We start from the raw sequence: 54821 nt of genomic DNA, 5'->3' as shown, positions 1-54821 counted from the left end.
TGCCCCATAGTGAGAAAAACGCAATACCGACGGGCAATGATCCCGCCCTGTCACCCCCGTGCGCCACAATGTCTGCATGGCTGAAGCAGACAACCACGACATGATCCGCGTGCAGGGTGCCCGCGAGAACAACCTCCGCAACATCTCGGTCGAGTTGCCCAAGCGAAGGCTGAGCGTATTCACCGGCGTCAGCGGATCGGGCAAGTCGAGCCTGGTATTCGGCACTATAGCTGCCGAGTCGCAGCGCCTCATCAACGAGACCTACAGTGCGTTCGTGCAGGGCTTCATGCCATCCCTCGGCCGCCCCGATGTCGACACCATGAGCGGCCTCACCACCGCCATCATCGTCGACCAGGAGCGCATGGGCGCGAACGCACGGTCGACCGTCGGCACGGCGACCGACGCGAACGCCATGCTGCGCATCCTGTTCAGCCGGCTCGGCGACCCGCAGGTGGGCGGGCCGAGCGCGTTCTCGTTCAACATCGCGTCGAGCACCACCAGCGGCACCCGCACCAGCTCGACCGGCGAGGTCGCCACCATAGAGAACGAGCAGTACTTCGGCGGCATGTGCCCCCGCTGCGAGGGCCTTGGTCATGTCACCGACATCGACCTCGCCGAGCTGTTCGACGAGACCAAGACGCTCAACGAGGGCGCCATCACCATTCCCGGCTACAGCGCCGACGGCTGGCTCGTGCGCACCTTCACCGAGTCGGGCTTCGTGCCCGGCGACGTGCTGATCAAAGACTTCACTCCGCAGCAGCGCGACGACTTCCTCTACAAGGAGCCCGTCAAGGTCAAGGTCACCAACTTCAACCTCACCTACGAGGGCCTGGTGCCGAAGGTGCAGAAGAGCATCCTCGGCAAGGACAAGGACTCGGTGCAGCCGCACATCCGCGCTTTCATCGACCGCGCGGTCACCTTCACCGACTGCCCGGACTGCGGCGGCACCCGCCTCAACGAGGGCGCGCGGTCGTCGAAGGTCAAGGGCATCAACATCGCCGAGGCCTGCGCGATGCAGATCAGCGACCTTGCCGAATGGGTGCGCGAACTGAAGGAGCCATCGATGGCCCCGCTGCTCTCCACTCTGCAGGAGACCCTCGACAGCTTCGTCTCCATCGGCCTCGGCTACCTCTCGCTCGAGCGACCGAGCGGCACCCTGTCGGGTGGGGAGGCCCAGCGCACGAAGATGATCCGCCACCTCGGCTCCTCGCTCACCGATGTGACCTATGTCTTCGACGAGCCGACGATCGGGCTGCACCCTCACGACATCCAGCGCATGAACGCGCTGCTGCTGCGCCTGCGCGACAAGGGCAACACGGTGCTCGTCGTCGAGCACAAGCCGGAGATGATCGCGATCGCCGACCACGTCGTCGACCTCGGCCCGCGGGCAGGCAAGAACGGTGGCGAGATCCAGTTCGAGGGCAGCTACGACGAGCTGCGCCGCAGCGACACCCTCACCGGCCGGCACCTCGACTACAAGGCAGAGCTCAAGCAGAAGCCGCGCACCGGCACCGGCGCCCTCGAGATTCGGGGAGCAACCAGGCACAATCTGAAGAACGTGGATGTCGACATTCCGCTGGGTGTGATGACGGTCGTCACCGGCGTGGCCGGGTCGGGCAAGAGCTCGCTCATCCACGGCTCGATCCCGAAGGGCGAGAACGTGGTTCGCGTCGACCAGTCGGCGATCAAGGGCTCCCGGCGAAGCAACCCTGCCACCTACACCGGGCTGCTCGACCCGATCCGCACGGCCTTCGCCAAGGCCAACGGGGTCAAGCCCGCGCTGTTCAGCGCCAACTCCGAGGGGGCGTGCCCGAACTGCAACGGCGCCGGCGTCATCTACAGCGATCTGGCGATGATGGCCGGCGTCTCGACGGTCTGCGAGGTGTGCGAGGGCAAGAGGTTCCAGGCCGCGGTGCTCGAGTACACCCTCAACGGCAAGAATATCGCGGAGGTGCTCGCGATGTCGGTGACCGAGGCTCGCGACTTCTTCGGCAGCGGCCCCGCCCACGCCATCCTCGAGAGGATGGACGACGTCGGACTCGGCTATCTGAGCATCGGCCAGCCGCTCACCACGCTCTCTGGCGGGGAGCGCCAGCGCCTCAAGCTCGCCATCCACATGGGTGAGAAGGGCGGCGTCTACATCCTCGACGAGCCGACCACGGGCCTGCACCTCGCCGACGTCGAGCACATGCTCGGCCTCTTCGACCGCCTCGTCGATGCTGGCAAGACCCTCACCGTCATCGAGCACCACCAGGCGGTGATGGCCCACGCCGACTGGATCATCGACATCGGCCCCGGTGCCGGCCAGGACGGCGGCGAGGTCGTCTTCACGGGAACACCGGCAGCGCTCATTGCCGACGCCTCGACCCTCACGGGCCAGCACCTCAAGGAGTACGTGGGGGCGTAGGTTGCGTCAGACGGGTCACCACCAGTCCCGCGTTCCTCGGACGACCGTTCGAAATTCCGGCTGAATGACCACGACGTGGCCGATTGGTTCGTCCGGGTGGAAGCTAGCCGGAGAAAAGACAGCTGGGAGCGGGGTCAGCGCGAGCGAGAGCAGCGCGCCCGGCAGAATAGACCGCATGGCCCTCCTGCCCACAGCACCCGAGCCCCGCACCGTGCTCAGCCACGACGGGCTCGACCTCGCCACCTACGACTTCAGCGACGACCAGGACGCCCCGGTGGTGCTCGCGGTGCACGGCTTCGCCTCCCACGCCATCGCCAACTGGCAGGCAACGGGCTGGGTGCGCGAGCTCGGCCGGGCCGGATACCGTGTGATCGCCTTCGACCAGCGCGGCCACGGGCGCAGCGACAAGCCGCACGACCCGAGCGCCTACTCGATGGAGCTGCTCGTCGCCGACGTCATGACCGTGCTCGACACCTACCTCGTCGACGATGTCGCCTTCGTCGGCTACTCCCTCGGCGCGCGGGTCGGCTGGCACTCCTCGCTCGACTACCCGCACCTGATCAACCGGGCCGTGCTCGGCGGCATCCCCGACGGGGATCCCCTCACACGGTTCCGCATCGATCAGGCCAAGCAGTTCCTCGCCGACGGAACGCCGATCGAGGACCGCCTGACCCAGGGCTACTTCACCATGGCCGGCAGCATCCGCAACAACGACCTCGCGGCACTCGTCGCACTCGTCGAGGGCATGCGCGGCACCCTCCAGCCCGATCCGGCGAACCCGCCGACGCAGCCGCTGCTGTTCGCGACGGGAAGCGAGGATGCCATCCTCGAGAAGTCGCGTCGCCTCGCCGAGGCGACGCCCAACGGCACCTTCTTCGAGATTCCGGGCCGCAACCACTTCAATGCGCCGACCGCCGCGGCATTCAGAACCCGCGCGCTGCAGTTTCTCGCCGAGACAGCCTGACCACGGCGGAGCTCAGCCGAAGAACTCCTCGAGCACGGGGGCGATCGCCTCGTCTGCCACCCCGTGGTCCTGTCCGTCGATGACGTGCTTCGTCGCGTGGGGCACCGCCTCGACGACCGCGTCGACCGCTCGCATCGCCCAGCTCTCGCTGTCGGCCCCCGCGATCACGAGGGTCGGCACGGCGATCCTGGCGAGACGATCCGTCGGCACCGCTCCATCGCCGACGAGCGCGAGGTCGTGCGGCAGGGTCACGGCGTTATCGACCATCGCCGGCCACCACGGCGACTGCTGCAGGCCGTGCTGGCCGGGCCCCACGAACGCGAGCACAGCCTCCGCCGGATTACCGGCCGCGAGCGCGGCGGCAACCTCCCGGCTCATGACCGACGGGTCGTCGCCGTACGGCGGCTCGTAGACCGCGAGCCGCACGAACGGGAGCCCTGCGGCGGCAGCCTCGAGGGCGAGCAGCGCACCAGAGGAGTGGCCGTAGAGGAAGGCCTCTCCCCCGGCTGCCCGCAGAACGGCGGCGACATCCTCGATCTCACGCTCGACCGCATACGGCTCTGTCATGCCGCTGTCTCCGCGTCCGCGCCGGTCGATGGTGAAGGTCGTGAAGAACGGGGAGAGGAGGGCTGCGAGGCCGGTCGCCGACATCCGGGTGTTGAATGCCCCGCCGAGGATCAGCAGGGGGTCGCCGTGGCCGACGCGCTCGAACGCGAGCACGGTGCCGTCGGCTGACGTCGTCGTCTCGATCATCCATCCACTATTCCCGCGGTCGACGGCGCTGTCGAGTCCCCGGTTGTGCTGACACCTGTCGATCGAGTCTCGACTCGCTCGTCATCAGAGTGTCAGTATCAACACACCGAAAGGACACTCCCATGCAGTACCTGCTCTCGATGTACTACCCAGAGGCACAGGATGCCGGACTCACCGATGAGGACATGGCGCCGGCCATGGCCGCGTTCGACAAGTACGCGGCCGACCTCACGGCAGCCGGTGTGCTGCTGTCGACGAACGTGCTCCAGCCCGTCGCGAACGCGACGACAGTGACCCGCAGGAACGGCTCCCTCGAGGTGCAGGACGGCCCGTTCGCCGACACGAAGGAGAAGCTCGGCGGCGTCTTCCTGCTCGAGCTGCCCGACCTCGACGCCGCCCTCGCCTGGGCGGAGCAGTGCCCCGCCGTCGCGTGGGGCAGCGTCGAGATCCGTCCGACAGCGGTGACCTACGCGGACGGCGCATGGCGGGGATCCCTCTAGCGACGACCCGGGCCGTCGAGCAGGCGGCCCGGGCCTCCTACGGGCGACTCGTCGCCCTGCTCGCCGCGCCAACCCGCGACATCCCGCTGGCAGAGGATGCCATCGCCGACGCGTTTCTGGCGGCGCTCACCACGTGGCCAGAGCGGGGAATCCCCGACAACCCGGAGGGCTGGCTGCTGACGGTCGCCCGCAACCGCCAGCGCGACGTGCTGAAATCGTCGGCCGCGAAGACGGCACCCCTCGACGACGTGTTCACCGTGGTCGACGAGCTCGATCTCGACCGCATCCCCGACCGTCGCCTCGAGCTGCTCTTCGTCTGCGCGCACCCGGCCATCGACCCCGCCGTGCGCACCCCGCTCATGCTCCAGTCGGTGCTCGGCTTCGACGCCGCTCAGATCGCCGAGGCCTTCGCCATGCCGGCGTCGGCAATGGCTCAGCGCCTGGTGCGGGCCAAGCGGCGCATCCGCGACGCCGGCATCCCGTTTGCCATCCCCTCCGCGGCCGACCTGCCCCGCCGCCTGCCCGCGGTGCTCGAGGCGATCTACGGTGCGTACGCGATCGAGTGGCAGACGGTCGCGGGCGTCACGGTGCGCGACTCCCTCGCGAGTGAGGCGCTCTACCTCGCTCTCGCCCTCGCAGAGCTGCATCCAGAGGCTGAGACGCTCGGGCTCGCCGCCCTGCTCAGCCTGTCGATGTCGCGGCGCACCCACGAGGGCTTCGTTCCGCTCGACGATCAGAACAGGTCGGGGTGGGATGCCGCCCTCATCGCCCAGGGCGAGTCGCTGCTGCAGCGCGCCCACGCGCTCGGCACGCCGGGGCGGTTTCAGCTGGAGGCCGCCATCCAGTCGTGGCACTGCTCCGACGCAACCGACACCGATGCGCTCATCGCCCTGCACCGTGCACTCGTGACCGTCGCGCCGACGCTCGGCGCGCACGTCGCGCTGGCCTCGCTGCTCGCCCCAGCAGACGGGGTCGCGTACCTCGACTCGCTTGGCGCGGCCGCCGACCGGTTTCAGCCGGCATGGGCGACCCGCGCCCACCTGCTCAGGGCGATCGGGCAGGATGCCGACGCCGCCTACGCGAAGGCGATCTCGCTGACGACCGACCCTGCCGTTCGACGGTTTCTCGAGCTCAGCCGCGCCACGGGGCGATGAGCAGCAGACCGAGGATGCCGACGACAGCCGCGTAGTTGAGGGCCGCCATGAAGCGCAGCTCGCGCTTCGGCGTCCACGACAGGACGAGCACCGGAAGCGCCGCGACCGCGCACGTCACGAGAAGCCAGAGCACGGCCGCGGTGCGGTTGGGGTCTGCCAGCCGTTCCTGTGCGCCGCACCCGCCAACGCCGCACCACTCCAGCATCGAGAGCATGAGGGTGAAGAACGCCGGAACCAGCGCGAGCGGTATCGCCCAGAGCAGGTGCCATCCGGTCTTGTTCATCGCGCACCATTCTGTGCGGCCAAGCTGGGAGGTGAGGCCTACACGACGGGCGTGAAGTGCTCGACCACCGGAAAAGGGTCGTAGAAGTGGTGCAACGCCGCCCGCCACTGCTCGTACTCCGCCGAGCCGCGAAAGCCGTGCTCGTGCGCGCCGATCGAGTCCCACTCGATGAGCAGCACATACAGGCTCGGCGACTCGACGCCCCGCACCAGCTGAAGGCTGCGAAAGCCCTCGATCGCTGCCGGCAGGTGCCGCACGCTCGCGAACGCCTCCTCGAACTCGGCTTCTCGACCGGGAATGACGGGCAGCTCTGCGCGTTCGAGGATCATGCGTCCACCGTAGCTGCGCGTAGGGTGAAGCATGGCAACCTCTCGGGAGCACAGCGCGGGCATCCTGCTGTACCGCCGCGGTGCCGACGGCCTCGAGGTGTTTCTCGGCCACATGGGCGGGCCGTTCTGGGCCAAGAAGCAGGCGGGTGCCTGGTCGATTCCCAAGGGGCTCATCGACGACGACGAAGACCCTCTTGCGGCGGCTCTGCGCGAGTTCGAGGAGGAGGTCGGCACTCCCCCGCCTGCGGTCGACTACGTGCACCTTCGCGACGTGCGGTACACCTCCGGCAAGCTCGTCACGGTCTTCGCAGCCGAGACAGAGTTCGAGGTCGACACCCTCACCAGCGCGACCTTCGAGCTCGAATGGCCGCGCGGCTCTGGCCGCTTTCACACGGTGCCAGAGATCGACCTCGTCGCGTGGGTCAGCCTCGAGGATGCCCGTACCCGCCTCGTCAAAGGCCAGGTGCCGCTGGTCGACGCCATCGCTGCCCTCGCAGCACGCGACCCGTCTCGCGAATAGCGAGGAAGGCGGCCGCGGCCGCACCCACGAGCATCCAGTCGACGGGGGTCAAGGCGGCGGTGCCGAAGAAGCCAGCCACGAATGGCACGTAGACGATGACGAGCATGATCACGATCGCGACGCCGATCGATAGCCAGTAGGTGCGATTGGTGAACTGGTAGCGGGTGAAGAAGCCGTGCACGCTGCGCCGCTGCGTGATGCTCACGAGCTGGCAGGCCATGATCGTGATGTAGCTCATCGTCATTCCTCTCGCCACGACATCGTGCGGAGGGGTTTCGGTGAACGGGTCGAAGCCTGCTCGCTCGAAGAGGTAGAGGTAGTTCACGATCGCGAAGCCGCCGATCAGCAGCCCGCACCAGAGGATGTCGAGCACAGAGCGACCGTTGAGGATGCGCTGGGCTGTCGGCCGCGGCCGCTCGCGCATGAGCTCGCCCTCCTCCGGATCCCGCCCGAGGGCCGCGATGGGGAAGATCTCGCCGAGAAGGTCGATCGCGAGGATCTGGAGAACGTTGAGCGCCAGCGGCACGCCGAACAGCGTGGTGAGGGCAAGGCTCGCCGAGTTGACGACGAACTCCGCGGCATTGGAGGTGAGGCAGCTGATCACTCCCTTGCTGATGTTCCGGTAGATCGTTCTGCCCTGGCGCACGGCGCCGACCAGCGTGGCGAAGCTGTCGTCGAGCAGCACGACCTCCGACGCCTGTTTGGCCACGTCCGTGCCAGAGAGCCCCATGGCGACGCCGATGTCGGCGTGCCGAAGCGCGGGTGCGTCGTTGATGCCGTCGCCCGTCACGGCGACGATCCGTCGTGAGCCCCTGGCGAGATCCACGATCCGCACCTTGTCCTCTGGGGTGACCCGGCTGAACACTGTGCCGCCGCGCAGCACGTGGTCGAGCACCTGCGCGTCCGTCAGGCCGGCGAGCTCCGCTCCCGTGACGACGACGATGCCCCCGTCGACCTCGAGTCCGGCGGTGCGCGCGACCGCGGCGGCGGTGAGCGAGTAGTCGCCGGTCACGATGTTGACCTTCACGCCAGCAGCGAGAACGACGGCCATGGCCTCTGGCACGGTCTCGCGCACCGGGTCGACCATCGAGACGATGCCGAGCAACGTGAGGCCGTTCTCGACCTCGACGCTGCCGCCGCCGATCTCCGACTCCGAGATGGGGCGTGTTGCGCACGCGAGGTTGCGAAGGGATCGCGCGGCCCTCTCCGCGTGCTCCCGCAGCACCATAGCGCGATCGTCGTCGGTCATTGCCCGGATGACGCCGCCGTCGTCGATCTGCGTGCACCTCTCGACGACGCTCTCTGGCGATCCCTTCGTGTAGGCGATCAGTGCCCCGTCAGGTTCGCGACGGATGGATGTCATGAGCTTGCGCCGCGAGTCGAACGGCAGCTCGCCAACCTCGACGCTCGCCACTCTGGCCGCGTCGAGGTCGATTCCCGACTTGGCTGCGACGACGAGCAGCGCGCCCTCTGTGGGGTCGCCGAGGACGCGCCATTCGGGATGATCGTCATCCGGTGGCAGCAGCCTCGCATTGCTCGCGAGCACCCCCGCGGTGAGGGCTGCGCGCAGGCGCGCTGCGGCGGCATCCGTCTGCGGTTGCGGTTCGATCTGACCGCGCGGCTCGTAGCCGATGCCGGACGCGGTGTACTCGACACCGCCGATCACGAGCTCCCTCACCGTCATCTGGTTCTTGGTCAGAGTGCCGGTCTTGTCGGTGAGGATGACGTGCGTTGCCCCGAGCGTCTCGACCGCGCTGAGCCTCTTGACGAGTGTGTTCTGCCGGGAGAGGGCACCGGCCGCAGAAGCGAGCGCCGTGTTGACCTCGGCCGGAAGGCCCTGGGGAATGAGCGCGCACGCGAAGCCGACGGCGAAGAGCATGGCGGCGGCGAAGGCAAGGTCTGACCGCACGGCGATGACGAGCACGACGATCGTGAGCACGGCCACGCCGTAGGTGACGTAGCGGGCGATGTGCGCCATCTCGCGCTGCAGCGGGCTTGGCGGCTGGGGTGCCGACTGGCTGAGGCCGGCGATGCGCCCGAGCTCGGTGTTCATGCCGGTCGCCACGACCACGCCGAGCGCCTCGCCGGTGGCGACCGTCGTGCCGGCGAACGCCATGTTGCGACGGTCGGCCACCGGCAGCTCTTCGCCGAGCTGCCGCGCGTGCTTACGGGTCGGATCGCTCTCACCGGTGAGCGCGAAGTCGTTGGTGGCGAAGGCCGTCACCTCGACCAACCGCACATCGGCAGGCACAGAGGCCCCCTCGGTGAGGCGCACCAGGTCGCCGACGACGAGCTCGCGCGAGCTGATCGCGGTGAGAGAGCCGTGCCGGTAGGCCTCGCAGGTGGGATCGACGAGGCGCCGCAGCGCCTCCATCGTCTTCTCCGCCCGCTGCTCCTGCACGAACCCTATGAGGGTGTTGATGGCGACGAGCACGACGAGAACCGCCGCCGTGCCAAAGTCGCCGAGCACACCGGTGACGGCGGCGCTCGCCAGCAGCAGCACAATCATCCAATCGGCGAACTGGCGAAGGTAGCGGCGAAACGTCGACTCCTTCGCGAGCTCGACGATCACATTGCGGCCATACTGGGCGCGATGTGCCAGCACTCGCGCATCGTCGAGCCCGCGGGGCGTGGTGTCGAAGTCGCGGTAGACCGCCTCGACAGACTCGAGGTAGGCGGCAGTCATCGGGCAAGGCTAGGTCTGCGCTCACAGCGTCGGCAGAGCCTTTGGTCCTGCTAGATGGCGCGCAGCACGACCGCGAGGGGAACGGTGCGCGGCTCCTCGACCGGTTCGTCGTCCTTCGGCCAGTTCAGCGGGGTTCGTGTTTCTGTTCTCATGCCAGGTCGACGAATGCGGATGCCGCAATTCGACATCGATCGGGCAGCGGATACGAGGAAAAGACGCCAGAGTGCGGGAGTAATCCCAGCCTTCGCCCCTAGCCTGATGCGATGACAACGCGCAGCAAGGCGAACTCGGTCAAGTCGAGCACACCACTCCAGGGCTTCGCGAGGGCCGGATACGCGCTCGACGGCGTTCTCTACATCCTGATCGGCCTGCTCGCGATCGCGACGGTCTTCGGCGCGAGCGCGAAGACCGACGAGCACGGCGCTCTTGCCCGCATCGCAGAGACGCCGTTCGGCGACCTCCTGCTGTGGGTCATGGCCGCGGGCTTCGCCGGACTCGCGGTCTTCCACCTGCTCGAGGCCGCGCTGGTTCGCAAAGCCTGGGATCGACTCGCGAGCGTCGCCCGCGCCATCGCCTACGCCGCCCTCACGTTCGTGGCGGTCGAGGTCGCGCTCGGGCACAGCTCGTCGTCAGACGCACCCAGCGACCTCAGCGCGACGCTGCTCGCCCAGCCAGCCGGCGTCGCCCTGCTTCTGCTCGTCGCAGCGGGGGTCGTTGCCATCGGCGCGCACAATGCCATCAAGGGCGCAACCCGGCGCTTCATGAACGACCTGCGGATGCCGCCCGCCCACACCCGTGGCGTCATCACCGCGATCGGAACGGTCGGCTACATCGCCAAGGGAATCGCCTTCGCAACGATTGGCGTGCTGTTCGCGATCGCCGCGCTCACCACCGACTCAGAGAAGGCGGGCGGCCTCGACGAGGCGCTCGAGGGGCTGGCCCAGCTGCCGTTCGGGCCCGTCGTGCTCGGCGTCGTCGCGCTCGGGTTCATCGCCTTCGGGCTCTACTGCTTCGTGCGCGCGAAGTACGCGAAGCTCTAGGCGCGCTCGTCGTCGGATCGCTCCGCGGCATCCATCGGGTCGATTCGCTCGACGTCAGCCGGGCGGCGCACCCGCAGCTGGCGGCGGCACGCGATGTAGAAGCCGTCGAGGGCGTCGAGGTAGCGCTCACGCGGGCCGCGGCCCCCGTAGCGGGCCGCGTGCAGGTCGACCTTGCCCTCAGCCTCGCCGCGAACCGCGTAGGCATGGTGAATGACAGAGCGCGACGTCTTCTGCACCTCGGCGTTGCCGATGAGTCGCAGCTGCTCTGAGAGGGCACGAAGGCTGTCGTGGTGCCCCTGCGTCGGCAGGCCGTTCTCTGCGCTGGTGAGCAGAAAGCGAGCGGTCTCAGAGAACTGGATCGACAGCTTGAGCAGCTGGGTGTCCCACCGGGTGCGAATCTGGTGCCGTCTGCCCAGCACCTCGACGAGGTTCTTCGACAGGAAGCCGAGCACCGCACCGATCGCTGCCGGGATGAGAATCGCCCACAGGTCCATGCCCGGACTGTACGCATGACCGGCGACAACCGCTAGTCCCCGGGTGGTTTGCGCCGTCGCGGATACTGTTGACGGATGTCCCGCCGCACGCGCCTTCGCAAGACCGCTGTGCGCGTGCAGGACTCCACCGTCATGCACGCCTTCGCCAGGGCCGGTTTCGCGGTCAACGGCGTGCTGCACATCCTCATGGGCATCATCACCTTCGCGGTCGCGTTCGGCGAGAAGGGCACCGCCAACCAGGACGGCGCCCTCGCCCAGCTCTCGGCTGGCCCGATCGGCGGCCTGCTGCTGTGGGCGGCCGTCGCGGGTCTCGGCGGTCTCGCGCTGTTCCAGGTGCTGACGCTCGTCATCATCCGCGGCACATCGAAGTCGGCCTGGCTGGCCCGCGCCAAGCCGTTCGGGCGGGCGCTCGGCTACGTCGGCCTCGGCTTTCTCGCGCTGCGGTTCGCGCTCGGCGCCTCGCCAGAGCACAGCGAGGCGCAAGACATCACCGAGCAGCTGATGGATCGCCCGGGAGGCATCCTGGCGGTCGCCGCTGCCGGCCTCGGCATCCTCACCATCGGCGTGGTCTTCGTCGTCATCGGCATTCGCGGTCGCTACCTCGACGACCTCGACACCGAGCGGCGCGTCGTCACGGGCACGGCCCGCGTGATCGGCGGCATCGGCTACATCGCGAAGGGCATCTCGTTCGCGGCCATCGGGGTGCTGCTGCTGATTGCGGCCTACCAAGCAGATCCGCGGGAGGCGGCAGGACTGGATGGCGCCCTCGAGTCGCTGCGACGCCTTCCGTCTGGCAACGTGGTGCTCAGCGCGGTCGCCCTCGGGCTCATCCTGTTCGGGCTGTACTGCCTCATCCGCACCAAGTACGAGCGGCTCGAGCTGCCGAAGTGGCGGCTGCGGCGCTAGGCAAGCACTTCGAGCTCGACTCGTGCGGTGTCGCCGACTGCAATGGACTCTGCCGTGCGAACCGCCTTCTTGACAGGCAGCAGGTAGGTGCCCGATGTCGAGTCGGGAAAGATGGATGTCGCCCACACGGTCGCCCCGATCGTCACCGACACCTTCAGCGACCCGAACCCCGGCGTTGGCTCACGCGGCACAGCGCGGATCTGCTCCGACAGCTCCACCGGCAGGCTGACGAAGCACCAGCTGCCGTCGCGCCACTGCCAGAGGTCTGCTTCGAAGCGGGCTATCACTGTCAGCTCACGTCGATGCGGGTGCCCTGCCCGAGCTCTTCTGCCTCGTCGTCGGTGACCATCGCGAAGACGCCGGTGGGAATGCCGGGCAGGCTCGCGACGCGGTTGGCGAGGCCGAGCAGCTGCGACTCGTCGGCGCCGGTGAGCACGATGACGTAGGAGCCGTCGAACTCGTCGCCCTCCTCCACCACGAAGGCCTCGCCCGACTCCTCGACGCCCTCGGTGAACTCCTGCAGGTCTTCGATCCAGGGGAACGGGTTCTCGCCCTCGCCGACGGTGCGGTCGGGGGTGAGGGGCACGTGGATTTCGACGACGAGTGTAGGCATGCGAACCAACCTAGCGCTCACCGCCGACGACGACGTGACCGCACACAGAAACGACCCCCCGCACCCGAGGCAGGGGGTCGTTTTCTGTGAACGGTTCGGTAGAGCTAGTGCTTCTTACCGCCCGAGCCACCGGTGGAGGGTTTTCCCGAACCCTGTCCAGAGGTGGAGTCTCGTGTCGTGGAGTCGTCGGTGCTGTCGTCGCTCTCCTCGTTGTCAGCGCTGTCAGAGTCGTCGGCGCTGTCGGTGTCATCGCTGTCGGAGTCGTCTGCGCCCTGGCCGTTGTTCTTGGCGAGGTCGGAGATCTGCTGGCCGAACTCGCGGCCGGTGCCCTCCTTGTTCTTCGCCTCCTCCGAGACGTAGCTGCCGAAGTTCTCGCCCTCGGCTGGGCCCTCCACCTCATCGGCGTCATCCTCTGCCGGTGCGGTCGACGGGTCGTCGGTCGGCTCTAGCGGGGTCGTCTGCTCTGTCGAGACGACGGTGTCGAAGACCTCCTGCGCCCCCCCGGGCAGCAGCCCCGCTGCACCTACGCCACCGACAGCGGCGACCGCCACGGTGGTTCCCAACAGGATCTTCGCTGCGATGCCGAGACCGGCAAGCCATGCAACCATGCGTCGTACTCCCCCTGCGCGTGCGCGCATTGTTTCCTCTGTAGGTGAGGTGGAAACGTCGGAACCGTTTTCAAGTCGCTCCCGCAGCTCCGCTGAGGGCTGCGGAAGCGACTCGAAAGCGGCACCGCGAAACGCCGACAGGGCAGTCGCGACATCGGCGTACTCGAACGCGAGGTTCGAGGCCTCGCCTTTCGCGAGCGCCGCGGCGTCTATGTCGGGGTTTCGGTTGTTTCTCATCTCAACTACCGCTATCGCTCGAGGCCGTCGCAGGGGTACGGCCTTGGCCGATTTTCTTTCTAAGATTTTCCAGGGCGCGGCGCTGCAGTGCCTTCACCGCTCCCTCGCGCTTGCCGAGCACGTCGGCGATCTGCTCGATCGTGAGGTCGGCGACGATGCGCAGCACCATCACGTCGCGCTGGTCGGGCGGCAGGATGTCGAGCAGGCGCAGCGCCTCCTCCTCGCCGATGCGCGCGGTCGCGTCGTCCTCTGCACTGGCACTCTGGCGTGGGTCGCTGTCTGCGGTCCACTCCTCGTGGGTGCCACGCCGCGCCCGCATGCGCAGTTCGTCGACGAGGCGGCGGTAGGCGACGGAGAAGACGAAGGAGCGAAACTCACCCTGCCCGCCGCGGAAAACCGCGATCTGGTCGAAGACGGAGAGGAAGACCTCGCTCGTGAGGTCGTCGTGCTCGCGCGACCCGCGGGCCCGCAGAAAGGCGGCGACCGCCGGGGCGTACTCGACCCAGATCGCGGTGAAGGCCCAGCCAGAACCCTGCTGGGCAGCGAGCAGCGTCGACTCGAAGGTCTCCTGGCTGGCTCCCTTGCCCGCTCGTGCTGCCACCAGCCGATCCTAACCGGCGCTCACCGCTGGCTCGTGCCCCCCGACCGGGCGTATGTGCGTTTTGCGCTGACTAGGGTTTCGCAGCCAGGCTAGATCGGGCCCGTCCACGGCGTGTAGGTGTAGAAGTCGTGCGCTTTGTAGGCTGCCGCATTCCTCGCCTTGCCCCGGGAGCTCTTCAGCGCCCTTGGCACCGTCAAACCGCTCTGCTCCGCGAACGCGATCTTGTTGAGCAGCTTGCCGGGGTACATGGGCTGCTTCAGATCGCGATCGAGGTTCATCTGTGCCCGGCGCATGTCGCCGAGCTTCAGGCAGAGCCGCATGGCGTACCAGGGGTTGTCTTCCCAGTGCGGGGGCTTGCTGCGGTCCGGCATCTCGGCGCGCGCGAGGATCTGCGCGACCGTGCGGTGCGCATCGAGCATCGCCAGCATCCTCGGCATCAGCCCTTCGATCGTGGCGACGGCCGCCGGCACGTCGTCGAGGCTCATCCAGAGGTCGGTGGGTGGGGTCAGCAGGTCGCCGATTCGCGCTCGCATGCGGCACGACGACTCGGTGAGGAAGTCCGGTTGGTCGTCGCGGCGCACGGTGACCGCGAAGTTCACGGTGAAGGTGTGGTTGGTATCGAAGCGCCCACCCTGCAGGCCGATCACGTGCACCACGTCGTCGGGCAGGCCACGGTTGAACGAGGATCCCCGCTTGCGATAGCCGAGCGCCTTGAGCTGCGGTGCGATGGCAGCGGCTATCGCCTTCTGATTGAGGGCGTATTGGGTAGGCACACGGTGAGTCTGGCAGGGCGCTGGTGGCGGCATCCAGCTAGACACACCAGACTTGCCCCATGCCTGAAGCCGCAGATTCCAGAGTCGCCGTCTACATCGACTTCGACAACATCATCATCTCGCGGTACTCGCAGGTGCATCCGACCCACCGCCGCGAGCAACTGAGCAAGTTCACGCCAGACAACGCCGAGATGAAGGCACGACTGGATGCCGCCACGGTCGACATCGGCGCGATCCTCGACTACGCATCCAGCTTCGGCACCATCGTGATCAGCCGCGCCTACGCGGACTGGTCGCTGCCGGTCAACTCGAGCTACCAGCGCCAGCTCATCTCCCGCGCGGTCGACCTCACCCAGATGTTCCCCACATCGGCAACCAAGAACGGCGCCGACATCAGACTGGCAGTGGATGTCGTCGAAGACCTCTTCAGGCTCCCCACCATCACGCACGTCGTCATCGTCGCCGGCGACTCGGACTACATCTCCCTCGCCCAGCGCGCCAAGCGCCTCGACCGGTACGTCATCGGCATCGGCGTGGCCGGCTCGGTGTCGTCGTCGCTCGCCGACGCCTGCAACGAGTTCGCCGACTACGACTCGCTGCCGGGCGTGACGCCGCCGGTGCGGGCTGCTCGTGCGGTCGAGGCGGTTGCTCCGCTGGTTGAGCCTGTCGAAACCACCGCCCCCGCACGAAGCCGTCGCGCGTCGAAGCCGGCGACCGCGGCTGCTCCCGTGTCCGAGCCTGCTTCGGAGATCGAACCCTCCCCAACCGCAGCAACCCCCAAGCAGCTCCAGGCCGACCGCGACGAGGCCGCCCGCCTCCTCGCCCGCGCCCTGCGCCTCGGCCTCGAGAAGGACGACGAGGAGTGGCTGCACTCCGCCGCCGTCAAGCAGCAGATGAAGCGCATGGACCCCAAGTTCAACGAGAAGGCCCTCGGCTTCTCGAGCTTCACCGACTTCGTGAAGTCACGGCCGAAGATGGTCGAGGTGAAGGAAGAGGGACAGTCGCGGATGTTGCGGTTGCGGTAGTCCCCCCGAACGGGATGTAGTCAGAGCGTTCCATCAAAGCCACACTGGCCTCAGAGAACTGATAGCCGGGAATTCTTCACCTTCCCTGAATCTGAGGATTTACTCGTGGACCCAATCGACTTTTCGACTTTGCTCGCCAAAAAGCTCGGTAGCAGACAGCGTCATGTCACTTTCTTGCTGGGAGCAGGCGCAAGCAAGCCCTCCGGATTGCCCGATATCGCTGGCCTCAAAGCTGCGATCTTAGAGCGCGAATCTGACTTGGGGGAAACGACGCTGACCACGATCCTGAAGGATCGCACGGTGGAGGAAGGGCTCACCTGGCTCCGCCGCGTAGATGCCATTCTTCGCGACGGAGATTCGTTCGATGGCATGACGCGAGCAGAGTTGCAGGCTGCAGACCGAAAACTCTGCACTGAAATAATGCAAATCTTCACGGGCATCGAGCCCACTGGCACTTCGTTTAACTCGTTTGCCCTTTGGGTCGGAGCCAGTGAATACACGCGTCCGGTCGAGATCTTCACTTTGAACTATGACCTGTTGCTTGAGGACGCGCTTGAGGACGAGCTTGTGGCCTATTTCGACGGCTTCCTGGGCGTGTACAACGCTGGGTTTAGGGCCGATTTGGTTGACGCGATCGGCGTCAGCGGCACGGTAGCTATGCCAAGTTATTTCACAAGGGTCTGGAAACTTCACGGGTCAATCTCATGGGCTCGGGACGAACGTGGTGGTATCCGTCGCCTTGGCCGGGTGGTGGCCCCCGACGAAATCGCAGCAATCCACCCGTCGGAAAGTAAGTATGACGATTCACGGCGCGCCCCATACGTGATCCTCCATGACCGGCTTCGACGATCCCTCTTGGAGCCAGAAACCATTCTTGTCGTCTCCGGTTATAGCTTCGGTGACCAACATGTCAACGAAGTTATCTTTGACGCGATACGGGCACGACCGCGTTCCGAGTTCGTGTTCCCAATGTATGGAGAGATTCCGCAGTCGCTGGAAGAGGTCGCACTCCAACGAAAGAACGTGATCGCTACTAGCCCAACTGCCGTGATCTCGGGCGGAGCCAGACAGAGCTGGGTCGCTCCCGCAGCCGAAGCTCCGGGCCTCTGGACATCAACCAACGGTTTTGAATTGGGCGATTTTTCGAAGCTCGCTACTTTCTTGTCCGCCTCCGTGGACAACGAGAAGGACGCGCGCGAGGTCACACCATGAGCCGTAGCGCGCCGACACTTATTGGTCGTGTTCAAGCCGTCAGTGGGGCCATCGCCGCCGTTCGCCTTGAAGACGACCTTGCCGGTGTCTCACCAATATGGCAGGGTCAGCTCCACACTGTTGGCCAGGTCGGAACCATGGTGCTATTTCCGCAGGGCACGACCCGGCTGCTGGGAATCGTTACTCGACTCTCCTTGTCACAGTCGCTTGGAGTTGCCGAGGACACTGCTGAGCAGGTTGATGGGAACACCAGGCTGATCGAGGTTCAGCTGGTTGGAGAGATAGACGCGCTCGGGATATTCCAGCGAGGGGTGAGCAACCATCCTGGTATTGATGACCCAGTTCACTTCATCTCTAGCCACGAGCTTGATTCTGTATACCCCATCGCGGGTTCGGCGCACATAGAGGTGGGTCGACTCACGGCCAACCAAGGCGTTCGCGTGTCACTGGACTTGGAAAAACTTGTCATGCGGCACTCGGCAGTTGTTGGGTCAACAGGGTCAGGGAAAAGCAGCGCCGTTTCAGGTCTCCTTCAGTCACTAGTGAAGGGGCCTTGGTCGTCCGCAAACGTCGTTGTAATCGACAGTCATGGCGAGTACTCAGCAGCGTTGGCGGGGTCTGCCGCAATATATGATCTGGCAGCGGCGGTCGACACACTCGTGCCGTACTGGATCCTTCCGGCAGCCGACATCTTGGACGCGTTCACTCAGACGCCGCCGTTGAATGCGGCGCGTGATCGATTCGCCGAAATGGTGACTGAAGCACGACGACGGTTTGCGAAGAGTGCGGCTTGGTTGGCAATCTCGGAGGAAGAGATCACCTCAGACTCCCCTATCCCTTTCGATCTCCAGGAGGTGTGGTTCAGATTCGACACGGCCAACCGCATCACGTACAGCGACAGCGACAAGAAGATCCCGGCGATTGTATCCACGGGCTCCGCCGCGGGTCTCGCTCCGTCTAACTACCTTCCCCACTCTCCGGTCAACTCCGCTCCATACAAGGGCTTGGAGACGCTGAAATACGGCACGGCTCCAGAGCAGCTTCGCAAGTCGCTAGCAAACCCAAAGCTCAAGTTTCTCGGGAGTGGGGATCTCGTCGCAGCCGCAAAAGCGGATCCGATGCGTGACGTCGCCGAGAATCTTCTCGGTTTGTCCGACCGGGTGACGCTGCTCGACGTCAGCGGTGTCTCATCGACCGCCGCGACACTGGCGGTTGGCACAATACTTCGATTGCTTTTCGAATTGGCTTGGCACGGCGAAGCCGACGGTGTCGGCAAGAACTCCCCGATTCTCATCGTGGTGGAAGAGGCTCATCGATACTTTGGCGACGGGTCGTCAAACCGCCTAGCCAAACAGTACTTGGAGAAGATCGCCCGAGAGGGACGCAAATACGGCGTAGGGATGATGCTGGTCAGTCAGCGACCGTCGGAACTACCTCGGACAGCACTCTCGCAGGTTGGGACCTACATCGCTCTCAGGCTGAATAACGATGCCGATCAAGCCACGATTGCCTCATCACTCCCGGACGGAATTTCAGGCCTGACAGCGATCTTGCCGGGCTTGCGCACCGGAGAAGCCCTCATAGTGGGTGAAGCTCTTCCGCTACCCAGCCGAGTGTCATTGAAGGCGCCCTCGCCCTGGCCTCAAGGCAACGATCCCGACATATCTAGCTGGTCTCGAGACCCGAAGGAACTCAAGCTAACGGGAGCCATCAAGCGTTGGCGCGACAGCCAGTAGGTTGCACCCGCCGTTACGCAAAGGGCATCCGTACTTGCGGCAAGAAAACCATCAAATCAATCGCGAAACAGATACAGGAGAATCAATGAACCGGCAACCGGTATCAAGTTCAAACCTAGCCACAGTCGGTTACGACGAGCTCAGCGCTCGGCTGGAGGTGGGATTCCACGATGGCTCGGTCTACGAGTACTTCAACGTTCCCAGTGACGTCTACGAGTCGCTCATGAATGCCGGCAGCATTGGAAGCTACTTTTCCGCCCACATCCGAGGCAGATACGGAGACAGACGAATGTGACCCCGTGATACACCGGTCGCTTAGGGATCGCAAGTATTCCAAGCAACGAGCTTGACCAGGAAGTTGCCCGTTACAACCTCGCTGGTGCCAGAAAGCGCGCTGCCCCGAAAGGCGACGCGCACACCGGCTCGAGTAGAGCATCCAGTCAGCTGGCAGCTCCGACGAGCTGCGGCTTGCCCAACTCGACATCCGAGACCTGCGTGCCGCGGTGGTCGAGGCGTCCGCGGGTGAAGGCGATCACGAGTACCGCTGCGACCGCGCCGCCGATCGCGAGCACGGGCGAGAGCGCCGCCTCGTCGACCGTCGGGAGCATGTCACTGCAGACCACGGATTTGAAGTTGTTCACGCTCACGTGAGCGAGCGTCGCGAGCGGGAGGCTCTGGCCGGTGGACGGCTGGTGCCGAATAGGCTGGAATCGCCACCGACCGAAGGATTCGCCATGTCCACCGCCCACGAGCATCACGTGCCAGAGCCCGACGAGCCGAGCATCCCGGAGCTTGAAGAAGACCAGACGATCGCGCCACGACCAGAGGAGGAGCTGGCCGACGAGCTGCGGGCTGAGCCCGACGTCGAGGACCACAGCGTTGAGACCCACAGCCACGACGCCTAGGAGCTACTCCCCGCGCAGGGCTTCTTCGATGCGCTCGACCTTGGCGGTGAGCTGTCCGGTGTAGCCGGGGCGAATGTCGGCCTTGATGACGAGGGAGACGCGCGGGCTGAACTGAGCCACCGCATCCGTTGCCGCTTTGATGACGGCGAAGACCTCGTCCCACTCGCCCTCGATGGTGGTGAACATCGAGTCGGTGTGGTTGGGCAGGCCGGAGTCGCGCACGACCTTGACGGCCGCAGCGACCGCCTCGTGCACGGAGCCGTCAGCACCGGCGACGGATGGGGCGACAGAGAAGGCAGCGAGCATGAGTCGAGCCTACGACCGTCGCCCCGACGATTGGCTCAGCCCTTGGCGACCGTCACGGTGATCGGCGTCTCGTTGGCGAAGAGGTCGAGCACGGGGCAGTGCGCGTCGACGGCGGCGCGCAGCTCGTCGTAGCGCTCCTCTGTCTCTGGGCCGGTGAGGGTGACGGCGAGGCGCACGGCGCTGAACCCGGCGCGCACCGACTCGTCGATGCCGAACAGGCGGCGGGCATCCAGATCGCCTTCTGAGGCGATGGAGATGTCGTCGACCTGGATTCCGAGGGCCTGCGCGTAGAGGCGGTAGACCACGATCTGGCACGACACGAGCGCACCGAGCGCGAACTCGACCGGGCTGGCAGCGAGGTCGTCGCCGGCGAGGGCGGCAGGCTCATCCACGAGGAAGCTGTGCTTGCCCGCGGTGATCTGGCTCGCGACCGAGCCCTCACCAGAGCCGTTGACGCGGTAGGTGAGCTGGGCAGACGAGGTGTCGGCGGCGATGCGCTCGCCCCACGCGGAGCCGGCAGCGGTGAGGCGTGCGGCGCGGTCGGCGGCGATGGATGGGGCGGTGTCGGCGATGGTCATGGTGCGACGGTACGGGGCTTGGCTCCCGGTTGCCATCCGCGGCGTCACCGAAGGTCGCACAGGGTCATCGTTCGTCATGTCGGGGTCGAACCGCCAGCCGTGCCTCCAGCTGTACCGCCGCAGCCGTGACGCGCTTCGACGCCACTCGGCAGCACGGGATGGATCCGGCTATCTCGTGCGCTCATCTACTATCCAAAATTAGCGAACTAGTAATAATATGGTCTTATGACAGCGACAGTTCTTCTTCGTGGCGCCCGCCTTCGCGCGCGCTTGACGCAGAAGGCGCTCAGTACGAGGTCGGGCGTCGCGCAGTCTGCCCTGTCGCAGATCGAGAGTGGCGAGCGTGCCCCGAGCTGGGCGACCGTCGAGCGCATTCTCAAATCGACCGGCTCGAGTCTCATCGCTATCCCCACTCGTCGCGCCGATGTATCCACGGTCTCGCAGCAGATCGCAACGGCCCTCGCGGCCGGCGAAGAGGCGACCGCGGTGCGCCACTTCATCCAGCTCAACGACGACCTCGCGGCAGAGCACGGTGCCACCCGCTTCGCCCTCACCATCAGCGAGCCAGTCTCCACGGGCAGCAAGCGATGGGATGCCGCCCTCGCGGCCCTCATCGACCATCGCCTCACCGAAGAGCAGCTTCCGCTCCCCGACTGGGCCGCATCCCCCGCCCACCGGCTCGGCAAGGCATGGACGTTCGGGTCGGGTCGCTATGTGGTGTCGGTGCCGCGTGAGAACGTTCCTCCAGCGTTCCTCGCCCGTGGAGTGCTGATCGACCGAGAGACTCTAGAGAGCGTCTGATGGTTGCACTGACCCGTGACGACCTGATCGACGCTCTCCGCGAGCTGGTGGCCGAACTCTCTGCGAGCGGGCAACCCTCTGGCATTCGCATTGTCGGCGGCGCGGCCCTCTCGCTGCGCTACTTCGAGCGTCGAACAACGGTCGACATCGACGCTCGCATCCAACCCGCCGACCCAACCCTTGCTGTAGCGCAACGGATCGCCTTGCGACGCGACTGGCCGTCGGACTGGCTGAACACCAGCGCCGCCGGCTTCATCCCTATCGCTAGGGATGCCGAGTGGGAGTCGCTCTACGACGACGGTTCCGTCTCGGTCTGGGTCGCATCCGCCCCGACCTTGCTCGCCATGAAGCTCCGCGCAAGTCGAGCCGGGCGCGACACTGACGATATTGCCGACCTCATGGCCATCTGCGGCGTCGACTCGGTCGAGGCTGCCGACGAGCTCTTCGAAAGCTTCTTCCCGGGTGAGGTGCTCGAGGCGAAAGCGTACCGCGTGCTCGACGCGATTCTCAGTCGGGGGCTGCCTGTCGTTCCCGAGGGCCCGCCAGCGGTGGACTTGGAGCCGACGCCTTAGTCTTTCGCACGTCAAGCGAGACACCGGCGGTAACAAGCTCAGAGCGCCCGTCAAGCAACGCCGATATCTGGCCGATCGACCAGCTTTCTAGCGCCCGCGGTTGCCTGCCATCGCCAGCAGCGCCAGCCCGAAGAACATGCCGATGATGCCGCCGAGTCCGTTGGCGAGGAGGTCGCGGGCGTCGGGCACGCGAGACGGGATGAACTGCTGCAGCCCCTCGAGCGAGAGGCTGAGGGCGATGCCGCCGAGGGCCGCGACCCAGAAGAAACGGGCGCCGAAGGTGAGCACGAGCAGCAGCCCGAGCGGCATGAACATGACGATGTTGAGGGCGAACTCCCACTGCTCGCCGCTGACGCCGATGGGAAGGCGCTCGAGCATGCGAATGATCCACGTTGACGACGCGCGCACGGCGCTGCCGTCGTCGGCGGTGCTCAGGGTGATCCAGCCGATGAGGGCGACGTAACTTGCGGTTGCGACGACGAGTGGCACCCTCGTGCGTACCGGCGCGACGGGCAGGGTCAGCGGCTGGGTGTCCATCCATCCACCGTATGTGCATGCTCGCGGGGGCGAGTCAGTCGCGAGGATGACCTAGGCGTTGGCGCGCTCAAGCACGAGCTCGCGCACGCGGGCCGCGTCGGCCGTGCCCTTCATGGCCTTCATGACGGCACCGATGACGGCGCCGGCGGCCTGCACCTTGCCGTCGCGGATCTTCTCGAGCACGTCGGGCTGGGCGGCGAGCGCTTCGTCGATGGCGGCGATGAGGGCTCCGTCGTCGGAGACGACCTTCAGGCCCCTGCTTTCGACAACCTCGGTCGGGCTTCCCTCGCCGGCGACGACGCCCTCGAGCACCTGGCGCGCGAGGCGGTCGGTGAGCTCACCGCTCTCGACCAGGGCGACGAGCTCGCTGACGTGGATCGGGGCTACCAGTGTGCTCGCGTCTACGCCTGCGGCATTGGCGAGGCGGGCGATCTCGCCGGTCCACCACTTGCGGGCCTGGGCGGGGGCGGCGCCGGCGGCCACCGTCTCCTCCACCTCGACGAGCAGGCCGGAGTTCAGCACATCTTGGAACTCGAGGTCGGTGAAGCCCCACGACTCTTTGAGACGCTTGCGGCGAATGGATGGCGCTTCGGGCAGTTGGGCTCGCAGCTCCTCGATGAGTTCGAGGCTTGGCTCGACGGGAAGGAGGTCTGGCTCTGGGAAGTAGCGGTAGTCATCCGCGTCGCTCTTGGGGCGGCCCGCGCTAGTCTGGCCCGTGTCTTCGTGCCAGTGGCGGGTCTCCTGGATGATGGTGCCGCCCTTGGCGAGAATGGCGGCTTGGCGCTGGATCTCGTAGCGGATGGCGCGCTCGACGCTGCGCAGCGAGTTGACGTTCTTGGTCTCGGTGCGGGTGCCGAGCTTGCCGCTGCCGCGGGGGCTCAGCGAGATGTTGGCGTCGCAGCGGAGGTTGCCGCGCTCCATCTTGGCCTCGCTGATGCCGAGGGCAACGACGATGTCGCGGATGGCGCTCACATAGGCCTTGCCGACCTCCGGCGCGTCGTGCTCCGTGCCGGGGATCATCTTCGTGACGATCTCGACGAGGGGCACGCCAGCGCGGTTGTAGTCGACGAGCGAGTACTCTGCCCCCTGGATGCGGCCGGTGGAACCGCCGACGTGGGTGAGCTTGCCGGCGTCCTCCTCCATGTGGGCGCGCTCGATCTCGATGGTGACGACCTTGCCGCTCGCCAGCTCGATCTCGACCTGGCCGTCGAAGGCGATCGGCTCGTCGTACTGGCTGATCTGGTAGTTCTTGGCGAGGTCGGGGTAGAAGTAGTTCTTGCGCGCGAAGCGGCTCGTCGGCGCGATGCTGCAGCCGAGGGCGAGGCCAAGGCTGATGCTGTAGCGCACGGCCTTCTCGTTGACGACGGGCAGGCTGCCAGGCAGGCCGAGGTCGACCGGAGTGATGTAGGTGTTGGGCTCGGCGTGCACATTGCCGAGCGCAGCGGGGTTGGGCGCGTCGCTGAACATCTTGGTCTGGGTGTTGAGCTCGACGTGCACCTCGAAACCGAGCACAGGCTCAAAGAGTTCGAGGGCCTTGTCGTAATCCATGAGTTCTGCCTTGGCCATGGTCTCGATTCTATCGGGGGGTTGTTGGGGTGGATTCGCGGGGTGCTGTGCGTGCCACGGCTCTTGTCCTCTGCCGGTAGTTCCTCTCGCGGCTCCTCTCTCTCTCTCTCTCTCTCTCTCTCTCTCTCCCTCTCCCCGCGGCTCCTCTCCTCCACAGCTCCCCTCCTCCACAGGCCGCTCCCGAGAGTGGCATTCGGACTATCGAACATACGTTCGACAATGGGAAAATGGATGCATGACCGCGACACTCGAATCGCTCACCGCCGCAGCGGTGCAGGCGCTCGAGGCTGTGCCTCTGTCTATCGACATCATCGGTGCCCTCGGCGACGACACCCTCATGCGGCAGGTGGCCGTCGCCGCGACCCTGCAGCGGCTCGCGTCTACGCACGCCGCACTCCTGGCCGGGGAGGTTGCGCGTCGTTCTTCGCGATCGCTCGGTCATTCTGGGCTTGCGCAGCGATCCGGGTTCCGCACACCAGAGGAGCTGGTGCGCGTCGCCACCGGTTCGACGAAGCACGAGGCGTCGCACGCGGTTCGCGTGGGGTCGATCGTCGTGGATGGCGCCCTACCCACCCCAACCCAGCCGTGGCTGCGGCCGGTGTCGGCTGCGCTCGTCTCCGCGGGTATCTCGGCGGCGGGTGCAGACGCCATCCGCGCGGGTCTCGGCGAGCCGTCGGCGGCAGTGTCAGCGGCAGAGCTCGAGAGCGCCGCGTCGAGGCTCTGCTCGCTCGGCGGCTTCTCTGGCGGCTCGCTCGGCGGCTCCCCCGGCGGCTCGCTCGGCGTCGATGCCGACCAGCTGTACCGGCGCGCGCGCGAGGAGCGTGACGCGCTAGACGAGGCCGGAATCGCCGATCGAGAGCGGGCCCAGCGGCGGCAACGGTCGCTGCGCATCACCCGACTGCCCGACGGCATGTCGCGACTCACCTGGCTGCTCGACCCCGAGTCCGCCGCCGTCTGCTCCGAGCTGCTCGATCGTGCCACGTCTCCCCGCCGGGGCGGCCCGAGGTTCGTCAACTCCGACGATGCGTCGATCAGCGATGCCGTGCTCGCCGACGCGCGCACGACAGAGCAGCTCGCGTCCGACGTCTTCCTTGAGCTGCTGCGACAGGGGGCAGCCAACGACTCCTCGCGGCTTCTGTCGACCGGAGCCCCGGTGGTGCGCGTCATCGTCACGGCATCCGCGCTGGGCGCCCGCACTGGCCGCGGCTGGGTCGAGGGGCAGCCCTCCCCCGTGTCGATCGAGACGATCGAGCGGCTCTCCTGCGGCGGGGCGCTGCAGCAGGTCACCGTCGACTCCACTGGCCGGCCGCTCGACCTTGGCCGAGAGCAGCGGCTGTTCTCTCGCCACCAGCGGGTTGCACTGGCAATCAGAGACGGTGGATGCCGCTGGCCCGGGTGCGAGCGCCCTCCCTCGTGGACGGAGGCGCACCACGCCCGCCACTGGGCCCGCGACGGCGGGGCGACGGATGTGAGCAACGGAATCCTGCTCTGTCGCCACCACCATCTCCTGCTCCACAACAACGGGTGGAGCATCGAGCAGCTCGGGTCGGAGTTCTGGCTCGTTCCTCCCGCCGATGTAGAGGCGTCGCGGCGGCCGAGGCCGATGCCATCGAAGAGCCCGCTGGCGCGCGAGCGCGTCCTGAGGCAAACGCTCGAGCGGGCTCGAGAGAACGAGGAACGGGAGAGGGAGGTGCGGGAGAGGGAGGTGCGGGAGAGGGAGCTCGCGACAGTCACGTGACCAGAACGCGACGAGGAGCGCGAGCCGCAGCCCGCGCTCCTCGAGGAGTGGCGACGACTAGGCCGCCTGGTGTTCAGGCAGCCGAGCTACCTCTTGTTCGGGTGGCCGTGGTGCCCAGGACCGTGACCGCTGTGGCCGTTGCCCCAGCCGTTGTGTCCGTTGCCGCCGTGCCCATGCCCGTGACCGTGACCCGGCGCCTTCGCGTCTGCCGCGGTGAAGGTGGCGTGAGCAATAGCATCCGCCATCTGCTCCAGCACGACCGCGTCGATGTTGGCGATCGTGTCGCACGCCGCGTGGTAGCACGGGTCATAGGCCTCACCAGCGGTGCCACCGAAGATGGCGGCCTCCTCCGGCGTCTTGATGCCCTCTGCACCCGTGAACAGGCCACCGGCCGGAATGCCAGCCTCGATGAAGGCGAAGTAGTCGCTGCGTCCATCGAAGTCGGTGGGAGCCGTCGCCAGGCCCTGCGAGGCGAAGTAGGTGAGGAAGATGTCCTCGATCGCCTCCGAGCCCTCCGGGCCCGCCGTGCCGAGCGCATCCCCGTCACCGTCGTACACGAAGCGCACCGGGTTCGGCGACGCCACCATGTCGAAGTTCAGGTTGAGCGCGTGCGACGCGATCTGCGCCTCGGTCAGCTGCGAGACGTAGTAGTTCGAGCCCTGCAGGCCGTCCTCCTCGCCGCTCCAGAAAGCGAAGCGCACCTTGTTCGTCGGCTTGACCTTGAGCTTCGAGAACTGGATCGCAGTCTCGAGGATCGAGGCAGTACCGCTGCCGTTGTCGTTGATGCCCGGCCCCTCGAGCACGCTGTCGAGGTGACCGCCGACAACGACGAGCTCGTCGGGGTTGCCCTTCTTGGTGTCGGCCAGCACATTGAACGTGTCGATGGTCTCGTCATGCGTCGCGAGCGCAACGCGCACGGTCGAGCCGACGGTCGTCGCCAGGCTCTCACCGATGGCGAAGGTCGTGCCAACGACAGGAATCAGGATGCCCGGCTCACCGAGCGTTCCCTGCACGACACCGAAGCGGTCGTCGCCTGGCACGTCGTTGCCCTGGTTGAACACGATGACCGCCGCGGCTCCGGCAGCCTCCGCGTTCGCGGCCTTCACCGCGAAGTTGCACGATCCGCGCTGAATAAGCGCGACGGATCCAGCCACGAAGCCGGCGAAGTCCTCCGGCTCACAGCCGCTCGTGGATGCCCTGTCGCCGAGGAGGTTGACGTCGACCGGCGCGATGGCAGCGGTCACGTCGCCAGAGGCCGTGTAGTCCATGGGATAGAACTCGTCGGGGTAGGTGTAGTCGACGACAGTCGGAGCCGTCTGCGTCAGCGCCGCGAGGTCGACGATGACCTTCGTGTAGCTGAACGGCTGCCGCGTGGTCGTGTATCCGGCCTTCTGCAGCTTCTGCTCGATGTACTCCGCCGAGGCGACGTGGCCAGGGGTGCCCGCGGCACGGGTGCCGCCGTTCGCGTCGGCCGCGGCCTGCAGCGCTGTGAGGTGAGTGATGATGCTGCTGGCCTTGACGGCCGTGCGCAGCGATGCAGAGCTCGACGTGGCGTTGGAGCCATGTCCGTTCCCGGCGACCGCGGGTGCCGCGACGCCGGCGACCACAAGGGCCGCAGAGAGGGATGTTGCGGCCAGAATGCGGCCTCTTCTTTTGATCAGCACGTGGTTACCCTTCGTGAGGGCCGGCGTCGGTCGCCGACACAGTGCCATCGACCATACCCCCCGTTAGAGGGAAGACGAAAGGGTCTATGTCGAAGCTTCCGCGAACTCCGTGGCGGCTATAGCCTGCTCAGCCTCGACCCGCTCCGATCGCACGAACGCGATACCAGCGAGGATCAGCACACCCCCGAGCAACTGCGGAAGCGTGAGCCCCTCACCGAGAAGCAGGAACGCGTAGAGGGCCGCGGCAACGACCTCGAGCAAGCCGGCGAAGGATGCGAGCCGCGACCCGAGCATCTCGGATGCGGTGATGCTCGCGGCGTAGGCGATCGCCGTCGCAACAACGCCGACGATCACGAGGGGCACCCAGAACGGCTGCGGTGCTCCGAGCATCTCGACATCCCGCGTCGTCGCCGTGAACGGAACGATACCGAGGAGGCCGACGGCCCCGAGCGAGACGCCACCCCCGAGCAGGCCGAAGGCGGCGAGCGCCACGGGCGGCAGCCCGTCGCTCGGCTTGGCCGCGAGCACGTAGTAGATCGCGCAGCCCACCATGGCGATGGCCGCGAAGCCGAGGCCGAGGGGGTCGAAGCTGCCGGCTCCGCCGGGCGAGACGACGAGAACGAGGCCGCCGAGCGCGATGGCCGAGCCGACGAGAACGACGACCTTCGGCATCCGTCGGGTGGTGGCCCAGACGACGGCGACGAGCAGCAGCGGCGCCATGTACTCGATGAGGATGGCGGTGTTGACGGGAATACGCTGAACCGACGCGAAGTAGGCCAGCTGCGTGCCAGCCACACCGATCGTCGCCATGACGAGGATGCGCCACGTGGCGCGGCGGACCGCCTGCCAGCGGCCGCGCACCATCCAGAGCGCGACGGGAAGCAGCACGATACCGCCGATGAGGGCGCGGGCGGTGACCGCAGCGGCCGGGCTCCAGCCCGCCTCGAGAAGCGGCTTGACCAGGGCGCCGGAGGTTCCGAACGTGAAAGCCGCGACGACCGCGACGATGAGCCCTGCTGTCGTCGAGTGCTGCTTCACGAGTATCCCCCTTGTCATGACCTATCGTGGCCTATACCCCTGACACTACGACTCGATGAAATAAGGAGTCAAATTGCGTTTTGCCCCTGACAGCGAGGAGACCCTGCGGTTTGCCGTCGCCCTGGTCGACACGCATCCCGCGGTGACTCGCAGCGGCGTTGACGAGCTCGACATCCCGTCGCTGCGCGCCCTTTGCGAGTCGTTCACCTACACCGGTCGGTTCGATCGCGACGAGCGCGAGCTGGCAGAAGTGCGGGCGGCGCGCGACCTGATCAAGCGGGTCTGGACAATGCCTGCCCCCGACCAGGTGCGCGAGGTCAACGCGATGCTGCGCGACGCCGGTGCCCTCCCCTATCTCGTCAAGCACGACCACTACGACTGGCACCTGCACGCGACAGAGCCGGATGCGCCGCTCGCCGAGCGCATCCGCGTCGAGTTCGCGATCGCCTTCGCCGACGTCATCCGCTCTGGCGAGACGGAGCGCATGCGGGAGTGCGAGGCCGACGACTGCGAGGGCCTCGTGCTCGACCTCTCGCGCAACGGCTCGAAGCGCTTCTGCAGCGTGCGCTGCGGCAACCGGATGAACCAACTGGCCTTTCGGGAACGTCAAGCCGAGTAGTTTCCATAGAAAGCATGTGCTACGTTACTTTCCACGGTAACTATTTGGAAGGACACCCATGCCCGACCTCTCCCCCATATTCGACGACCTCGTGCGGTTCCAGATCGAGCTGTGGAACGCGGTGGATGCTCGCCTGCGAGACGAGAACGACCTGACGCTCGCGCGGTTCCAGGTCATGCGATTCCTCTCGCAGACCGACGAGGCCCGCCTGATCGATATTGCCGAGGACATGGTCATCACCATGGGAGGTGCGAGCAAGCTCGTCGACCGCATCGAGGCGGCTGGCCACTGCGAACGGCGCGCCAACCCGGCCGATGGGCGGTCATCCTTCATCGAGCTCACCGCGGATGGCCACGACGCCTACGCGGCAGCCACCCGCACCTTCGAGAGCGAGCTCGAGCTGCGCTTCGACGCCTCGCCGGCCCAGCTCGAGCAGCTCGGCACGACCCTCGCGACGCTGCGGGGCCGGAAGTGACGGCGGGTTCGGAGGCGACCGCGGGTTCGCAAGTGACCGCGGGGCCGGAAGTGACTCTGGGGCCGGTGCCCACCCCCAGGCAGACGATGCGGGCGATCGTGCTCGACGCACCGGGAACCGTCGAGCGGCCGGGGGCGCTGGTGGCCCGCGAGGTCGCGACCCCCACGGCCAAGCCAGGCCAGGTGCTCATCCGCGTGAAGGCGTTCGGCCTGAACCGCTCAGAGCTGCACACCCGCATGGGCCTCGCTGTCGGCGTGACCTTTCCGCGGGTGCCCGGCATCGAGGCGGCCGGCGTCGTCGCGGATGCCCCGGGCGGCGAGTTCGCCGTCGGCCAGCAGGTCGTCGCGATGATGGGCGGCATGGGGCGCCAGATCGACGGCGGCTACGCCGAGTACACGCTCGTGCCGGCCAGCCAGGTCGTGCCGTTCTCGAGCGGGCTCGACTGGGCGACCCTCGGAGCGGTGCCCGAGATGCTGCAGACCGCCCACGGCTCTTTGACCGTCGGACTCGACGCGCAGCCCGGACAGTCGATCCTCATCCGCGGTGGCACGTCATCGGTCGGCATGACAACGACGGTGCTCGCGAAGCTGCAGGGCATGACCGTGCTCTCGACCACGCGCAACCCGGCCAAGGCGGAGGCCATGCGCGCGATCGGCGTCGACCACGTGTTGATCGACGATGGCAGCGTCGAGGCGCAGGTGCGCGCGATCCTGCCAGACGGCGTGGATGTCGCCCTCGAGCTGGTCGGTGCGCCGACCCTGCCAGACACGCTGCGATCCACTCGCTACCACGGCGTGGTCTGCTTCACCGGCATGCTCTCGAACCAGTGGACGCTGCCCGACTTCTACCCGAACGACGACCTGCCGCGCGGGGTGCGCCTCGCCGGGTACCACGGGGACGCGAGCGACCTGCCGCCTGCGGTGCTGCAGGCGTTCCTCGACGCGGTTGTCGCCGGTCGCGCGGTCGTGCCAATCCATCGCGTGTTCGGCTTCGACGAGATCCTTCAGGCGCACGCCGTGATGGAGTCGGGCGAGGCCGTCGGCAAGCTCGTCGTGACGACCGAACAGGCGCAGAGCTAGACGGCTCCGCTGCCCGCGGTGAACATCTCTGTCGCCGAGAGGTCGGGCGCCTGGCTGATGAGGGTGTGGCCCCACTTCTGCTCGAGCAGGCGCTCGAGGGTTGCACCGACGCGGTAGAGACGGGCGTCTTCGTGGGCCGGCGCCATGATCTGGAAGCCGGTCGGCAGGCCGTCCTCTGGGGCGAGCCCCATCGGCAGGCCCATGCCCGGGATGCCGGCGAGGTTCGCCGGGATCGTCGTCACGTCGTTGAGGTACATGGCCAGCGGGTCGTTGACCTTCTCGCCGATGCGGAACGCGGTCGTCGGCGCAGCGGGCGACACGAGCACATCGGCCTTCTCGAACGCCGAGGCGAAGTCACGCTGGATCAGCGTGCGCACCTTCTGCGCGCTGCCGTAGTAGGCGTCGTAGTAGCCGGCGCTCAGCGCGTAGGTGCCGAGGATGATGCGGCGCTTGACCTCGTCGCCGAAGCCGGCCTCGCGGGTCGCGGCCATGACATCCTCGACCGTTCCCGCGGTCTTCGAGCGCAGGCCGAAGCGCACGGAGTCGAACTTGGCGAGGTTGCTCGAGGCCTCGGCGGGGAGGATCACGTAGTACGCCGCGACGGCGTACTCGAAGTTGGGTGCGCTGACCTCGACGATCTCCGCGCCGTTGGCAGCGAGCAGCTCGAGCGCCTCGTGGAAGCGCTGCGAGACGCCGGGCTGGAAGCCCGGGGCATCCAGTTCCTTGACGACACCGACGCGAAGCCCCTTCAGGCTCTCGGCCGCGGCACCCTCACGGGCGGCGGCGGCAAAGGACGGCCATGCGTCTTTCAGGCTGGTCGAGTCGCGCTTGTCGTAGCCGCCGATGACGTCGTGCAGGAGGCCGGCGTCGAGCACGGTGCGCGTGACGGGGCCGACCTGGTCGAGCGACGACGCAAGGGCGATCGCGCCGTAGCGGGAGACGCCGCCGTAGGTCGGCTTGACGCCCACCGAGCCGGTCACTGCTGCGGGCTGGCGAATAGAGCCACCGGTGTCGGAGCCGAGGGCCAGCGGGGTCTCGAACGCGGCGACCGCGGCAGCGGAGCCACCGCCAGAGCCACCGGGGATGCGCTCGAGGTCCCACGGGTTGTGGGTTGGCCCGTAGGCGCTGAACTCGGTCGACGAGCCCATGGCGAACTCGTCCATGTTGGTCTTGCCGAGGGGAATGAGGCCAGCCTCGCGAAGACGCGTGACGACGTGCGCGTCGTACGGCGGCGTCCAGCCCTCGAGGATGCGCGACCCGGCTGTCGACGGCATGTCGATGGTGCAGAGCACGTCTTTGATCGCCACGGGAACGCCGGCGAGCTCGCCGAGGGGCTCCCCCGCGGCGCGGCGGACGTCGATGCCCTCTGCCGTGTCGAGAGCGGCATCGGAGACGTAGAGGAAGGCGTGCACGTCGCCGTCGACCGCGGCGATGCGGTCGAGGTGCGCCTGCGTTGCCTCGACAGACGAGACCTCGCGTGAGGCGAGGAGCGTGGAGAGGTCGGCGGCAGAGATTCGCGTCAGGTCGATCATTACTGCTCCTCCCCCAGGATCGCGCTCACCTTGAAGCGGGAGCCGTCGTGCTCTGGAGCCCCGGCGAGCGCCTGCTCGGTCGTGAGCGTGACCCCTGGCACATCGTCGCGGAACACGTTCGACATCGGGATCGGGTGGCTCGTCGCCGGAACATCGGGCGTCGCCACCTCGCTCACCTTGGCCACGGAGTCGACGATCGCGCCGAGCTCGCCCGTGAGCTTCTCGATCTCTGCCGGGGTGAGGGCGATCCGGGCGAGGTTCGCGAGATGCGCGACCACGTCGGGGGTGATTTCAGACAACGGGACTCCAGCCGGTAGTGCGGGGATACCCAGCGATTCTACCGGGGTGGCTCCGGGGCGCAGATTACTCGGGGCCAGCGCGCCGGGCTCAGCGCGCCCCGCTCAGCGCGCGCCATGCACACCGTGCGCCGCTCAGCGCGCGCTACCGAAGCCGCGCGGCACGGGGGCGACCGACGAGTCGGTCGTCACGAGGTATCCACGACCAAGGCTGATGAGCGCGAGGTTGCGCATCGACTCGGAGCCGGCGTCGAGGTAGGCGTTGTGGCCCGTCGAGGCGCCGAGCTGCTCGCCCGTGAGCGGGTCGGTGCCGCCGTCGACGCTGAACGCGTGCGCCCCGAACGCCTCAGACCCCGGGTCGGTGCCGAAGAACGAGGTGTCTTCGATCTGGTCCCACGCGGCCTCGCCGACGAACACGTTGTTGCCGACCACGTGCAGGTCTGCTGCGGTTGAGGCCGCCGTGCCCGGGGATCCGATGAGGGCGAGGGCGTCGACCTCGATGCCGTAGTCGGTGAGCGCCATCATCGTGGCGGTCGAGCCGTAGGAGTGCGCGACGAGCGAGAGGAACGGCTGGTCGCCTGCCCGCAGCTCGCGGATTCCGTTGACCGTCGAGGCGATCGCGTCGCGTCCGCCGTAGGCGAGGTCGAGGGAGGTGAAGTTCACCATGCTGGGAGTCTCGTAGCCGAGCCACGCGACCGTCGCCACCGTCGCATCGGTGAGCGCGGGATCGATGGCGCTCAAGCGGTCGATCCACGCGGTCTGCGAGTCGTAGAGCGACTGGGCGGCGGCGACCCACGGAACCATCTGGCCGTCGACCGTGTAGAACATGCCGGGCACGAGGTAGCTGACGTAGTCGGCCGATTCGATGCTGCCGATCACAATGGATGCCGTGCCAGCCCCCGAGGTGTCGAGGCTCAGCAGGTACCTGGCCGGCTGCCCTGGCTCCGCCACGAGCGCGTCGCTGATCTGCTCGAGCATGTGACTCGTGCCGCTCGCCTCGATGAGCCTGCTTCGGCTGCCAGAGGACTCGGCCTGCGCGTGGAGGTGGGCGGTCGCGGCCTCGAGCGCGTGGCGGTTGGCGTAGTCGCGCAGGCTGAACGGCACACCCTCGAGGTTGCCGACAAGGGTGGGCGCAGCGTCGAGGAAGGTGCTGCGGGTGTCGATGTCGGTGCGCGCCCACCACTCGCTCACCTGCGAGGCGGATGGCTGCGAGGCGATGAACTCGGTCACCACCTCGGAGTTCACCGTGACGAACTCCGAGAGGGAGTCGGAGGGAAGCAGCGCGAGCTGCTCGAGGAGCGACATGCCTCGAAGCCGTGGGAGCGCGGCGGGGTCGACGGCCGCGACCGATGACGGCGCGGAGGCCGAACCGTTCGCGTCGCCGCCGAGCGAGGTCACGGGAGCATCGGCCGTTCTGGCCGTAACGGTGACGGGCTCACCGGCGACGACCACCTGAAAAGTGATTTCTGGCAGAGAAAAAGCCTCGGCAACACTGCTAACAGTTGCCGAGGTCGACAGAATAGCTGCCTCGAACAGCAATCGGTGCCCCTCACTTGCGCGATCAGGGCCTCCCGAAAGTCCCTGCCCGCGCACACCCAGAATAGGGGACAACATGCCCCCGGAGTGGGGGTGAACAGATTGTTTTCATGCGCGAAACGAACACGCAACCTGTGAGGGCCGTCAGGCGTCGAGACCGGCTGGCCCTTCGGCAAGGAGGATCACGAACTGCTCCGCATCGAGAATGCGGAGTCCGAGCTGCTCTGCCTTGCCCAGTTTGGAGCCGGCACCGGGGCCGGCCACAACAAAATCGGTCTTCTTGCTGACGCTCGATGCGGCCTTGCCGCCAGCGGCAATGATGGCCTCCTGGGCACCCTCGCGAGAGAAGCCCTCGATCGAGCCGGTGGCGACGACGGTCAGCCCGGCGAGGGGTCCGGTCGCGTCACCGGCCGCCCCTGGGCCGGGATGGCCCGGCGTCGAGAGCTGCACGCCGTCGGCCGCCCAGCGCTCGATGATCTCGCGGTGCCAGTCGACCTCGAACCAGTCGATGAGCGCGTCGGCGATGATGCCGCCGACACCGTCGACGGCGGCAAGCTCCTCTCGGCTCGCTGCGCGGATCGCGTCGAGCGACCCGAAGTAGTCGGCGAGGGCGCGGGCCGCGACGGGGCCGACGTGGCGGATGCTGAGCGACACGAGGATGCGCCAGAGCGGCTTGGTCTTGGCCTTCTCGAGCTCGGCGATGAGCTTGGTCGCGTTGGTCGACGGCACGAACTCGCCGTCGCCCTGCGGGTCGCTCGGCTTGCGCTTGCGCCGGAACGGCGACTCGATCCTGCCGGTTCCAAGCCCCGTCTCCTTGTCGCGCACCTCGACCTCGATGGGCAGCAGGTCGTCGACGGTGAGACCGAACAGCCCGGCCTCGGTGACGAGGGGAGGAACAACCGGATGCCGCGGCTGGGTCAGCGCCGCAGCCGTGACCTCACCGAGCACCTCGATGTCGAGCGCGCCACGGGATCCGACGTGCTCGACCCGGCCGCGCACCTGCGCGGGGCAGGACTTCGCATTGGGGCAGCGCAAGTCGACATCGCCCTCCTTTGCCGGTGCGAGAGGCGTGCCGCACTCCGGGCAGTTCGCGGGCATCACGAACTCGCGCTCTGTGCCGTCGCGCAGCTCGACGACGGGTCCGAGCACCTCAGGAATGACGTCGCCCGCTTTGCGCAGCACGATCGTGTCGCCGATCAGCACGCCCTTGACCTTGGCGACATCCTGGTTGTGCAGCGTCGCCTGGCGCACTACCGAGCCGGAGACCAGTGCCGGCTCCATCACGGCGAAAGGCGTTGCCCGACCCGTGCGCCCGACCGACACGACGATGTCGAGCAGCTTGGTGTTGACCTGCTCTGGTGGGTACTTGTAGGCGATAGCCCAGCGCGGAGCCCGGCTCGTCGCCCCGAGCTCCTCGTGCAGGGCGAGCTCGTCGACCTTGATCACGATGCCGTCGATCTCGTGCTCGATCGAGTGGCGGTTCTCGCCCCAGTGCTCGATGAATCCGACGGCGCCCTCGACCTCGTCGACCACGCGGAAGTGCGGGCTCGTTGGCAGCCCCCACTCGGCGAGCAGGGCATAGGTCTCGCTCTGGCTGGCCACCGGCGGGTTCTGCCACGCCCCGATTCCGTGCACGTACATGCGCAGCGAGTCGAGCCGAGCTCGCCCCGCCTCGAGCTCGAGGCCCGACTTCTTGTCGAGCTGCTGGCGGAGTCCGCCACTGGCCGCATTGCGGGGGTTGGCGAATGCCGCGAACCGGCGGGCGGCAGAGTCGATCGCCTTCTGCTCGTCGAACTCGCCGCCGCGGGCCGTCGCCTTGTCGCGGGCGTCGGCGATGACCCTCTCGCGCAGGCTCGCCTGGAGAGCGTTCAGCTGCTCGAACGCCGCGACGGGAATGAACACCTCGCCGCGCACCTCGACGAGCGCGGGATGCCCCTGACCGGCGAGCTGCCGCGGAATCGAGGGGATGTACTGAAGGTTGGCCGTGACATCCTCCCCCACCACGCCATCCCCGCGCGTCGCCGCGCTCACGAGCTGGCCGTTCTCATAGCGGAGGTTGAGCGCGAGTCCGTCGATCTTGAGCTCGCAGAGCAGGTGCACCGCACGGCCGGAGTCGCGCGCGACCTTGATGGCCCAGGCCTCGAACTCGTCGATCGAGAAGACGTTGTCGAGAGAGAGCATGCGCTCCGCGTGCTCGACCGGGGTGAAGAGGGAGTTGTCGGCACGACCGCCGACCGTCTGGGTCGGGGAGTCCTGCGACTGCAGCTCTGGGTGCAGGCGCTCGAGCTCTTCGAGGCGACGCAGCATGGCGTCGTACTCCGCATCATCCACGAGCACCTCGTCGCGCTCGTAGTACGCGTCGCGAAGCTCGAGGATGCGGGTGGTCAGCTGCGCCGCTTCAGCATGCGCAGGGCTGTCATGAGTCTCGATATCGGCCACGCGTCAAGACTATGACCGGCCTAGGACGCTGCGGCTGGTACCGCGCTGACAGTGCGCGCGATCGTGCACTGTCCGAGAACGCGGGTGCCGACATAGACGACCGCGGTCTGGCCGGGGGCGACACCGACGAGCGGCTCGTCGGGGGTGATGACGAGCTCTGCGCCACGCAGCACAGCAACCGCGGGCACCGGGTCGGCGTGCGCGCGAATCTGCACCTCGCAGTCGAACGGGGTCTCGGGGCGGGCGGGCGGCATCCCCGCCCAGGTGTACGACGTTCCGGCGATCTCGGCGATGGCGAGGGCCTCTCGCGGGCCCACGACGACGGTATTCGTCTTCGGCTGCACCTCGAGCACGAAGCGCGGCTTGCCGTCGTCGGCGGGGAAGCCGATCGCGAGGCCCTTGCGCTGTCCGACGGTGAAGGCGTGGGCTCCCTCGTGACTGCCGATGACGGCGCCCGTGCGATCGAGGATGTCGCCCTTTTCTGCCCCGACACGCTCGGCCAGCCAGCCGCGGGTGTCGCCATCGGGAATGAAGCAGATGTCGTGGCTGTCGGGCTTGGCCGCAACGCTGAAGCCGCGCTCTGCCGCCTCTGCCCGCACCTCGGCCTTCGACGGCGTAGCGCCGAGCGGGAACATGGAGTGCGCCAGCTGCTGCGCCGTCAGCACGCCGAGCACGTAGGACTGGTCTTTCGCCCACGCGGCGGCGCGGTGCAGCTCCCGGCCGTCGGGCGTCTCGACGATCGAGGCGTAGTGGCCCGTGGCCACCGCGTCGAAGCCGAGGGCGAGCGCCTTGTCGAGCAGGGCGCTGAACTTGATGCGCTCGTTGCAGCGCATGCACGGGTTGGGCGTGCGGCCGGCGGAGTACTCGTCGATGAAGTCGTCGACCACGTCGTCTTTGAAGCGGCTGGAGAAGTCCCACACGTAGAAGGGGATGCCGATGATGTTCGCCGCACGCTGCGCATCCATCGAGTCCTCGATGGTGCAGCAGCCACGGGAGCCGGTGCGAAGCGTTCCCGGCATGCGGCTGAGGGCGAGGTGCACGCCGACCACCTCGTGGCCGGCATCGACGGCGCGCGCGGCAGCGACGGCGGAGTCCACTCCCCCGCTCATTGCCGCGACGACCTTCATAGCTCCAAGGCTAATCGCTAGCTGGCGGCGAGGCCCGCGGCCCGTGCGGCGGCGACCGCCGCAGGGAGTGCAGCGACGAGCGCGTCGACCTCGCGCTCTGTCGTGTCGCGGCCGAGGGTGAAGCGCAGGGCGCCGCGCGCCGTCGGCTCGTCGAGGCCGAGGGCGAGCAGCACGTGCGATGCCTCCGGCACCCCGGCCTGGCATGCAGAGCCAGTGCTCACCGAGAACCCGGCGGCATCGAGCAGGTAGAGCAGCGAGTCGCCCTCGCAGCCGGCGAAGGTGAAGTGGGCGTTGCCGGGCAGGCGGTCGACCGGGTCACCCTGCAGCACCGCGCTGGGCACAGCCGCCTGCACCCCGGCGATGAGCCGGTCGCGCAGAGCCGTTGCGGTGTGAAGGCCGAGGGAGGCGGCGGCGCCGAATGCGGCCGCGCCAGCGGCATCCTGTGTTCCGCTTCGTGACCGCTGCTGGCTTCCGCCATGCACGAGCGGCTCGATCACGGCGTCGCGCGCGATCAGCAGCGCACCGACGCCAACCGGTCCGCCGATCTTGTGGGCAGAGACGCTCAGTGCGGCAACGCCGAGCGCATGGAAGTCGATCGGGAGGTAGCCGTACGCCGCGATCGCGTCGACATGAACCGGGATGCCGTGCTGCGTCGCGAGCGCCGCCACCGCCTCGACCGGCTGGATCGTTCCGATCTCGTTGTTGGCCATGAGCAACGTGACGAGCGCCACGTCGGGGCCGAGCGCGTCGCCAAGGTAGTCGAGGTCGATGCGGCCGACGGAGTCGACCGGAACCCAGTCGACCACCGCTGCCTCGTGGGCGGCGAGCCACTCGACCGCCTCGATGGTGGCGTGGTGCTCTGCGCGGGGGACGAGGATCCTCGGTCTCGATACGCGGCCGTCGGCTGCTACTCGACCCACGGGATTGCGCGACCAGTAGAGGCCCTTGATGGCGAGGTTGACCGACTCGGTTCCGCCGCCGGTGAAGGTGACCTCGACCCGGTCGGCGCCGAGAGAGGCTGCCACCTGCTCGCGGGCGTCTTCGAGCACGCGCCGGGCGTCCTGCCCCTGGCTGTGGATCGACGACGGGTTGCCGACGAGCCGAAGCGCAGCGGCATACGCATCGACGACGGGCGACGGCATGGGAGCCGTCGCGGCGTAGTCGAGGTAGATGGCCATGTAACAAGCATGACTCACGCAGCGCCTAGGCTTTTGCGCATGTCCTCCGCCGACCCGTTCCGCGACCTCGGCGTGCGCACCGATGGCAGGAGCGGAACCCTGCGGGTGTGGTCGGCCAATGCGAGTGAGCTCGACCTCTGCATCTTCGACGCGAAGGACGCGGGGTGGATCGTCGAGACCATTCCGATGACCCGCGATGCGAACGGGGTGTGGGAGGCGACATCCGCCAAGCTCGTTCCCGGAACGCGCTACTCGGTGCGTGCGAGCGGTCCGAGCGGGCCCGCCCACCGCTTCGATCCGAGCCGCGACCTGCTCGACCCCTACGCCCGCGGGCTCGCCCGTGCGCTCGACGGCAACTGGCGCAGCTACGTGCAGGACGGCTCGTTCGACTGGGGATCCTCGACGAAGCCGCGAATCGCCCTCGACCACACCGTGCTCTACGAGGCGCACGCGCGCGGCCTCACCAAGCTGAGCCCGACGGTGCCGGAGAAGCTGCGGGGCACCTACGCCGGACTCGCCCACAAGAGCACGATCGCCTACCTCAAAGACCTCGGGATCACGAGCGTCGAGCTGCTTCCCGTGCACCAGTCGCTCAGCGAGCAGCGCCTGACCCGCCAGGGCCTCGTCAACTACTGGGGATACAACACCCTCAACTTCTTCACCCCCAACGCCGCCTACGCGACGGCAGCTGCCCAGAAGGGCGGAACCGGCGCGGTGCTCCGCGAGTTCAAGTCGATGGTGCGCTCGCTGCACGAGGCTGGGCTCGAGGTGATCCTCGACGTCGTGTACAACCACACGGCAGAGGAGGGCCTCACCGGCCCAACCAACTCGTTCCGCGGGCTCGACAACGCGAGCTACTACCGCGTCGACGAGAAGGGCCACTACATCGACGTGACCGGGTGCGGCAACACCGTCAACTTCGCCGAGCCGGCCGCGCGCCAGCTGGTGCTCGACTCCCTGCGGTACTGGGCCAACGAGGTGCAGGTCGACGGCTTCCGATTCGACCTCATGGTCACGCTTGGCCGCGACGAGAACGTCGAGTTCCGCAGAGACCACCCGCTGCTGACCGCTATTCTCGACGACCCCCAGCTGCAGGGGGTCAAGATGATCTCGGAGCCGTGGGACGTGGGCATGGGCGGCTGGCAGGTCGGCAACTTTCCCGCCGGCTACTCGGAGTGGAACGACGGATACCGCGACCGGATGCGCGATTTCTGGCTCTCTGACATCAGCACCGCCCGACGCACCGGCGAAGCACCCAACGGAATCGGATCCCTGGCGCGACGCCTCGCGGGCAGCGCCCACGTGTTCTCGCAGGACCGCGGGCCCCTCGCCTCCGTCAACTTCATCACCGCCCACGACGGCTTCACCATGGCCGACCTCACCGCCTACGAGCAGAAGCACAACCTCGGCAATGGCGAGGACAACCGCGACGGCACCGACAACAACCACTCGTTCAACCACGGGGTCGAGGGTCCGACCCGCAACGCCGACATCCTGCTGCACCGCGAGAAGGCCATGCGCAACCTGCTCGGCACGCTGCTGCTGTCGGCCGGCATTCCGATGATCACCGCCGGCGACGAGTTCGGCCGCACCCAGCGCGGCAACAACAACGCCTACTGCCACGACAACGACCTCACCTGGCTGCCGTGGGAGCACGCCGACTGGCAGCAGGAGCTGCTCGCCGTGTCGAAGCGGCTCATGCAGCTGCGTCGCGAGAACCCCGCCCTTCGCCCCGTGCACTTCGGCAGGTGGGGAGAGACCGTTCCGAGCGCGACGCAGATGGACTGGTACAACAAGGAGGGGCTCTCGATGAGCTCGGACGACTGGGACTCCCCCGCCGAGCGCACGCTGCAGTACCTCGCGGCCTCGACGCCGGAGTTCGAGGAGTTCAACCGCATCCTGCTCGTTGTTCACGGCCTCGAGCAGGAGGTGACCGTCACCCTTCCCGTGCACGAGGGCGTCACCTCGTACTCGCTGATCTGGGACTCGGCCCTCGACGACATCTCTGGTGAGGTCATCGAGCACGAGCCGGGTAGCGAGCTGGTCGTGGCTGGCGCGTCGATGCGGCTGTTCCGGGCACACTAGAGGCGTGACCTACTCTCCTTCGGTCGGCGGCCGCGTGCGCGCGCTCATCGCCGGCATCCTGCTCACCGCCGTGCTCGCCATCGCCGCCCCGTTCCTGCTGCACGAGGTCGGCGTCAGCCGGGTGCACAGCGACCTTCTCGGCGCCTCGGCCGTCGCGGTCGCGGTGATCGGCCTCGCCTGGACGCTCGTGCACGTCTTCGTCACCGCGCCAGTGACGATCCGCACCTCGCCGACGCACGTCGAGCTGACCCGCGGTCGCCGGGTGCGGGAGACCTGGTCGCGAGCGGATACCGCGTTCTCCTCGTTCGTCATCCGCCAGTCGACAAACGGCGTTCCCAGCGGCAGCGTTCGCAAGCTCATCGCCCACACGCAGCGAGAGCGGGTCGAGGTCGTACTGCCGTGGTTCAGCGCCGCAACCTACAACGCGCTCATCGCCGATGTGGCTCCGCTTGTGCCGACGGGGCCAGACGCACCGCCGATGCCCCGCACTGTTGCGGGCGGGCGCTTTGCCATCCGGCGGTCGTCGACCCGCTTCGCCCTTCGCCTCGCGGGCATCGCGATCGCCGTCGTCGTTCTCGCGGTCGTCACCGGATTCCTCATCGAGGAGATCGATGCCTCGCTTCCCGCGCTGCCGATCGCGACCGCCGGCGGGGTGCTCGTGCTCGCGGCCATCGCGCTTCCCCTCCTGCGGGCAGAGCGCGCGATCCCGCGCACCATCACCGTCAGCCAGAGCACCCTGCAGTTCGACGACCGGGTCTTCTCTGTCGGGCAGCTCTCGGCCATTCGCACGACCCCGCCGGGGTACGACAGCCAGCGGCGCTCGATCCAGCTCACCGAGACGACGGGCCGCACCACGGTCATCGGCCTCGGGCACGCGAACGACAAGTCGTTCACCGACTACGCCGAGTTCGTCGAGGCCGTGCGGCAGGCGACGGCTCACCGACCCGGCATGCTCACCCTCGCGGTGGCGTAGGTGGCCGGCGGCACCCCGGCGACGGTCGCGCTTGCCGCGGCTGGCATCCCGTTCACTCCTCACGCCTACGAGCACGACCCGGCCACCACCAACTTCGGTCTGGAGGCCGCGAGCGCGCTCGGCCTCGACGGCGCCTCACTCAGCCCAGAGCAGGTGTTCAAGACCCTGCTCGCCGACGTCGACGGCGTGCTCACCGTTGCGATCGTGCCGGTGACCGGCAAGCTCGACCTCAAGGCCCTCGCGGCCGCGGTCGGAGGCAAGAAGGCAGAGATGGCCGACCCTCGCGTGGCAGAGCGCAAGACCGGCTATGTGGTCGGCGGCATCTCCCCGATCGGCCAGAAGACACACAACCCGACCGTTCTCGACGAGACAGCAGAGCTCTTCGACACGATCTTCGTGAGCGGCGGGCGCCGTGGATTCGACATCGAGCTCTCGCCAGCCGACCTGCTCGCCGTCACCGGCGGCAGGGTCGCGGCAATCGCGCGCGACTAGCCGACTAGCTCATCGCGGCGACGAGCCCCAGCTCTGCAGAGGACGAGAGCAGCGGATGCCGCGGCACGACCCGCACGTTGTAGCCGAAGCTGCCCGCAACGCCGAGCGGCACCGTGCCCTCGAACGCGCCGTGGACGAACGACAGCGACGCCCTGGCTGGAGCCTCGAGCACGTCACCGTCACGAGCACGGCCGTAGACCACCTCGACGAGCACGTCATCGGGGGTGAGCCCATCGAGCTGAACCGTCGCCCGAACGTGCAGCTCGTCTCCCACCTGGGGAACAGCGTCGACACCGCCAGACTCCACGTGGGTCACCTCGACTGCCGGCCACGCTGCGCGCACGCGCGCCTTCCACTCGGCGAGCTGCCGTGCCGGCGCGAAGTCGTCGGCCGAGATGGTGCGCTCCGCACTCGCGGCCGGAAGGTAGAGGCGCTCGACATACTCCCGAACCATGCGGTCGGCGCTCAGAGCCGGCGACAGGGTCGAGAGGGTGTGACGGATCGACTCCACCCACCGGGTGGGAACGCCGTCGTGTCCGCGCTCGTAGAACCGCGGCGCGATCTGGTGCTCGATGAGGTCGTACATGGCGTCGGCCTCGAGCTTGTCGCGCTCCGCGCCGTCGCCGGCGGAGTCGGCGGTCGGAATCGCCCAGCCGTTCTCCTCGTCGAAGAACTCCGCCCACCAGCCGTCGAGGATCGACAGGTTGAGTGAGCCGTTCAGCGCGGCCTTCATGCCACTCGTGCCGCATGCCTCGAGCGGGCGCAGCGGGTTGTTGAGCCACACATCGGTGCCGGGGTAGAGCAGCTTCGCCATGCCGATGTCGTAGTTGGGTAGGAACACGATGCGGCCGCGAACGTCTATGCCCTGCGAGAACCGCACCAGGCGCTGGATGAGCTCCTTGCCCTGGTCGTCGGCCGGGTGCGACTTGCCGGCGACGACGATCTGCACCGGTCGCTCCGGATGCGTGAGAAGGGCGCGAAGGCGATCCTCGTCGTGCAGCATGAGGGTGAGCCGCTTGTAGGTCGGAACCCGGCGCGCGAAGCCGATCGTGAGCACGGTCGGGTCGAGCAGCTCTGAGTACCAGGCCGGTGCGGCGATGCCGGGGTTCTGCTCCCGCCAGGCAGCCGTGACACGGCGCCGGGCGTCGTCGACGAGCTGGGCCCGCATATCGCCGCGCACCGACCAGAGGGCGGCGTCGGTGATGGATGGCGACATCCAGTCACAGGACGTCGTGTCGGCACTGCCGAGCGCCTCCGCAGCGAGCGCGAGCAGCTTCGGGTCTGTCCAGGTGGGAGCGTGCACGCCGTTCGTCACCGAGGTGATGGGCACCTCTGACGACTCGAAGCCCGGCCACAGCGCGCCGAACATGCCGCGCGAGACCTCTCCGTGCAGTTTCGAGACACCGTTGGCGCGCTGGCCGAGCCGCAGGCCCATGAAGGCCATGTTGAACATGCCGGAGTCGGGGTCGTGCTCGACGCCGAGCGGAAGCACGTCGTCTGTCTCGACGCCCGGCAGCAGCTCGCCGGTCAGGTAGCGCTCGACGAGGCCGACCTCGAACCGGTCGATTCCCGCGGGCACCGGGGTGTGGGTGGTGAATACCGTGCCGGCGCGAACCACCTCGAGAGCCTCAGCGAACGTGAGTCCGTCGCCGATGAGGTCGGCGATGCGCTCGAGCCCGAGGAATCCGGCGTGCCCCTCGTTGGTGTGGAACACGAGCGGCAGAGGTGAGCCCGTGATCTCTGAGTACAGCTTGATGGCGCGAACGCCGCCGATGCCGAGCAGCAGCTCCTGAAGCAGGCGGTGCTCTCCGCCCCCGCCGTAGAGACGGTCGGTCACCGTGCGCATCTCATCGTCGTTCTCCGGGATGTCGGTGTCGAGCAGCAGCAGCGGAATGCGCCCGACAGCGAGCCGCCACACCCGTGCATGCAGGGTTCGCCCCTCTGGCAGCGCGAGCTGCACGAGGGCCGGAGTGCCATCCGCGTGCCGAAGCACCGACAGCGGAAGGCCGTCGGGGTCGAGCACCGGGTAGGACTCCTGCTGCCATCCGTCGCCCGAGATCGACTGACGGAAATAGCCGGCGCGGTAGAACAGCCCGACGCCGACGATCGGCACGCCGAGGTCTGAGGCGCTCTTGAGGTGGTCGCCGGCGAGGATTCCGAGCCCGCCGGAGTACTGCGGCAGCGCGGCGGCGATGCCGAACTCCGGCGAGAAGTAGCCGATCGCGGCGGGCGCATCCGCGAGCGACTGGTACCAGCGCGGCTCGGTCAGATAGGTGTCGAGATCGGATGCGAGCGCCGCCGCCCTGGCGACGAACGCCTCGTCGGCAGCCAGCTCGTCAAGCCGCTGCGGGGAGACCTCGCCGAGGAGGGCGACAGGGTCGTGGCCCGTCGACTGCCACAGCTCCGGCGAGATCGAGGAGAACAGCAGCATGGTCGGTTCATGCCACGACCAGCGCACATTGGTCGCCAGAGTCTCGAGCGGGGCGAGTGGAGCCGGCAGCACGGCACGAACGGTAAAACGACGGATTGCCTTCACTGATACACCCTAAATCACCCGGCGACCAGCGCCGGCCCCACTGCTCGTCACGTCAGCGCTCGTGGTGGACTAGCGCGTCGCCGGGGTGTCGGACACCGCGCCGGAGCGCAGCTCGCGCTCCTGCTGACGGCGCTTGCGACGAGCAGTCTGGGCGATGCCACTCGCGATCGAGTAGCCCGCGTAGCCGAATAGGCCGACCGCGATCACGGGAACGATCCAGGCCCGGTTGTCGCCGTTGACGAGTGTGTTCGCATAGCCGATGTACGGAACGCTGTACCAGACGGTGCCCCGGATCTGCACCGGGATCACCGGCAGGGCGTCGGCCTCCGCGTTGTTGTCGCCCTTGGTGATGAACGAGAGCTCGCCGTTGGTCGAGGTGATCGAGGTCACCCGGTGCGTGACGACCTCCGGCTCCCCCGACTTGAGCTGGTAGGTGATGGGGTCGCCGATGCGGATGGCCTCCGGATCGACCTGCCGCACGATGATGAGCGTGCCGGGCGGGTAGGTCGGCTCCATCGACTGGGTGAGGATCGTCATGGGAGTTGCGCCAGAGATCGCGGGGATGGCAACGACGAGAACGCCAACCATCACGAGGAAGGCGAGCAGCCCAGCGCTGAGGCCGAGGCCGAGGTAGTAGAGCAACCCGCGCTCCCTCTGCTTGCGCCGTGTGCCGGTCATGGTGTCTCCTCGGTGATGTCGCCACGGCGCCGCCGCACTCTACCGACGATCATAAAGAGCACGGCACCCGCTGGCACAGCAGCCGCGGCAAATGCGACGGCTGTCGGGTCGAAGTTCGAGAGCGTGTTGGTGAGCACGATGGCGAGCGCCTCGCCGGGGGTGACCGGCTCCTCTGCCTCATCTCCGCCGCCGTCGGCTTCTGGTTCCTCAGCCGGCGCTTCCGGCGCGGCAGCGACCGGACGAGCGGTGCCAGGCGCACGGGGAACAACGACGACGGTCGTCGGCGGAGTGGCGCAGGCGGCGCCAGCAGGGAGGCCGGCCGTCTCGGTGAGGCGGATGCCGGCATCCAGTCCTGCTGTCGCGTTCTGGGCGTCGAGCCCGTCGAGGTCGCCGACCGTCAGTGCCATCGTCACTGCAACGTCGTCGCCGGCGTCGAGTGCGTAGCCCTCGAGCAGCACCGTGCAGGTCGTCGCAGTGGCCAGCACGGCCGTTCGACCGCCGTTGCCGGGAGCGCTGGCGCCAACCGAGAGGGCGCTGGCCAACGCGGCACTCGACCACGTGGCGTTCTCGAGCGTGACCGTGAGGTATGCCTGCGTCGGTCCGGAATTGCGTACCCAGAACGTCGCGCCGACAGAGTCGCCAGGCACGAGCATGGGCAGCCCCGAGAGCAACGGAGCGGGAAGAGTGCTCGCGTATGTGACTCCGTCGTCGCTGACCTGGATCTCGTCAGCGGCGAACGCCGGGTCGGCCGCGGCGATCGAGAGGATGGCACCGAGCGCCACGGCACCGACAACCCGTCCGACTACTGCGACTCGCCCAGACATCGCTAGCTGCACGAGAGTCGCGGATTGGTCGCCGAGACCCGAAGAACCGCGGTGCCGACCTGTGTCCAGGCTCCGGAGGCGACCGACTGCTGCACCTCGAGCGGGTAGGTGCCGACAGCATAGGCACTGGTCGTGGCCAGCCAGTCGAACCGCGCCGTGGTGTCGCTCCCCGTTCCCCCCGTGTGCACGCTGTCTACGACATTGTTCACCAGGACGCGGTACACGACCTCGGACTGGTAGCCGGTGAGCTGCGGCCACGAGTAGTTGGCGTTGAAGCCGCCAGGCGCATCGCACGTCAGCGTGATCGCCGCAGGCTGAACGTTGTTGTACATCGTCACCATCGTTCGCTGCGTGAGCTGACCGGTGACGCAGGTGGCGACGCTCACCGGCTTGTTGTTCCCGTTGTTGCCCTGATGCTGCAGGCAGAGTGTCGGCTGCGCGCGGAGTTTGAAGGTGAACGTGCCGTCGCTGTTGTACACGGGAAGCCACTGCTGGCTGGTCGTGGCGGCAGAGCTGAGAACCGCACCGGATCCGCTTGTGGTTCCCGCCGAGCCGAGCGCCAGCGTCGGCGTCTGGCGGTACACGATTCGGTAGTAGCCGCTATCGGTCGGCGTGAAGCGCCAGTACTCGTTGAGGTTGCTCGACGCCGCGGTCTGCAGCCCGCACGGGTCAGTTACGACCGCGGTGCCAGACGTTGAGCCGTAGTTGAGTCCCTCGAGGCAGCGGGCGCCGTCGTCGTTCTTGATCTGGTACCAGGCAGAGCTGTTGAGCGTCTGCGCCACCACCGCGGCGGCAGTGGACTGGGTGAAGGTGATTGCGGGGGCGGCCGTAGCGCCCCAGCTGCCGATGGCAACGGATGACGCGGCGGTCGCCGCGAGGCTCGCTGACGGGTTGGCATCGATGGCCGCAGTCGTCATCGAGGTGCGCACGCAGAGTGGCACGGAGGTGTTTGCCGCAATGGCAGCCGTCTTGGTCACGGTGCTGGCAAAGGTTCCGGTCACGGAATTGCTGAGCGACGCGGTGGTCGTGCACGATGCTGCGGTGCCGATCTCAACGGTGACGGCGCTTCTCAGCGTTGCGGAGGCGGAGGTGCTCGAAAGGGCGAGCGAGTAGGTACCAGCGCGCGAGCTGGAGTTCGTCACGGTGATGACGCCGACGGCGACGGTGGTCGGCACCTGAGCGCTGTAGGTGACCGCAAGGGTGGATCCCGTCAGCGCGTGGCTGACGCCGACCGTGGCCGCCGTGGAGGTCGACCCGATCGTCGCCGTCGTCGACCAGAGGGCGAACGAGACGGTCGTGCCGAGCAGCACCAAGAGGGTGGTGACCCCGGCAACGAGAGCGAGCCGGGTGCGGCGTGAGAGCTGGCTGCGCATTATCACGGCACCTGCGTTCCTGAGACGGTGAGCACCCAGTTGGAGGTCGCCCCGGGGCTCGCCGTGGTCGCGAGGGTGACCTCGAGGCAGACGGTGGCGGAGGCGCCGGCGGCGAGGGTGCCGAGCGACACAGCGCTCGTGGTCGCGGATGCGCCGGCGATGTCGGTTGCCGGGCACGCACCGCGCACAGCACGGACCTCGAAATCGGTGGTGCCGGTGACGGCGGTGCCAGACAGGTCGAGCGCAACGCTGCCGGTATTGCTGACGGTGAAGGGCTGGCGCACCTTCTCGCCGGGCAGGAGGTTCGACCACGATGCGGCGGTGAAGGGCCCGGTGGCCGTGAGGCCGACGGTTCCGGAGGAAACTGAGGCAGCGGCCGAGGCGTCGCTGTCGTTCCAGAGCGCGTAGCTGCTGGCAGAGATGGAGGCGGCGATGACTATGGCGCCGGCGATGGCGACGCTCGTGCCGAGCATCCCGCGAATAACGGCTTTCGGCTGGCGGCGCTGTGCACCGCGTGCTTCGAACATGGGGCGCATAGTCACCTCCTTAAAAGGGCGCGCCGACGGCCGGTGAGGACGCCAGTGTGGGACGGTGCCCCGCCATCGCAGGCGGGCCACCGAACTCACTACGGGAGCTGCGTGAGGACGACGGAGACGTCGCCGAGCGGCACAGTCGCGTTCTGGTCGTCGGTTCCAGTGGCGTCGAAGCTGACGTCGACGGTTACCGTGGCGACGTACGTGCCAGCGTCGAGCGTGAACACACCGCCAACAGCGGTCTCGCCGGGGATGGTGACGGTCGCGTCGGCGGTGACGCCGTTGACAGCGACAGCGGAGTAGAGAGCCTCGAGCTCTGCACTCAGGTTGTCACCCGCTGCGTTGATCGTGAAGGTCTCCGTGTAGGTGTCTGCGTCACCCGGAACCCAGAGGGCGATGTCGTTGGTCCAGGCGCCGTCGCCGTTGGAGACGATGTTGAGCTCACCCGTGGCGACAGAGCCACCGACGAGGTCGGCGGAGTCGTTCCAGAGTGCGAGAGAGCCGGCGCCACCCATGAGGAGTGTGATGCCTGCCGCTGCGGCGAGCGAGCCTTTGACGAGCTTGTTCATTGCGGTACCTTTCGTGACATCGCGGATGGATGCCGATTCATCCACCCCAAAGTCACGGGCAGGCAGCAGCTATCCCACTGGGAGGGCTGAGGCCGCGAGGGCTTTCGGGTGTAAACGGGTGGTGTCGTGCGGTGGTTCGCTTCCAACACTCGCGAGAGGTCTGCTAGGTGTCTCTCGAAACTGTTGGTTTCTCCCCACTGGAGAATGTACCTGTCCCCCATTGCGCGGACAAGGCCGTCTACCCTTTTGCTCCCGTCCCAAAACAGGGGGTACACTCTTGTCCTCCATGAGGAGGACACGGAGTCCCCCATCGATTTCTATGAGGCTCCACCCAAGCTGGAGGCGGTAACGTCGCTCTCGTGGCCACTCTCGACGAACGCGACGCCTTCCATCCGATCATCGGGCGAATCCCGATCCGGGATCTCCGGCCGCGGCAGCCGGAGGATCTCTGGCCAGCCAAGGCGTATGCCGGCGAGGTGGTGCCGTTCGAGGCGACGATCTTCCGCGAGGGCCACGACCGGCTCGGCGCCGAGGTCGTGCTCACCTCCCCGTCCGGCGTAGACAGCATCTTCCCGATGGTGCTCGAGGGTGCGGGAACCGACCACTGGGTCACCCTCGCTCTCATCGACACGGTCGGCACCTGGACCTGGCGCGTGCGCGCCCTCCGCGACGATTGGGCGACGTGGGTGCACACGGCGCAGATCAAGATTCCCGCTGGCATCGACACGGAGCTCGTATTCGCGAGCGGAGTCGAGCTGCTGAAAGCCGCCGGAATGACCGAGGTCGCCTCGGTGGTCGGCTCCACGCGCCTCAAGCCAGAGGCACGCCTCGCAGCCGCGGTCGGCGCCGATGTCACAGCACGCTCCCTCACCACCGAGAGCGAGACGATCCCGCTTCGGGTCGAGCGCGCTCGCGCCGGTGTCGGCAGCTGGTACGAGTTCTTCCCCCGCAGCGAGGGCGCGAAGCAGGCGAAGGACGGCACGTGGACGAGCGGAACATTCCGCTCCGCCGCCAAGCGGCTGCCGGCCGTGTCGGAGATGGGCTTCGACGTTCTCTACCTTCCCCCCATCCATCCGATCGGAACCGCGTTCCGCAAGGGGCCGAACAACACGCTCACCGCGGGGCCCGGCGACCCCGGCTCCCCCTGGGCGATCGGCGCGGCGGAGGGCGGCCATGATGCCATCCATCCCGAGCTCGGCACCATCAAGGACTTCACGTACTTTCTCGGGGTAGCGGCGAAGAACAACATCGAGGTTGCAATTGACCTCGCCCTGCAGTGCTCGCCAGACCATCCGTGGGTGACAGAGCACCCCGAGTGGTTCTCGCAGCGGCCTGACGGCACCATCGCCTACGCAGAGAACCCGCCGAAGAAGTACCAGGACATCTACCCGATCAACTTCGACCGCGACCCGGTGGGCATCCGCGAGGAGATCCTGCGCATCGTTCGCTACTGGATCTCGGTAGGCGTCACCATCTTCCGCGTCGACAACCCGCACACCAAGCCGCTGCAGTTCTGGGAGTGGCTCATCGGCATCGTCAACGCCGAGCGGCCCGACGTGGTCTTTCTCGCCGAGGCGTTCACTCGACCCGCCATGATGCAGTCGCTCGCCCAGGTCGGGTTCCAGCAGTCGTACACCTACTTCACCTGGCGCAACACGAAGGTCGAGCTCGAGACCTACCTCTTGGAGGTCTCGCGTGAGACGAGTGGATGGTTCCGGCCGAACTTCTTCGTCAACACCCCCGACATCCTCACCGAGTACCTGCAGTTCGGCGGAGAGGCCGCATACAAGGTGCGCGCCGCCATCGCCGCGACCGGCAGCCCGAGCTGGGGCGTCTACGCAGGCTACGAGCTCATGGAGAATGTGGCCAGGCCCGGCAGCGAAGAGAACATCGACAACGAGAAGTACGAGTTCAAGAACCGCGAGTGGGCACGACACGACAAGCTCGGCGACACCCTCGCGCCATATCTCACCCGGCTCAACCTCATCAGGGCAGCCCACCCGTGCCTGCGCCAGCTGCGCAACCTCGACGTGCACTGGAGCGACGACGACTCGATTCTCGTGTACTCGAAGTACCTCCCAGGTGCGGTTGCCGGCGGGGCCGACGATGCGATCATCGTTGTGGCGAACGTCGATCCGCACTCCGTGCGTGAGACCATGGTGCACCTCGACGAGAGCAGGTTCGGCGTGACGCCAGGCACCCCCTTCACGGTGACAGACCTCATCACCGGGGCGAGCTTCACGTGGGGCACCGACAACTACGTGCGGCTGGACGCCTTCGACGAGCCGGTGCACATCTTGCATGTGAGCGCCGCCGACCCCGGGGCAGGTGCCTGATGGCACCGGCGACGACGCTGCCAGAGCTGCGCCCCGACCACGTGCGCGCACTCGTCGAGGGGCGGCACCCGCAGCCGCACGCGACGCTCGGGCAGCACCCGCTCGACGCTGGATTCGTCATCCGGGCCGTGCGCCCGCTCGCGACGACGGTCGCTGCGGTGCTCTCCGACGGCACGACGGTTGCCCTCGCTCACCTCGACTCCGGTCTGTGGCAGGGCTACTACCCCGGCGAGGGTCGCTCCTATGTGCTGCACGCGAGCTACGACGGCGCACCCGACTGGATCGCAGACGACCCGTACCGCTTCGTGCCCTCGGTTGGCGAGATCGACCTCTACCTCTGGGGCGAGGGCCGGCACGAGCAGCTCTGGCACGTGCTCGGCGCGCACTACCGACCGCATGAGGGCGTCGACGGCACCTCGTTCTCCGTCTGGGCGCCACACGCCAGGGCCGCTCGCGTCATCGGCGACTTCAACAACTGGGCCGGCGCAGAGCACTCGATGCGCCGCCTCGACGACAACGGCGTCTGGGAGCTCTTCCTCCCGGCAATCGAGCCGGGCAACGCCTACAAGTTCGAGCTGCTGACCGAGGCAGGCGAGTGGGTTAAGCGTGCCGACCCGATGGCGCGATACACCGAGGTTCCGCCCGCAACCGCATCGAAGGTCGGCCAGTCGCAGCACGAATGGCAGGACGACGACTGGATGCGCGCTCGTGCCGAGCGCGACCCGCACAACTCCCCCATGAGCGTCTACGAGGTGCACCTCGGCTCCTGGCGCCAGGGGCTGAGCTATCGGGATGCCGCCGACCAGCTCATCGAGTACGTGCAGCAGCTGGGGTTCACGCACGTGGAGTTCATGCCGCTCGCGGAGCATCCATTCGGCGGTTCCTGGGGATACCAGGTCACCGGCTACTTCGCGCCGACGAGTCGATTCGGCCACCCGGACGACCTCAAGTACCTCATCGACCGCCTGCACGGGGCTGGCATCGGCGTCATCATGGACTGGGTGCCAGGGCACTTTCCGAAAGACGAGTGGGCTCTGGCACGCTTCGACGGAGCACCGCTCTACGAGCACGGCGACCCGCGCCGCGGCGAGCAGATGGACTGGGGCACCCTCGTCTTCGACTTCGGGCAGTCGCAGGTGCGCAACTTCCTCGTCGCGAACGCGCTGTTCTGGCTGGAGGAGTTCCACATCGACGGCCTGCGGGTCGACGCCGTCGCGAGCATCCTCTACCTCGACTACTCGCGCGAGGAGGGGGCGTGGGAGCCCAACATCCACGGCGGGCGAGAGAACCTCGAGGCAGTGAGTTTCCTGCAGGAGGTCAACGCGACCGCGTACAAGCGCAACCCCGGCATCGTCATGATCGCCGAGGAGTCGACCAGCTGGCCAGGGGTGACGAAGCCGACGGCCGGCACCGGCCTCGGCTTCGGCCTCAAATGGAACATGGGCTGGATGCACGACACCCTGCAGTACATGCAGCACGACCCCACGTACCGCTCGCACCACCACAACGAGATCACGTTCTCGATGGTCTACCAGTACAGCGAGAACTTCCTGCTGCCGATCAGCCACGACGAGGTCGTGCACGGCAAGGGCTCGCTGCTCGGCAAGATGCCGGGCGACCAGTGGAAGAAGCTCGCGAACCTTCGCGCCTACCTCGCCTTCATGTGGTCGCACCCGGGCAAGCAGCTGCTGTTCATGGGCCAGGAGTTCGGCCAGCCGAGCGAGTGGAGTGCCGACCGCAGTCTCGACTGGTGGATCCTCGAGCAGCCAGCGCACCTCGGCCTGCAGAAGCTCGTGTCACGGCTCAACGCGGTCTACCGCGACGAGCCTGCCCTGTGGTCGCGAGACAACGAGCCGGGTGGCTTCGAGTGGATCGAGGGCGGCGACGCCAGCAACAGCGCGCTCTCGTTCCTTCGCTGGGACAACCACGGCAATGCCGTTGCCGCGCTGTTCAACTTCTCTGGCAACCCGGTGGGGCCGTACCGCGTCGGCCTGCCGTTCGCCGGCACGTGGGACGAAGTGCTCAACACCGATGCGGCAGAGTACGGCGGCAGCGGTGTCGGCAACTTCGGCGCGGTCGTCGCCACCGAGACTCCGCACGGAGGTCGCCCGGCCTCGGCAGAGCTCACCCTCCCCCCGCTCGGCGCCCTGTGGCTGAAGCTGCGGCGCTAGTCGTCTGACCGGCGCCGAACGGCGTCGTACACGCGCGCGCTTGGATTCGCCATCGGCGCATCCTCGCGCGAGCGGATGAGGGAGCCGGTGCGCCCGTCGCGAAAGTCGTAGCCGGCAACGTCGACAAGCGTGGAGTAGCCCGCGGCCGCTTCGTCACGGGATCGCCGCACCGCGCGGCTGCGGTAGACCTGGCCGACGACGAGGAGGGCGACGACGACAGCCGCCCCGATGCCGGTGCCCAGTGCGGGCGGCCGCGTCGCGACAACCACGATCGCTCCAGCCAGCACGATCAGAACCGCGCCGATCGAGATCGAACGGCCGATGAGGTCGAGGGTTGCAGCGCTGCGTCCGGGAAGCATGGGGTCGGCTCCGACGGTCAGTACAGCAGGCCGGTCAGACGACGGCGGGCCGCCACCACTCGCGGGTCGTCGACTCACGCGACCTCGAAGTACTCGAGCAGGCGCGTGCGAACGAGGTTCTTGCCATCGGCGTCGAGACGGGGAAAGAGGTCGAGAAGACGGAGGAAGGCGTCCTCGAGGTGGCCACCAGAGACGTCGAGATCGGCGACGGCGAGCTGGGCCGCCACATCGGACGGGGCATCGGCGGCGGCGGCGCGCAGCGTCGCGGCGTCGGTGCCGTCGAGCCGCGAGAGCAGCGATACCTGCGCGAGGCCGGCGACGGCAAGCGTGTCGCGCGGGTTCTGCGCGATCGCCGTCTGGTACTTCGCGATGGCGAGGGCGTAGTCGCCCGCAGAGATGGCGTCGAACGCCTCCTGGTGCAGGGGTGGCAGTGGCTCCTCCACCGGCTCCGCCGGCTCCGCCGTCGCAGCGGACGCGTCGACACTCACCGTGCCCGTCACGCCCTCCTGCGCGGCGAGGGCAAGCACCTGGTCGAGCACCTGTCGCACGTCCTCGAGCGGGGGCATGCCGACGAACAGCTGCACCGGTCGGCCCCCGATGACGGCGGCGACCGCGGGAACCTCCTGCACCTGGAAGGCCTGCGCGAGCTGCGGATTCGACTGCCCATCGACAGTGGCAAGCACGAGGCGACCGCCGAACTGCTCGATGAGTCCGGCCAGCGCCGGCTCGATGCCAGCGGCATAGAACTCGACGATCACCGGAACCGTGCTCGACAGATCGAGGATCGCAGAGAACGTCGCATCGCTCGCCGTCACCACGAGCGACGGAACAGCAGCAACCGGCGGCGGGCCAGCGGCCGGGGCCGCGGAGGGCGCCTGCTGGCGCTGCACGAGCGAGCTCAGGTCGACCGCGCCGCGCATGCTCGCGCCGCTGAGGGGTGCGTTCGTCATTACAACTCCGCTGCTGAAGTGAGGCCCTGGCTGTAGCCGAGCAGAACGATCTTGCCACCCTTGTCGACGCCTGGCACGAAGAAGAGCACCTGATCGGTGTAGACCGCGGTGATTC

General features: G+C 67.5%; 54 protein-coding genes. 23 read left to right on the top strand and 31 right to left on the bottom strand.

Annotated features, from left to right (window positions below; all coding sequences use genetic code 11):
* Positions 1–76: 76 nt before the first annotated feature.
* Together AC14A7_RS10730 and AC14A7_RS10725 are read left to right on the top strand one after the other, a co-directional pair.
* Entirely contained in the window at positions 77–2407 is a 2331-nt protein-coding gene (locus tag AC14A7_RS10730) for an ATP-binding cassette domain-containing protein (RefSeq protein WP_484008867.1), read from the top strand.
* Positions 2408–2582: 175 nt separating this feature from the next.
* Positions 2583–3371, top strand: a complete 789-nt coding sequence (locus AC14A7_RS10725) for an alpha/beta fold hydrolase (protein ID WP_484008865.1) — start codon at positions 2583–2585, stop codon at positions 3369–3371.
* 12 nt (positions 3372–3383) lie between these two features.
* Here AC14A7_RS10725 and AC14A7_RS10720 read toward each other — a convergent pair whose 3' ends face one another.
* The gene (locus tag AC14A7_RS10720) at positions 3384–4124 is read right to left on the bottom strand and encodes an alpha/beta fold hydrolase (RefSeq protein WP_484008863.1); all 741 of its coding nucleotides are present in this window, start codon (positions 4122–4124) and stop codon (positions 3384–3386) included.
* A gap of 122 nt (positions 4125–4246) precedes the next feature.
* On the opposite strand from AC14A7_RS10720, the gene AC14A7_RS10715 reads away from it, so the two are divergent.
* Together AC14A7_RS10715 and AC14A7_RS10710 are read left to right on the top strand one after the other, a co-directional pair.
* Positions 4247–4624 carry a YciI family protein gene (locus tag AC14A7_RS10715; protein ID WP_484008861.1) on the top strand — a complete coding sequence of 126 codons (378 nt, stop codon included), beginning with the start codon at positions 4247–4249 and terminating at the stop codon, positions 4622–4624.
* A complete protein-coding gene (locus AC14A7_RS10710) occupies positions 4606–5778 on the top strand; it encodes an RNA polymerase sigma factor (RefSeq protein ID WP_484008859.1) in 1173 nt (390 codons plus the stop codon). Before AC14A7_RS10715 ends, AC14A7_RS10710 begins: the two co-directional genes overlap by 19 nt.
* Here the strand turns inward: AC14A7_RS10710 and AC14A7_RS10705 are convergent.
* Positions 5756–6061 (bottom strand): hypothetical protein, encoded by a 306-nt coding sequence (locus AC14A7_RS10705; protein WP_484008857.1) that lies wholly within the window; start codon positions 6059–6061, stop codon positions 5756–5758. The genes AC14A7_RS10710 and AC14A7_RS10705 overlap by 23 nt on opposite strands.
* Before the next feature lie 38 nt (positions 6062–6099).
* Positions 6100–6390, bottom strand: a complete 291-nt coding sequence (locus AC14A7_RS10700) for an antibiotic biosynthesis monooxygenase family protein (protein WP_484008855.1) — start codon at positions 6388–6390, stop codon at positions 6100–6102.
* A 31-nt stretch (positions 6391–6421) separates the two neighbouring features.
* Between AC14A7_RS10700 and AC14A7_RS10695 the strand changes: the two genes are divergently transcribed.
* Positions 6422–6910: an NUDIX hydrolase gene (locus tag AC14A7_RS10695; RefSeq protein ID WP_484008853.1), complete on the top strand. Its 489-nt coding sequence runs from the start codon at positions 6422–6424 to the stop codon at positions 6908–6910.
* Here the strand turns inward: AC14A7_RS10695 and AC14A7_RS10690 are convergent.
* Complete coding sequence (locus tag AC14A7_RS10690; protein ID WP_484008851.1) at positions 6843–9596, bottom strand: cation-translocating P-type ATPase; 2754 nt, start codon at positions 9594–9596, stop codon at positions 6843–6845. The genes AC14A7_RS10695 and AC14A7_RS10690 overlap by 68 nt on opposite strands.
* Positions 9597–9859: 263 nt before the next feature.
* Here AC14A7_RS10690 and AC14A7_RS10685 point away from each other — a divergent pair, with 263 nt between their 5' ends.
* The gene (locus AC14A7_RS10685; RefSeq protein WP_484008849.1) at positions 9860–10636 is read left to right on the top strand and encodes a DUF1206 domain-containing protein; all 777 of its coding nucleotides are present in this window, start codon (positions 9860–9862) and stop codon (positions 10634–10636) included.
* Here the strand turns inward: AC14A7_RS10685 and AC14A7_RS10680 are convergent.
* A complete protein-coding gene (locus tag AC14A7_RS10680) occupies positions 10633–11130 on the bottom strand; it encodes a hypothetical protein (protein ID WP_484008847.1) in 498 nt (165 codons plus the stop codon). The two genes, AC14A7_RS10685 and AC14A7_RS10680, sit on opposite strands and share 4 nt — an antisense overlap.
* Positions 11131–11205: 75 nt before the next feature.
* Here AC14A7_RS10680 and AC14A7_RS10675 point away from each other — a divergent pair, with 75 nt between their 5' ends.
* The gene (locus AC14A7_RS10675; RefSeq protein WP_484008845.1) at positions 11206–12036 is read left to right on the top strand and encodes a DUF1206 domain-containing protein; all 831 of its coding nucleotides are present in this window, start codon (positions 11206–11208) and stop codon (positions 12034–12036) included.
* Here AC14A7_RS10675 and AC14A7_RS10670 read toward each other — a convergent pair.
* From AC14A7_RS10670 to AC14A7_RS10650, 5 genes are all read right to left on the bottom strand, one after another.
* Entirely contained in the window at positions 12033–12323 is a 291-nt protein-coding gene (locus AC14A7_RS10670; RefSeq protein ID WP_484008843.1) for a DUF1905 domain-containing protein, read from the bottom strand. The genes AC14A7_RS10675 and AC14A7_RS10670 overlap by 4 nt on opposite strands.
* Positions 12324–12325: 2 nt before the next feature.
* Positions 12326–12649 carry a glutamyl-tRNA amidotransferase gene (locus tag AC14A7_RS10665; protein ID WP_484008842.1) on the bottom strand — a complete coding sequence of 108 codons (324 nt, stop codon included), beginning with the start codon at positions 12647–12649 and terminating at the stop codon, positions 12326–12328.
* A 104-nt stretch (positions 12650–12753) separates the two neighbouring features.
* Positions 12754–13494: a hypothetical protein gene (locus AC14A7_RS10660; protein WP_484008840.1), complete on the bottom strand. Its 741-nt coding sequence runs from the start codon at positions 13492–13494 to the stop codon at positions 12754–12756.
* A 1-nt stretch (position 13495) separates the two neighbouring features.
* Positions 13496–14095 carry an RNA polymerase sigma factor gene (locus AC14A7_RS10655; protein ID WP_484008838.1) on the bottom strand — a complete coding sequence of 200 codons (600 nt, stop codon included), beginning with the start codon at positions 14093–14095 and terminating at the stop codon, positions 13496–13498.
* An 89-nt stretch (positions 14096–14184) separates the two neighbouring features.
* Positions 14185–14868 (bottom strand): DUF4304 domain-containing protein, encoded by a 684-nt coding sequence (locus tag AC14A7_RS10650; RefSeq protein ID WP_484008836.1) that lies wholly within the window; start codon positions 14866–14868, stop codon positions 14185–14187.
* A gap of 59 nt (positions 14869–14927) precedes the next feature.
* Here AC14A7_RS10650 and AC14A7_RS10645 point away from each other — a divergent pair, with 59 nt between their 5' ends.
* The 4 genes from AC14A7_RS10645 (at position 14928) to AC14A7_RS10630 (ending at position 19136) form a co-directional block, all read left to right on the top strand.
* Positions 14928–15893 (top strand): NYN domain-containing protein, encoded by a 966-nt coding sequence (locus AC14A7_RS10645; RefSeq protein WP_484008834.1) that lies wholly within the window; start codon positions 14928–14930, stop codon positions 15891–15893.
* 105 nt (positions 15894–15998) lie between these two features.
* The gene (locus AC14A7_RS10640; protein ID WP_484008832.1) at positions 15999–17105 is read left to right on the top strand and encodes an SIR2 family protein; all 1107 of its coding nucleotides are present in this window, start codon (positions 15999–16001) and stop codon (positions 17103–17105) included.
* On the top strand, positions 17102–18841 hold the full coding sequence (locus AC14A7_RS10635) for an ATP-binding protein (protein WP_484008830.1): 1740 nt from the start codon (positions 17102–17104) through the stop codon (positions 18839–18841). The genes AC14A7_RS10640 and AC14A7_RS10635 overlap by 4 nt, the downstream gene beginning before the upstream one ends.
* Before the next feature lie 85 nt (positions 18842–18926).
* Positions 18927–19136 (top strand): KTSC domain-containing protein, encoded by a 210-nt coding sequence (locus AC14A7_RS10630; protein ID WP_484008828.1) that lies wholly within the window; start codon positions 18927–18929, stop codon positions 19134–19136.
* A gap of 145 nt (positions 19137–19281) precedes the next feature.
* Here AC14A7_RS10630 and AC14A7_RS10625 read toward each other — a convergent pair whose 3' ends face one another.
* Complete coding sequence (locus AC14A7_RS10625; RefSeq protein WP_484008826.1) at positions 19282–19488, bottom strand: hypothetical protein; 207 nt, start codon at positions 19486–19488, stop codon at positions 19282–19284.
* Between the two features lie 87 nt (positions 19489–19575).
* Between AC14A7_RS10625 and AC14A7_RS10620 the strand changes: the two genes are divergently transcribed.
* Positions 19576–19746 (top strand): hypothetical protein, encoded by a 171-nt coding sequence (locus tag AC14A7_RS10620; RefSeq protein WP_484008824.1) that lies wholly within the window; start codon positions 19576–19578, stop codon positions 19744–19746.
* A 3-nt stretch (positions 19747–19749) separates the two neighbouring features.
* On the opposite strand, the gene AC14A7_RS10615 is transcribed toward AC14A7_RS10620, so the two are convergent.
* Positions 19750–20052, bottom strand: a complete 303-nt coding sequence (locus tag AC14A7_RS10615) for a thiamine-binding protein (protein WP_484008822.1) — start codon at positions 20050–20052, stop codon at positions 19750–19752.
* A 35-nt stretch (positions 20053–20087) separates the two neighbouring features.
* Positions 20088–20630, bottom strand: a complete 543-nt coding sequence (locus tag AC14A7_RS10610; RefSeq protein ID WP_484008820.1) for an OsmC family protein — start codon at positions 20628–20630, stop codon at positions 20088–20090.
* Positions 20631–20855: 225 nt separating this feature from the next.
* Here AC14A7_RS10610 and AC14A7_RS10605 point away from each other — a divergent pair, with 225 nt between their 5' ends.
* Positions 20856–21431, top strand: a complete 576-nt coding sequence (locus AC14A7_RS10605) for a helix-turn-helix domain-containing protein (protein WP_484008818.1) — start codon at positions 20856–20858, stop codon at positions 21429–21431.
* Entirely contained in the window at positions 21431–22003 is a 573-nt protein-coding gene (locus tag AC14A7_RS10600) for a DUF6036 family nucleotidyltransferase (protein ID WP_484008816.1), read from the top strand. Before AC14A7_RS10605 ends, AC14A7_RS10600 begins: the two co-directional genes overlap by 1 nt.
* A gap of 87 nt (positions 22004–22090) precedes the next feature.
* Here AC14A7_RS10600 and AC14A7_RS10595 read toward each other — a convergent pair whose 3' ends face one another.
* Positions 22091–22540 carry a VanZ family protein gene (locus AC14A7_RS10595; protein WP_484008814.1) on the bottom strand — a complete coding sequence of 150 codons (450 nt, stop codon included), beginning with the start codon at positions 22538–22540 and terminating at the stop codon, positions 22091–22093.
* Positions 22541–22591: 51 nt separating this feature from the next.
* The gene (gene gatB / locus AC14A7_RS10590) at positions 22592–24106 is read right to left on the bottom strand and encodes an Asp-tRNA(Asn)/Glu-tRNA(Gln) amidotransferase subunit GatB (RefSeq protein ID WP_484008812.1); all 1515 of its coding nucleotides are present in this window, start codon (positions 24104–24106) and stop codon (positions 22592–22594) included.
* A 235-nt stretch (positions 24107–24341) separates the two neighbouring features.
* Here gatB and AC14A7_RS10585 point away from each other — a divergent pair, with 235 nt between their 5' ends.
* Positions 24342–25844: an HNH endonuclease signature motif containing protein gene (locus tag AC14A7_RS10585; RefSeq protein ID WP_484008810.1), complete on the top strand. Its 1503-nt coding sequence runs from the start codon at positions 24342–24344 to the stop codon at positions 25842–25844.
* A gap of 86 nt (positions 25845–25930) precedes the next feature.
* Here AC14A7_RS10585 and AC14A7_RS10580 read toward each other — a convergent pair whose 3' ends face one another.
* Both AC14A7_RS10580 and AC14A7_RS10575 read right to left on the bottom strand, forming a co-directional pair.
* Complete coding sequence (locus tag AC14A7_RS10580) at positions 25931–27508, bottom strand: M20/M25/M40 family metallo-hydrolase (RefSeq protein ID WP_484008808.1); 1578 nt, start codon at positions 27506–27508, stop codon at positions 25931–25933.
* Between the two features lie 84 nt (positions 27509–27592).
* Positions 27593–28564 carry an EamA family transporter gene (locus tag AC14A7_RS10575; protein ID WP_484008806.1) on the bottom strand — a complete coding sequence of 324 codons (972 nt, stop codon included), beginning with the start codon at positions 28562–28564 and terminating at the stop codon, positions 27593–27595.
* A gap of 55 nt (positions 28565–28619) precedes the next feature.
* Here AC14A7_RS10575 and AC14A7_RS10570 point away from each other — a divergent pair, with 55 nt between their 5' ends.
* The 3 genes from AC14A7_RS10570 (at position 28620) to AC14A7_RS10560 (ending at position 30719) form a co-directional block, all read left to right on the top strand.
* Positions 28620–29165: a CGNR zinc finger domain-containing protein gene (locus AC14A7_RS10570; protein WP_484008804.1), complete on the top strand. Its 546-nt coding sequence runs from the start codon at positions 28620–28622 to the stop codon at positions 29163–29165.
* A gap of 58 nt (positions 29166–29223) precedes the next feature.
* Positions 29224–29640: a MarR family winged helix-turn-helix transcriptional regulator gene (locus AC14A7_RS10565; RefSeq protein WP_484008802.1), complete on the top strand. Its 417-nt coding sequence runs from the start codon at positions 29224–29226 to the stop codon at positions 29638–29640.
* Positions 29641–29705: 65 nt separating this feature from the next.
* Complete coding sequence (locus AC14A7_RS10560; protein ID WP_484008800.1) at positions 29706–30719, top strand: zinc-binding alcohol dehydrogenase family protein; 1014 nt, start codon at positions 29706–29708, stop codon at positions 30717–30719.
* On the opposite strand, the gene gatA is transcribed toward AC14A7_RS10560, so the two are convergent.
* The 6 genes from gatA to AC14A7_RS10530 all read right to left on the bottom strand — a co-directional run bounded on the left by gatA (position 30716) and on the right by AC14A7_RS10530 (position 38827).
* Positions 30716–32251 (bottom strand): Asp-tRNA(Asn)/Glu-tRNA(Gln) amidotransferase subunit GatA, encoded by a 1536-nt coding sequence (gene gatA / locus AC14A7_RS10555; RefSeq protein ID WP_484008798.1) that lies wholly within the window; start codon positions 32249–32251, stop codon positions 30716–30718. The two genes, AC14A7_RS10560 and gatA, sit on opposite strands and share 4 nt — an antisense overlap.
* Positions 32251–32550 (bottom strand): Asp-tRNA(Asn)/Glu-tRNA(Gln) amidotransferase subunit GatC, encoded by a 300-nt coding sequence (gatC, locus tag AC14A7_RS10550; protein ID WP_484008796.1) that lies wholly within the window; start codon positions 32548–32550, stop codon positions 32251–32253. The genes gatA and gatC overlap by 1 nt, the downstream gene beginning before the upstream one ends.
* Positions 32551–32682: 132 nt before the next feature.
* On the bottom strand, positions 32683–33999 hold the full coding sequence (locus tag AC14A7_RS10545) for an alpha/beta hydrolase (protein ID WP_484008794.1): 1317 nt from the start codon (positions 33997–33999) through the stop codon (positions 32683–32685).
* A 228-nt stretch (positions 34000–34227) separates the two neighbouring features.
* A complete protein-coding gene (ligA, locus tag AC14A7_RS10540; protein WP_484008792.1) occupies positions 34228–36522 on the bottom strand; it encodes an NAD-dependent DNA ligase LigA in 2295 nt (764 codons plus the stop codon).
* Positions 36523–36542: 20 nt separating this feature from the next.
* Positions 36543–37649, bottom strand: a complete 1107-nt coding sequence (mnmA, locus tag AC14A7_RS10535; RefSeq protein WP_484008790.1) for a tRNA 2-thiouridine(34) synthase MnmA — start codon at positions 37647–37649, stop codon at positions 36543–36545.
* 17 nt (positions 37650–37666) lie between these two features.
* Complete coding sequence (locus tag AC14A7_RS10530; RefSeq protein WP_484008788.1) at positions 37667–38827, bottom strand: cysteine desulfurase family protein; 1161 nt, start codon at positions 38825–38827, stop codon at positions 37667–37669.
* 39 nt (positions 38828–38866) lie between these two features.
* Between AC14A7_RS10530 and glgX the strand changes: the two genes are divergently transcribed.
* Genes glgX through ybaK form a run of 3 tightly spaced genes read left to right on the top strand, consistent with a single transcriptional unit; the run spans position 38867 to position 42377 of the window.
* Positions 38867–40912: a glycogen debranching protein GlgX gene (glgX, locus tag AC14A7_RS10525; RefSeq protein WP_484008786.1), complete on the top strand. Its 2046-nt coding sequence runs from the start codon at positions 38867–38869 to the stop codon at positions 40910–40912.
* A 4-nt stretch (positions 40913–40916) separates the two neighbouring features.
* Positions 40917–41885: a hypothetical protein gene (locus AC14A7_RS10520; RefSeq protein ID WP_484008784.1), complete on the top strand. Its 969-nt coding sequence runs from the start codon at positions 40917–40919 to the stop codon at positions 41883–41885.
* On the top strand, positions 41886–42377 hold the full coding sequence (gene ybaK, locus AC14A7_RS10515; RefSeq protein ID WP_484008782.1) for a Cys-tRNA(Pro) deacylase: 492 nt from the start codon (positions 41886–41888) through the stop codon (positions 42375–42377).
* A gap of 4 nt (positions 42378–42381) precedes the next feature.
* On the opposite strand, the gene glgP is transcribed toward ybaK, so the two are convergent.
* From glgP to AC14A7_RS10485, 6 genes are all read right to left on the bottom strand, one after another.
* Positions 42382–44913, bottom strand: coding sequence for an alpha-glucan family phosphorylase (glgP, locus tag AC14A7_RS10510; protein ID WP_484008780.1), 2532 nt, complete (start codon positions 44911–44913; stop codon positions 42382–42384).
* A 69-nt stretch (positions 44914–44982) separates the two neighbouring features.
* Entirely contained in the window at positions 44983–45591 is a 609-nt protein-coding gene (locus tag AC14A7_RS10505; protein ID WP_484008778.1) for a signal peptidase I, read from the bottom strand.
* Positions 45588–46415, bottom strand: a complete 828-nt coding sequence (locus AC14A7_RS10500) for a hypothetical protein (RefSeq protein WP_484008776.1) — start codon at positions 46413–46415, stop codon at positions 45588–45590. The genes AC14A7_RS10505 and AC14A7_RS10500 overlap by 4 nt, the downstream gene beginning before the upstream one ends.
* A 2-nt stretch (positions 46416–46417) precedes the next feature.
* The gene (locus tag AC14A7_RS10495) at positions 46418–47788 is read right to left on the bottom strand and encodes an RICIN domain-containing protein (protein ID WP_484008774.1); all 1371 of its coding nucleotides are present in this window, start codon (positions 47786–47788) and stop codon (positions 46418–46420) included.
* A gap of 2 nt (positions 47789–47790) precedes the next feature.
* Positions 47791–48315, bottom strand: a complete 525-nt coding sequence (locus AC14A7_RS10490; protein ID WP_484008772.1) for a TasA family protein — start codon at positions 48313–48315, stop codon at positions 47791–47793.
* 98 nt (positions 48316–48413) lie between these two features.
* Positions 48414–48890, bottom strand: coding sequence for an alternate-type signal peptide domain-containing protein (locus AC14A7_RS10485; protein ID WP_484008771.1), 477 nt, complete (start codon positions 48888–48890; stop codon positions 48414–48416).
* Between the two features lie 359 nt (positions 48891–49249).
* Here AC14A7_RS10485 and AC14A7_RS10480 point away from each other — a divergent pair, with 359 nt between their 5' ends.
* The gene (locus tag AC14A7_RS10480; protein WP_484008769.1) at positions 49250–51226 is read left to right on the top strand and encodes an alpha-1,4-glucan--maltose-1-phosphate maltosyltransferase; all 1977 of its coding nucleotides are present in this window, start codon (positions 49250–49252) and stop codon (positions 51224–51226) included.
* Positions 51226–53397, top strand: a complete 2172-nt coding sequence (gene glgB / locus AC14A7_RS10475; RefSeq protein ID WP_484008767.1) for a 1,4-alpha-glucan branching protein GlgB — start codon at positions 51226–51228, stop codon at positions 53395–53397. Before AC14A7_RS10480 ends, glgB begins: the two co-directional genes overlap by 1 nt.
* Here glgB and AC14A7_RS10470 read toward each other — a convergent pair.
* Positions 53394–53756 carry a hypothetical protein gene (locus tag AC14A7_RS10470; protein ID WP_484008765.1) on the bottom strand — a complete coding sequence of 121 codons (363 nt, stop codon included), beginning with the start codon at positions 53754–53756 and terminating at the stop codon, positions 53394–53396. The two genes, glgB and AC14A7_RS10470, sit on opposite strands and share 4 nt — an antisense overlap.
* A gap of 74 nt (positions 53757–53830) precedes the next feature.
* Complete coding sequence (locus tag AC14A7_RS10465; protein WP_484008763.1) at positions 53831–54706, bottom strand: tetratricopeptide repeat protein; 876 nt, start codon at positions 54704–54706, stop codon at positions 53831–53833.
* Positions 54707–54821: the final 115 nt, after the last annotated feature.

Source organism: Conyzicola sp. (assembly GCF_057073975.1).
Note: the sequence above shows the minus strand (reverse complement) of the source record. Positions and strands in the feature narration are given on the sequence as shown.

What these genes read in the sequence shown, in the direction of transcription:
- AC14A7_RS10495 (WP_484008774.1), bottom strand. Translation starts at nt 47,788, where the DNA reads ATGCGCAGCCAGCTCTCACGCCGCACCCGGCTCGCTCTCGTTGCCGGG.
- glgX (WP_484008786.1), top strand. Translation starts at nt 38,867, where the DNA reads ATGTCCTCCGCCGACCCGTTCCGCGACCTCGGCGTGCGCACCGATGGC.
- AC14A7_RS10700 (WP_484008855.1), bottom strand. Translation starts at nt 6,390, where the DNA reads ATGATCCTCGAACGCGCAGAGCTGCCCGTCATTCCCGGTCGAGAAGCC.
- mnmA (WP_484008790.1), bottom strand. Translation starts at nt 37,649, where the DNA reads ATGAAGGTCGTCGCGGCAATGAGCGGGGGAGTGGACTCCGCCGTCGCT.
- AC14A7_RS10605 (WP_484008818.1), top strand. Translation starts at nt 20,856, where the DNA reads ATGACAGCGACAGTTCTTCTTCGTGGCGCCCGCCTTCGCGCGCGCTTG.
- AC14A7_RS10615 (WP_484008822.1), bottom strand. Translation starts at nt 20,052, where the DNA reads ATGCTCGCTGCCTTCTCTGTCGCCCCATCCGTCGCCGGTGCTGACGGC.
- AC14A7_RS10500 (WP_484008776.1), bottom strand. Translation starts at nt 46,415, where the DNA reads ATGTCTGGGCGAGTCGCAGTAGTCGGACGGGTTGTCGGTGCCGTGGCG.
- AC14A7_RS10600 (WP_484008816.1), top strand. Translation starts at nt 21,431, where the DNA reads ATGGTTGCACTGACCCGTGACGACCTGATCGACGCTCTCCGCGAGCTG.
- gatB (WP_484008812.1), bottom strand. Translation starts at nt 24,106, where the DNA reads ATGGCCAAGGCAGAACTCATGGATTACGACAAGGCCCTCGAACTCTTT.
- AC14A7_RS10470 (WP_484008765.1), bottom strand. Translation starts at nt 53,756, where the DNA reads ATGCTTCCCGGACGCAGCGCTGCAACCCTCGACCTCATCGGCCGTTCG.
- AC14A7_RS10695 (WP_484008853.1), top strand. Translation starts at nt 6,422, where the DNA reads ATGGCAACCTCTCGGGAGCACAGCGCGGGCATCCTGCTGTACCGCCGC.
- AC14A7_RS10595 (WP_484008814.1), bottom strand. Translation starts at nt 22,540, where the DNA reads ATGGACACCCAGCCGCTGACCCTGCCCGTCGCGCCGGTACGCACGAGG.
- AC14A7_RS10730 (WP_484008867.1), top strand. Translation starts at nt 77, where the DNA reads ATGGCTGAAGCAGACAACCACGACATGATCCGCGTGCAGGGTGCCCGC.
- AC14A7_RS10720 (WP_484008863.1), bottom strand. Translation starts at nt 4,124, where the DNA reads ATGATCGAGACGACGACGTCAGCCGACGGCACCGTGCTCGCGTTCGAG.
- AC14A7_RS10490 (WP_484008772.1), bottom strand. Translation starts at nt 48,315, where the DNA reads ATGTTCGAAGCACGCGGTGCACAGCGCCGCCAGCCGAAAGCCGTTATT.
- AC14A7_RS10465 (WP_484008763.1), bottom strand. Translation starts at nt 54,706, where the DNA reads ATGACGAACGCACCCCTCAGCGGCGCGAGCATGCGCGGCGCGGTCGAC.
- AC14A7_RS10680 (WP_484008847.1), bottom strand. Translation starts at nt 11,130, where the DNA reads ATGGACCTGTGGGCGATTCTCATCCCGGCAGCGATCGGTGCGGTGCTC.
- gatA (WP_484008798.1), bottom strand. Translation starts at nt 32,251, where the DNA reads ATGATCGACCTGACGCGAATCTCTGCCGCCGACCTCTCCACGCTCCTC.
- AC14A7_RS10485 (WP_484008771.1), bottom strand. Translation starts at nt 48,890, where the DNA reads ATGAACAAGCTCGTCAAAGGCTCGCTCGCCGCAGCGGCAGGCATCACA.
- AC14A7_RS10705 (WP_484008857.1), bottom strand. Translation starts at nt 6,061, where the DNA reads ATGAACAAGACCGGATGGCACCTGCTCTGGGCGATACCGCTCGCGCTG.
- AC14A7_RS10610 (WP_484008820.1), bottom strand. Translation starts at nt 20,630, where the DNA reads ATGACCATCGCCGACACCGCCCCATCCATCGCCGCCGACCGCGCCGCA.
- AC14A7_RS10710 (WP_484008859.1), top strand. Translation starts at nt 4,606, where the DNA reads ATGGCGGGGATCCCTCTAGCGACGACCCGGGCCGTCGAGCAGGCGGCC.
- AC14A7_RS10585 (WP_484008810.1), top strand. Translation starts at nt 24,342, where the DNA reads ATGACCGCGACACTCGAATCGCTCACCGCCGCAGCGGTGCAGGCGCTC.
- AC14A7_RS10645 (WP_484008834.1), top strand. Translation starts at nt 14,928, where the DNA reads ATGCCTGAAGCCGCAGATTCCAGAGTCGCCGTCTACATCGACTTCGAC.
- AC14A7_RS10715 (WP_484008861.1), top strand. Translation starts at nt 4,247, where the DNA reads ATGCAGTACCTGCTCTCGATGTACTACCCAGAGGCACAGGATGCCGGA.
- AC14A7_RS10635 (WP_484008830.1), top strand. Translation starts at nt 17,102, where the DNA reads ATGAGCCGTAGCGCGCCGACACTTATTGGTCGTGTTCAAGCCGTCAGT.
- AC14A7_RS10530 (WP_484008788.1), bottom strand. Translation starts at nt 38,827, where the DNA reads ATGGCCATCTACCTCGACTACGCCGCGACGGCTCCCATGCCGTCGCCC.
- AC14A7_RS10685 (WP_484008849.1), top strand. Translation starts at nt 9,860, where the DNA reads ATGACAACGCGCAGCAAGGCGAACTCGGTCAAGTCGAGCACACCACTC.
- glgB (WP_484008767.1), top strand. Translation starts at nt 51,226, where the DNA reads ATGGCACCGGCGACGACGCTGCCAGAGCTGCGCCCCGACCACGTGCGC.
- AC14A7_RS10630 (WP_484008828.1), top strand. Translation starts at nt 18,927, where the DNA reads ATGAACCGGCAACCGGTATCAAGTTCAAACCTAGCCACAGTCGGTTAC.
- AC14A7_RS10725 (WP_484008865.1), top strand. Translation starts at nt 2,583, where the DNA reads ATGGCCCTCCTGCCCACAGCACCCGAGCCCCGCACCGTGCTCAGCCAC.
- AC14A7_RS10675 (WP_484008845.1), top strand. Translation starts at nt 11,206, where the DNA reads ATGTCCCGCCGCACGCGCCTTCGCAAGACCGCTGTGCGCGTGCAGGAC.
- AC14A7_RS10665 (WP_484008842.1), bottom strand. Translation starts at nt 12,649, where the DNA reads ATGCCTACACTCGTCGTCGAAATCCACGTGCCCCTCACCCCCGACCGC.
- AC14A7_RS10690 (WP_484008851.1), bottom strand. Translation starts at nt 9,596, where the DNA reads ATGACTGCCGCCTACCTCGAGTCTGTCGAGGCGGTCTACCGCGACTTC.
- AC14A7_RS10505 (WP_484008778.1), bottom strand. Translation starts at nt 45,591, where the DNA reads ATGACCGGCACACGGCGCAAGCAGAGGGAGCGCGGGTTGCTCTACTAC.
- AC14A7_RS10620 (WP_484008824.1), top strand. Translation starts at nt 19,576, where the DNA reads ATGTCCACCGCCCACGAGCATCACGTGCCAGAGCCCGACGAGCCGAGC.
- AC14A7_RS10660 (WP_484008840.1), bottom strand. Translation starts at nt 13,494, where the DNA reads ATGAGAAACAACCGAAACCCCGACATAGACGCCGCGGCGCTCGCGAAA.
- AC14A7_RS10575 (WP_484008806.1), bottom strand. Translation starts at nt 28,564, where the DNA reads ATGACAAGGGGGATACTCGTGAAGCAGCACTCGACGACAGCAGGGCTC.
- AC14A7_RS10565 (WP_484008802.1), top strand. Translation starts at nt 29,224, where the DNA reads ATGCCCGACCTCTCCCCCATATTCGACGACCTCGTGCGGTTCCAGATC.